The following is a 57462-nucleotide window of genomic DNA, read 5'->3' as shown; positions in this document are numbered from 1 at the left end:
GCACCCTCGTCCAACGTTCGACCCACCTGTCCCCGGTGGCGGTCGCCGCCGTGCGCTTGGCCGTCGGCGGGTTACTGCTGGTGGGACTGTGCGTCCTCACCCGCAGAGCCATCCCGCGTGATGCCCCCGCCTGGCGGCGCATCGGGGCGACAGCCGTTCTCGCGGCGGTGTTCCAGGGCTGCTATTTCGGCGCGGTCGCCCTGTCCTCGGTGAGTCTGGCGACGCTGATCACCATCGGAATGTCGCCGGTCGTGGTCGCCGTACTCGAACATCTCACCGGTAGGCGAGCACTCGATCGCACCCGGGCGCGCAGCATCGCCCTCGCCGTCGCCGGTCTCGCACTGCTGGTCGGCACACCAGGAGCGGGCGGGTCAGGGGTGCTGTTCGGTGCGGCCCTGGCACTGGCCGCCGCCACCGCGTTCGCCGTGCTCACGGTGATCGCCGCGGTCCCGGTCCCCGGCCTCGACCCCGTCACCAGCACCGGAATCGGCTTCAGCGCGGGCGCGATGCTGCTCGCCGTCCCGGCGGCGGTCACCACCACCTCGATCGACATCACCGCGCCCGGCCTGCTGGGCGTGCTCGCCCTCGGACTGTTCCCGACGGCCATCGCCTACACGCTCTATTTCCGTGGCCTCACCGCGGCGGGCGCGGGCACCGGCGCACTGCTCGCCCTGCTCGAACCGCTCACCGGCACGGTGCTGGCAGTGGTGTTCCTCGATGAGCGGCTCGGCGTCGCGGGCTGGATCGGTGCGGTGCTGCTCGCGGTCGCCCTGCTCACAGCCGCCGACGAACCCGGATCGCTACAGGTCAGGGAACAGGCCGGGTAGTTCCATCGCGTAGGCGAGATCGTCGCGAGTGCCCAGGGTGACCAGCAGGACGCGGATCATGGTCACCCTGGCCTCCGACGCCAGCACGGGATCGGGATCGCTGCCCGGTTCGCTGCCCATGGTGAGCCGGTAGACGACGTACTCGCACACGTGCAGCGCCGCGTCCATGTCGAGGGGCGCGGGGACCGGGCGGCCGAGGTCGCCGAACGTCTTGCGCACCAGATCGCGGATATCGTCGAGCGCGCGTTCGCGGTAGGCCGACACGACCGAGCCGGGGTCGTGCAATTCGGCGAACAGTGGTCGCAGCATCGGCCCGTGCCCCCGCGCCCAGTCCATGTAGGCATCGATCAGGCGGATACCCAGCTGCACCGGCTCGTCGGTGCCCGCGAGGGCTTCGCGGATCCCGCCGACGAGGCCGTCGTTGGACACGTCAAGGACGGCGTGCAGCGGCTCGGACGCATTGCCGAAATAGCGGTAGAAAGTGGGCCTGGCCAGCCCGGCCTCTTCGATGATCTGGGCGACGCTCAGGCCACGCGACCCGTTGCGCGCGAACACCGCGGCTGTCGCCTCGACGATCCGGGCGCGGACCTCGTCGGCCTGCTCCTGGGTCTGCGGCGGGCGCCCGCGACGCACCGCGGTCGAGTCCTCGGTCATCGCGCCTCCCTCACCGTCACTGCTCGCGCACTGAAAGCTTGACACGAACCAGGGCGCTGGCATTAATCTAACACTAGTGTTCAGTAAATAATCTGAACGTGCGCGACTGTTGCGCGCGATCCATCTGTTGAGGAGAAGGGCCGACAATGACGACCGCCCCCGAGCTGACCGCCGAACCCACCGCGCTGCCGACCGCCCTGGTCAAGCCCCTGTTCGATCGCGGAGTCGCCGGTGGTGCGCCGTCGGTCGAGATCTTCGCCCCGGCCACCGGCCACAAGATCGGCGACCTGCCGCAGTCCTCGGTCGACGACATCGAGCGCGCCTTCGCCGTCGCCCGGCACGCGCAGCGCGACTGGGCCAAGGTGAGCGTCAAGCAGCGCGCCGAGATCGTGCGCCGCTTCCACGACATCGTGCTCGCCGAGCAGGACACCATCCTCGACATCGTGCAGACCGAGACCGGCAAGTCCCGCCCGCACGCCTTCGACGAGATCGCCGACGTCGCACTGAACGCGCGCTACTACGCCACCGTCGCACCCAAACTGCTCGCCGACCGCAAGCCGCGCGGCGTGCTGCCGGTGCTCACCTCGGTCGAGGTGCACAACCGGCCCAAGGGCGTCGTCGCGGTCATCTCACCGTGGAACTACCCCCTCGCGCTGGCCGCCTCCGACGCCCTGCCCGCCCTGATCGCGGGCAACGCGGTCATCGCGCGCCCTGACAACCAGACCGCGCTCTCGGCGCTGTGGGCCATCGACGCCGCTGAGCGCGCGGGCCTGCCGCGCGGGCTGTGGCAGGCGGTGCTCGGCCGTGGTCGCGAGATCGGTGGCGACGTCATCGCGCGCGCCGACTACGTCGACTACACCGGTTCCAGCGCCACCGGCCGCACCATCGCCCAGCAGGCCGGTGAGCGCCTGATCGGCTACTCCCTCGAGCTCGGCGGCAAGAACCCGCTGCTCGTACTGGCTGACGCCGATGTCTCCAAGGCCGCGAAACTGGCTGTGCGCGCGTGCTTCTCGTCGGCCGGTCAGCTGTGCGAGTCGATGGAACGCATCTACGTCGACGCCTCGGTCTACGACCAGTTCGTCGCCGAATTCGTCGGCAATGTCAAGAACATGTCGCTCGGTGGTGAACTCGACTACAGCCGGGACATGGGTTCGCTGACCTTCCCGCGTCAGCTCGCCACCGTCAGCGAGCACGTCGACGACGCGGTCGCCAAGGGCGCCAAGGTGCTCGCCGGTGGTCGCGCCCGCCCGGATCTGGGCCCGTACTTCTACGAGCCGACCGTGCTCGCCGATGTGAAGCCGGGCATGACGGTCTACCGCGAGGAGACCTTCGGCCCGGTCGTTTCGGTGTACAAGGTCGACTCCGACGACGCCGCCGTCGAGGCAGCCAACGACACCGCCTACGGCCTCAACGCCAGCGTGTGGAGCCGGGATGTGAACCGCGGCAAGGAGGTCGCCGCCCGGATCAACGCCGGTTCGGTGAACGTGAACGAGGGCTTCAGCGCCGCCTGGGGCAGCATCGACGCGCCGTCGGGTGGTCTCGGCATCTCCGGTCAGGGTCGTCGCCACGGTCCCGAGGGCCTGCTGAAGTACATCGACACCCAGACGATCGCTGTCCAGCGGCTCATGCCGATCGCGCCGCTGCCCGGCATGTCCGAGCAGATGTGGGCCAAGACGATGACGCTGGTTTTCGGTGTCATGAAGACACTGCGCCAGAAGTAGCAGAACACGAGCAGGGTAGGTAGCGCACATGAAGTTGGAAACGGTCGCGGGCAAACGGGTGCTGGTCACCGGCGCTGCCATGGGTCTGGGCAAGCTGTTCGCGGAGAAGGCTGTCGCCGAGGGCGCCGACGCGGTGGTGCTGTGGGATATCAACGAGCTCGCCCTGCGTGAGACGGCGGCGCAGCTGACCGCCGCGGGCGGCAAGGTGCACCACTACGTGGTGGACGTGTCGTCGCAGGACTCGATCCGCGAGGCGGGCGAGGCGGTCCGCAAGGAGGTCGGCGGAATCGACATCCTGGTCAACAACGCCGGCATCGTGCGCGGCAACACCTACTTCTGGGAAACCGAGAACCGCGCCGACATCGACAAGACGATGGCGATCAACTCGCTTGCCCCGATGTACGTCACCCTGGAATTCCTGCCGGGCATGGTCGCCGGTGCGAGCCAGGCGCGCGTGCTCAATATCGCGTCGTCGGCCGGTCTGGTCGCCAATCCGCGCATGGCCGTGTACGCGGGGTCGAAGTGGGCGGCGCTCGGTTGGTCGGACTCGGTGCGCCTCGAGCTCGAGCAGGCGGGCCACGAGCACGTGAAGGTCACCACGGTCTGTCCGACCTACATCAACACCGGCATGTTCGACGGCGCGAAGGGCATCTTCCTCACCCCGATGCTCGAACAGCACGATGTGGTCGACACATCGTGGTCGGAGATGAAGGCGGGCGGCGCGCTGGTGGTGATGCCGTGGACCTCACGGATGAACCGGGCGCTGACCGGTCTGCTGCCGATCAAGATCCGCGACCTGTACCTGAACGCGGTGGGCGTGTACCACTCGATGGATCAGTTCACCGGACGTAAGTAACCCAGGGGAGGTGCCCCCGTCGAGCGATTGTTCGACGGGGGCATCGTCGTATCGAACGGCAGTATGTGTACGTCTGCATCGACTGCCATTTTCGAGGTCATCAGCGTGGACCCCGGGCGCCGATGACCACGGTGGCGTAATGCTCCTCGGACTCCGCGACCCGCGGAACGAGACCGTGCGCGGCCAGCACCGAACACGCGGTATCGACCTGCCCAGCAGCGGTTTCCACCAGCACCGTGCCGCTCGGTGCGAGCCAGGCGCCCGCGCCTTCGGCTACCCGCCGCAACACATCGAGCCCGTCCGACCCACCGTCGAGCGCGACCAGCGGCTCGTGCTCGCGCGCCTCCGACGGCAGATCGGCGACCTGGGCGCTCGGCACATACGGTGTGTTCGCGAGCAGGATGTCGATGCGCCCGCGTAGGTCGGCCGGTAACGCGTCGAACAGGTCACCGCCGAATACCGGGGCGCTGATCGGTGCGAGGTTCTCCCGCGCGCAGGCGACGGCGACGGGGTCGATATCGGCGGCGACCAGCTCGACATCGCACCCACGCGCGGTGAGCTCGGTCGCGGCGCTGAGCCCGAGTGCCCCACAGCCACAACACAGGTCGACGACACAGACCCGCGAAGTCCCCGGCGCGACACCCTCGACTGCCTGTTCCACCAGAAACGCGGTGCGCTGCCGCGGCACGAAAACCCCCGGCCGCACGCCGACCCGCAGCCCACGGAATTCCACCCAGCCGAGCAGATATTCCAGGGGTGTCCCCGAGACCCGCTGCCCGACCAACGCATCCAGCCGCCGCGCGTCACCGGCCGCCGCCTCGATCAGCAGCGTGGCCTCGTCCTCGGCGAACACGCATCCTGCGCGTCGCAACGTGACAACCACTTCGGGAAAACAACTCACCCGGCGATTGTTCCCGACCGGGCAACCGAATTATCGCCGCAGGTGCGACAACTCAGCGTGCGGTGTCCAGTTCGAAGGTGCGGGTGGCGTCGAGATAGATCCCGCGTTGCGCACTGCGCGCGGGCGGGGGCAACTGCGAAACCAGCTGTTCGAGCGAGGTCATCGCACCGACCACCGCGGTACCCGCCACGATGAAGTCGGCGACCGCGCGCCGAATGTGGTTCGGGGAGGTCACCACCACCGCGCTGGTGGCACCGAGATCGCGCAGCATCCGCGTACTGAACAGCGCGTTCTGCACGGTCGATCCGGCCCGGTCCTCCACGTGGATCCGATCGCCCGGCAGGCCGCGCGCGACCAGCCAGCGTCGCATCGCCTCGGCCTCGGAGATGCCGTTCTGCGGATTGCCGCCGGTCACGATCACGGGGGAGAACGGTGCGGCGATCGCCTGCAGCCACGCGGCGGTGAGCCGGTTCTCCAGTTCCGGGCGCAGCGCGCCGTCGGGGAGCAGGCCGTAGCCGAGGACCACGATGCCGGTCTGCGGACCGACCAGCGCGGGCAGCGGATTCGGCAGGGTGGCGGCGGCCGCGGTCACCGCGTGCAACACGTGATTGGTACCCGCCGCCTTGGCCGGGTCGATACCGCCGAGCCGGGTCAGCGCGTCACCGACCGCGGCCGGGTCGCCTGCGTAGTGCGACCAGATCGCCTGCAGTGCGAGCGCGTCGGCGTCGTGGGGATCGGCGGCGATGAGGGCACGAAGGTCGGCGCGTCCGGCGGCGTCGTCACCGTCGGTGAAATGGCGCTGCGCGGAGTTGTAGAGCGCCGTCACATCGGCTTGCGCGGCGGCAGGGCCGACGGTGGTTCCGGTCAGCGCGGCGGTCGCTATGACAGCGGCGGCCAGTTGTTTCCAGTGCCTCGAGATCTTCACGGCAGTCGCAACCCTTCCCGCGAACGGTTCGGTACGTGCTGAGGAGAGCAGAGCTGCCGACACCCTACGACCGCCCGTCCGGCCGTCGGTGGACCTCGACCAGCTTGCGCGCGTCGCGGCCCGGCGACAGCCGCTCGCCCCGGCGGCGGATAAGGTGACTCACCGTGGATACCGCTTCGCTGACCGGCAAGGAACTCGCCGCCGCCATCAACGCCGACTCGAAACAGCGCGCGGCCGCGCTCACCGCCGCGGGCACCGCGCCGACGCTGGCGCTGATCGTCGCCAACGACGACCCGGCCAGCGCCTGGTACGTGAACTCGCTGCGCAAGGCCGCCGAACGTCTCGGCATCGCCTGCGAGCGCATCGATCTCGGTGCCGACGCGAGCGCCGAGACGATCCGCGCCGAACTGAGCGCGCGCAGCGCCGACCCGGCCACCGACGCGATCATGCTGCAGACCCCGCTGCCCACGGGCGTGAACCTCGACGACGTGAGTTCGGCGATCGCCGCGACCAAGGACGTCGACGGCGTCAGCCCGCTGTCGCTGGGCCTGCTCGCCTCCGGCCTCGACGGTTTCGTCCCCGCCACCTCCGAAGCGGTCGTCGAGTTGCTGAAGCATCACGGCATCGCGCTGCAGGGCCGTCTCGTCACCGTGGTCGGCCGCTCCAATATCGTCGGCAAGCCCCTCGCGCAGCTCCTGCTCGCCGAGAACGCGACCGTCACCGTCGCGCACTCGCGCACCGCGGATCTGGCCGCGGTCACCACCCCCGCTGATATCGTGGTCGCCGCGGCGGGCCGGATCGGCCTGGTCACCGGCAAGCACATCGGTGACGGCGCGGTCGTGATCGATGTGGGCACCAACGAGGCCGAAGACGGCGGGATCGTCGGCGATGTCGACGCGACCTCGGTCATCGGCAAGGCCTCGGCCCTGAGCCCGGTCCCCGGCGGCGTCGGCCCGGTCACCACTGCGCTGCTCATGCGCCACGTGGTCGTCGCGGCCGAAAAAGCCCGCGCCTGAACATCTTTCGCGGTCTCACCGCGTGATCGCTCGGTGCGCTGCCGATGTGGCAGCGCACCGAACTCGGCCCGGCCACCGACAGGGCGCCCTGAATCATCGGGCGCCCCGGCGGTGCGGTGAGCGCACACTAGTCGGCAGATCGGTTCGAATTTCGACCGAAACGGCGAATAGTGTGCGTTCACCTCGCTCGGTTACCGCTCGACAAGGCATGTCGATGGCTGAGTCCGCCAGGCGCGTGAGCACCGTTCGGGTCTAGCGCGGTGCTGCCCCGAACGAGGTGATGAGCGTCTTGTTGCCGATCTCGGCGGTGCCTACCAACTGCGGTGTGTAGGTGCTCGGGGCCGAATCCGGCCGGAACGCGGTGATCTTCACCAGATACTGACCCTCGAAGGCGCCCGGCGTGATCTCCACGCAGTGCGTGGTCCCGACCGGCGTGGAGTCGATCCCGGCCTGGATGGCGGCCGCCGACGGTGCGGCGGCGTCGGAGGCCACGAGGGTCCGTGCCTGATCGCCGGACCGCGCAACGTAATACGCGTGCTGGAACGCCAGAATCGCCGCGATGCCGGATTCGGTGCCGCCTTCGCCGTTGCCCCGGATCATGGTGCCGAACTGTTCGGTGGGGCACGCGGCCGTCACCGGACTCACCGAGCTGGGTACGAGCGGAGTGCTCGCCGCCGTGGATGTCGGTGCGGGCCCACGCAATTGGACATAGGTGCCCCCGAGCAGGACAGCACCCGCCACCGACGCGACCAGCGGTGCCACCCAGCGGGGCACACGCCGCCGCTGGGACCGGTCGATCATTCGCGCGAAAACTTCGTCGTTGCGGTTGTAGTCGGGTGCGGGGCGCTCGCCGGCGTCGGCGGAAGTGGCGTCCGCATCGCGGAAATCGGGCGCGGAGCGAGGGGGAAAAGTATCCGCGTCGCGGTGGTGATCGGGCGCTCGGCGCGGCGGAAAGGTGTCCGCGCCGCGGTAGTGGTCCGTGGCGGGCCGAGGCGGGAAGGTGTCCGCGGCGTGGGGATTTCGCGGTGGGACTGCACGGGTCGCCGCAGAGCCGGAACCGGGCGTTGGATGGTCGAGCGTCGCCCAGGCCGGGGGAGGGGTGGTGATGATCGGCAGTTCGTCGGTGTCGGGACCGTTGTCCTCGATCGAGAACGCGATATCCGGAATGCTGTGCTGCGCACCGGGATCGAACTTCCCGCCGACCACCGGCAGCCGATCGGTGACCGTCGCGTCCGCCGCCGAGATCACCGGAATGCCGGCCGGTGTCGTCGGTCCGCCTTCTATGCGATGGCGGGCACCGTCTGCCTGCTCGTTGCGCCGGCGAGGCCGTGGAGCCCCGAGTTCGCGCGAGCGCCGGATCGGGGTGACAGCCGCGAGCGGAGCACCGGCCGATCCCGGGTCGTGCTGTGCTGCCCCGATCGGTCTGTGCGCTTCCGGTCGATCCATCGCCCCACCTTCATCAGGCTCGTCGCCGTCAGGGTATGTCCCGCAACGATTTCGTTACGGGCACGATACTGCCCTGACGGCGCGTTTGCCGAATGCCACGGGGGGAAAATGTTTACCAGTGGATATACACCTGATCGCCGATGCCGACGTTCTCGAAATACCAGGCGGCATCGTCGGGTGCGAGGTTGATGCAGCCGTGGCTCACGTTGGCGTTGCCCTGCGAGTCCACCGACCACGGCGCGGAGTGCACCATCACACCACCCCAGGTCAGGCGCACCGCGTATTCACCGTCGATGATGTAGCCCTCGGGATCTTCCAGGGGGATACCGATGGTGCGCGAGTCGAACACCACCGAGCGGTCCTTCTCCAGGACGCTGAACGTGCCGGTCGGCGTCTCGAAACCGGGTTTGCCCATCGAGGCGGGCATCACGCGTGTCTCACCGTTGAGGTGCACGGTGAACGTGTGGTTGGACAGGTCAGCTTCGGCATAGGTGCCGCCGCCGTACTGGGTGCGCTGCTCGCCGATCAGGTCCGCGGACGCGGCTCCCGACCAGGATGCGGCCAGTAACGCCGCCATGATCGCGACGAACAGGAAACGAAATGCGTTCCTCATAAACGCCACCCCTTCACTCACTCGTAGGCGGAATCCAAGTCTAGGCCGACATGATCAACTCGACCTATCGAAGTGGTAACGGCCAACGGGTCAGACGGTGTGTCGCCTTGCGTTCACGCAGGTGAGGACTCGGATCAATTGTTCCCGGTTCGAGACCCCGAGCCTCAGCCGCGCACCGCGTGCAGCACGTCGTCGTGCAGGGCGTCGGCGCGCGCGGCGATGGTCTCCACGCGCAGCAGGGCGGCGGCGAACGAGTCGCCCAACTCGGCGGGCAGCGAGCCGACATTGATCTCGATATTGAGCTGCGAGCTCATCGCGGCGGCGCGGGCGGCATCGGCGGCGGCGCCGATATCGGTGACCACGTTCGGGTTGCCGATCGGCAGCAGCTCGGCCGCCAGCGACAGGATCTCGTCGGCCTCGTCGACCACGGCGGCGGGCACGCGCGCGGCTTCGACCAGTGCCGCGTTGATCGCCGCGGTACGGGCGGCGATCTCGGCGTCGGTGTCCTTCGGCAGCTTGTAGGCCGCGCCGACGGCGGTGAACGCGGCCGCGTCGGCGTCGGCGAGTTCCAGCGACCTCGCCAGCGCGGCATCGGCGGCCGCGATGATCTGGTCGATCACCGGCCGGTTGTGCGCGTCCTTGGCGCGGGTCGTGTAGCGCGCCACCATCGCCACCAGCGCGGCGGCTTGGGCGGCATGCAGCGCGGCGACGGCCCCGCCGCCGGGTGCGGGCACCTTCGCGGCCAGTTCCGACAGGTAGTGCTCCAAGGTCACCGAACCGAAGGAGGGGGCGATCTGCTGCGGCGACACGGTGGGCTGCGACACGACGGGGTGGCCTTTCGATGCGGCGAGAATGCGTGGAATCTTCTTCTCAACGCTACCGCGTGCCCACCTGCACACCCCGCTCGACCAGCACCTGTGCCGACAGACCGACCGGTCGGGGTGCTCGTAGTGTCCGAGGCTATGTTGAGTGCATGCGGATCGGATTGAGCATCAACTACACGGACGGTTTCAAGGAGACGGCGGCCGAGGTCGCCGACCTGGAACGCGCCGGCCTCGACATCGTCTTCGTGCCGGAGGCGTACTCGTTCGACGCCGTGAGCGCGCTGGGCTACCTGGCCGCCCGCACCGAACGGGTGCAGCTGGCCTCGGGCATCCTGCAGCTCTACACCCGGACCCCCAGCCTCACCGCGATGACCGCGGCCGGCCTGGACTACGTCTCCGACGGCCGTTTCATCCTCGGTATCGGCGCCTCGGGCCCCCAGGTCATCGAGGGCTTCCACGGCGTGCCCTACGACGCCCCGATCGGTCGCACCCGCGAACTCCTCGAGATCTGCCGCAAGGTGTGGCGGCGCGAGAAGCTCAACTACCAGGGCAAGTACTACCAGATCCCGCTGCCCGCCGACCGCGGCACCGGCCTGGGCAAAGAGCTCAAGCTGATCAATCACCCTGTCCGCGAAGATATTCCGGTGCTGCTGGCCGCGCTCGGCCCGAAGAACGTCGAGCTGGCCGCCGAGGTCGCCGACGGCTGGCAGCCGATCTTCTTCCTGCCGGAGAAGGCGAACGACGTGTGGGGCGACGCGCTCGCCGCGGGCAAGGCCAAGCGTGATCCCGCGCTGGGCGAGCTCGACATCTTCGCCGGTCCCGCATTGGCGATCGGTGAGAACGTGACCGGGCTGCTCGAGTTCGTGAAGCCGCACCTGGCGCTCTACATCGGCGGCATGGGCGCCAAGGGCAAGAACTTCTATCACACCCTCGCCACCAAGTACGGCTACGGCGAGGCCGCCGACCGCATCCAGGAGCTGTACCTGGCCGGTGACAAGCAGGCCGCTGCCCAGGCTGTACCGGACGACCTGGTGCGCGATGTGTCGCTGATCGGGCCTGAGGGCTTCGTGAAGGAGCGCCTGGCCGCGATGGCCGAGGCGGGCGTCACCACGCTCAACGTCACGCCGATCGCCGAGAACGCCGCCGGTCGGATCAAGCTGATCGAGCAGTTGCGCACGCTCTGCTGACACCCACCGACGACAAACGCGCCGCCGCCCGGAGAATTCCGGACGGCGGCGCGTTGTTTGATGTCAGGACGTGAACGACGCCAAGGCGGCATCCAGGGTGGTGTGCATGGCGAACACCTGGTCCAGGCTCGTCATCTTCAGCTGACGGCTGGTGGCGGGACCGTCGGCCACGACCGCGATCGAGGTGGTCTCGCCTGCCCGCTGATGCGCGGCGACCAGCGTCGCCATGCCCGCCGACGCCAGGAACCCGACCGCGGTCAGGTCGATCACCAGCGTCGCCGGTTTGTCGGCCAGGATGGCCTCGATGGTGGCATCGAGCGCTGGCGCGGTCGCCAGGTCGACCTCGCCGGTCACCGTCAGCACCGTGACGCCGTCGTGTACCGCCGTCGTGGTGGTCATCGTGTCCGTGAGTGGATACGCGTCTCCGGAAGAGTTGGTCACCGTTCAACAACACACAACTTCGCCCGAATACGCAAGCCGCAGCCGATTCGCGCAGTAAGTTCTCAGCCCTCGAGACCCGACAGCCGATCGTGGCGTGCCTCGGAGGCGGCGTTGAGGCCGATTATTTCCACGTGCTTGCCCTTGCTCGCGTATTTGGTGGTGATGGCGTCGAGCGCGGCGACGGTGGAGGCGTCCCAGATGTGGCTCTCGGACAGGTCGATCACGATGTTGTCCGGATCGTCGACGTAGTCGAACTGGTAGACGAGATCATTGCTGGAGGCGAAGAACAGCTCGCCGCGCACCTTGTAGACGCGGGTGTCGTCGTCGGTGCGCACCGGCAGCACCTCGGTGAAATGCGCGACGCGATGCGCGAACGCCACCATCGCCACCAGCACCCCGACGATCACGCCGTAGGCCAGATTGTGCGTGGTGACGGTGACGACCACCGTCACCAGCATCACGGTCGTCTCCGCGACGGGCATGCGCCGCAACGTCTTCGGGGCGATGGAGTGCCAGTCCAGGGTGCCCACCGACACCATGATCATCACCGCCACCAGCACGGCCATCGGGATCTGCGCCACGAGGCCACCGAGCCCCACGACCAGTCCGAGCAGGAACACTCCGGCCAGGAAGGTCGAGATCCGGGTGCGCGCGCCGGAGACCTTGACGTTGATCATGGTCTGGCCGATCATCGCGCACCCGCCCATCCCGCCGAAGAACCCGGTGACGAGATTGGCCACACCCTGACCCCAGCCCTCGCGGGTCTTGTCCGAATGCGAATCGGTGATGTCGTCGACCAGCTTGGCCGTCATCAGCGATTCCAGGAGTCCGACCAGTGCCATCGCCAGCGCGAACGGCGCGATGATCCGCAGGGTCTCGAGAGTCCACGGCACATTCGGGATGCCGAGCGTGGGCAGGCTGTCGGGCAGCGCGCCTTCGTCGCCGACGTTCGGCACATCGAGCGAGAACACCATCGTCACGGCCGTGAGCAGCACGATCGCGACGAGCGGCGCGGGCACGGCGGTGGTGAGTTTCGGCAGGAAGAACAGAATCGCCAGGCTCGCCACCAGCATCGGATACACCAGCCACGGCACCCCGATCAGATGCGGCAGCTGCGTCAGAAAGATCATGATGGCCAGCGCGTTGACGAATCCGACCATCACGCTGCGCGGAATGAACCGCATCAGCCGGGCCACCCCGACCACGCTCAACACCACCTGGAACGCCCCGGCCAGCAGCACCGTCGCGATCAGATAGTCGACACCGTGCTCGCGCACCACCGGCGCGATCACCAACGCCACCGCGCCCGTCGCCGCGGAGATCATCGCGGGCCTGCCGCCGGTGAACGCGATCGTCACCGCCATCGTGAACGAGGCGAACAGCCCGACCCGCGGATCCACCCCGGCGATGATCGAGAACGAGATCGCCTCCGGAATCAGCGCGAGCGCGACCACCAGTCCGCCGAGTATTTCGATCCGCAACCGCTTCGGGCTACGCAGGGCCGCGAGTACCGAGAGGTCGTCCCGAGGTGTCGACACGACCATCGCGTGAACTCCGTTCTGTTTCCACGCCGGGCCATCCCGGCAGTCGACAACCTTAACTTTGTGTGAGGTCGGCGTTTCGGCTGGTGTACCCGGGTGCGCAGGGTAGGGGGTGGTGTTATCCGGTTCTGGTCGTACTGTGAGGGCGTGAACATCGATGTGACGCCTTTACCGGGAATCGGCGTGTGCAAGGACTTTCCGCTGGCCGAGGCGCGCCGGCGGATCGGCGTGATCGAGCATCGCGACGGCTCCGTCGACCTGGTCGTCTCACGCGCGGGGGACTACGACTCGACGACCTCGATTCCCTTGTCCGACACCGAGATCGGTGTGCTGGCCGGATTACTCGGCGCACCCCAGGTGGTGCAGAAGACCCGCGAGACCCACAGTGCGGGTGAGCTGTCGACCAGGCAGTTCGCGATCGACCGTGGCAGCCCCTTCGACGGTCGCCAGTTGCGCGAGACCGAGATGCGCACCCGCACCAAGGCCTCGGTCGTCGCGGTGGTGCGTGCGGGCGAGGTGACCCCGTCACCGGGAACCGATTTCACCTTCATCCCGGGCGATCTGGTCGTTGTGGTGGGCACCGACGAGGGCCTCGACGCGGCGGGACGTCTCCTCGACGCAGGCTGATGAATCCATGCCGATAGTAAAGAGCAGGTAAGGTATCCCCTAGCTGAGGTTAGGTGATCCCATGAATGTAGAAGTGACATCCCTGCCGGGAATCGGTGTCCGCAAAGAATTTTCGCTGTCGAAGGTGGACCGTCGCATCGGCATCGTCGACCACCGCGACGGTGGTACCGACCTGATCTTCACCAAGATCGGCGATCCGGATTCGACCGTTCAGATCCCACTGTCCGCCGTCGAGGCCCGCACCCTTGCCAGCCTGCTCGGCGCACCGCAGTTGGTCGCGCAACTGCGTGAAGAACATCGCGAACTCGACGGCGTGAGTACGCGGTCGCTGCCGGTTCCGCCCAATTCGCCCTATGTGTCACGGCAATTGGGCGATACCGAGATGCGGACCAAGACCCGCGCCTCGATCGTGGCGGTCCTGCGCGCGGGCCAGGTCCTCGCCTCGCCGGGACCGGAGTTCGTGTTCGCCAGTGGCGATATGGTCGTCGTGGTCGGCACGAACGCCGGCCTCGATGCCGCCGCTTCGATCATGACCGACGGCTGAGCCCGTGCAGATCAGTGGAACCGCGCTGGCTTTGATCCAGCTGGGGGCAGTGTTCTTCGGGTTGGGGGTGCTCGGGCGGATCGCGGCCCGGATCGGTCTGTCGCCGATCCCGCTCTATCTGCTCGGCGGTCTGGTGTTCGGCACCGGCGGCCTGGTCGAGCTGCACGAGGTGGAGGACTTCATCCACATCGCCAGCGAGATCGGCGTCGTGCTGCTGCTGTTGCTGCTCGGGTTGGAGTACACCGCCGGTGAATTGGTCACCGGTATGCGCAAATCGTGGCCCGCGGGCCTGCTCGACCTGGTGCTCAACGCCACGCCCGGGGTGATCGTGGCGCTGATGCTCGGCCTCGGCCCGACGGGCGCGATCGCGATGGCAGGCGTCACCTACATCTCCTCCTCGGGCATCGTCGCCAAGGTACTCAACGACCTGGGTCGACTGGGCAACCGGGAGACCCCGACGATTCTGTCGATCCTGGTGTTCGAGGATCTGGCGATGGCGGTGTATCTGCCGGTGCTCACCGCGGTACTGGCCGGTGTCGGGTTCGTGGCGGGCATGACCACCGTGGGTATCGCGCTGGTCGCGGTGACGGTGGTGCTCATCGTCGCACTGCGCTACGGCAAGTACGTTTCGGCGATCGTGGCGAGCGAGGATCGCGAGATCTTCCTGCTCAAGCTGCTCGGTTCGGCGCTGCTGGTGGCGGGTATCGCCTCGGCGGTGCAGGTGTCGGCGGCGGTCGGCGCGTTCCTGCTCGGCATCGCGATCTCCGATTCCACCGCCCACGATGCCACCAAGATCCTCGAACCGCTGCGTGATCTGTTCGCGGCGATGTTCTTCGTGCTGTTCGGTCTGAGCACCGATCCCTCGACGATCCCCCCGGTGCTCGGCTGGGCGGTACTGCTGGCGGTCGTCACCACGGCTACCAAGATCGCCACCGGTTGGTGGGCGGCCAAACGCGCCGGTGCCTCGCAACTCGGGCGCGCTCGTGCCGGTACCGCCCTGGTCGCGCGCGGCGAGTTCTCGATCGTCATCGCCGGCCTCGCGGTTGCCGCGGGCGCGGTCCCCGACGGCTTCGCCGCACTGGCCACCACCTACGTGCTGCTGATGGCCATCATCGGCCCGATCGGCGCCCGCATCGTGGAACCGGTCATGCGCGTGATGATCAATCGCAAACAGCGTGTGAAGGTCGACCCGCTCGCGGAATGACCCCCGTTTCGTCCGAGGCCCCCGCTGCGTGCGGGGGCCTTCGGCGTTCCGGTCGAACAGCATTGCCGCACAATATGATCCAATTCGCGCAGCAGGGGGCCCAAACGGTAGCTTCTCGCTATGACCAAAAAGCCGTCGAACCCCCACGATGCCTACGCTCGGCAGATCCTGAGTCGTGCGGCCGACGCGGCCAGTGAGATCCGGGCCAACATCGATGCCGACCTCGCCGCTCGCATCGACTTCGACGGGATGGTGTTGGTGCCGGGCAGCTTCATCACCGAGGACCTCCGGTCTCAGTACAGCGATGTTCTGTACCGGACCACGATCGATGATCGAGGCGCCTACCTCTACATTCTGATCGAGCACCAATCGTGCAATGACCAACTGATGGCATTTCGGATGCTCAGTTACGTGGTCAACATTTGGCGTCGGCATCTGGATGAGCATCCAGTTCCGCAGGTGTTGCCGGTCGTTGTCCCGATGGTGGTGCACAGCACCCACACCGGTTTGCGTTGGACTGCTCCCACCCAGCTCGGTGACCTGATCGACCTCGACGGCTCCGCCCGTGACCTGCTGGATCGGTACCTGCCCAGGTTCGAGTTCCTTCTCGATGATGTTGCCCCACTGGATGTGGCGGCGTTGCGCGCGCGAGAGTTGACCCCGGCGGCGCGGTTGATGCTGATCATGCACAAGATCGGACCAGGCAATCCGCACCTCGGCTCGGATATCATGGAGGTGGTTGACGAGCTGCGGGCGCTGTTGGACGGTCCTTCGGGTACCCGGGAGTTCGACATTTTGGTGACGTATCTGTTCATCGTCTGCGATGTGAGCGTCACTGAATTGCAACCCTTGACCGACAGCCTCGGTCCTCGAGCGAAGGAAGTTGTGATGACCACAGCGGAACGACTGGAAGCGCGTGGCGAGGCGCGTGGCGAGGCACGTGGTGAAGCGCGTGGTGAAGCGCGTGGGCGCGCAGCGGGCCGTGCTGAGATCCTGCTCGAGCAGTTGACTGTCAAGTTCGGCCCCTTGCCGAACGCGGTGACGCAGCGAGTTCAGGCGGCCGGAGCCGAAGACCTCCACGTGTGGGCCAGACGGGTACTGACTGCTGATTCGCTGGCGGACGTCTTCGCGTAGCCTGCGCGGCTCCGCAGGCGGGGCCGAGCGGTAGGAGCCAGTCTTCGCGTCACAATGCTCAGCATCCCTATCGCCTGGATCTACATCTGCTCCGCTACTACGGAGCCCCACAACGGCGTTGGCAGACGTCACGCTGGTGAAATGAACACAATGAGAATCACTCCGCTGAACATCGACCTCGCGCAACAGGTGCTCCCGCTCATGCAGCTGGGCGGGCCGTTTCTCCAGGCCCGGACCGCTTCGGACTACTGGCTCTACGCGCACCTGTTTGCGTCAACGTGTCCGGTTGCCCATATCGGTGACGATCTCGCCGGGGCTGTAGTGGCCTTTCGCAGCCAGGAGGACCCGAACGACCTCTACATCCAGGATGTCATCACCCATCCTGACTTCCGTCGTCGAGGCGTTACGACGGCGCTGCTGAACCATGTGCGGACATGGGCGATCGAAGTCGGTTGTGGACGGTTGTACCTGACCTCAGAACCTGGGAACGTCAGGGCTCATGCCACCTGGATGTCGCTCGGATTCAAGAACATTCCGGGCGACCGAGTCGTTGACGACATTTGGGTCATTTCTGACTACAAGGGCCCCGGAAAGGACCGAGCTGTATACGAGTTGACCCTGCGGTAGCGGTCAACGGGGCGGGGGATGTGGTGGGCTCAGTTGAGGGGGACGTGCCTGGTGACAATTCGGTGGATCAGGCGGGCAGCGGTTCGGGCGGTGCGGCTATCGATGTCGAGGTGGGGGTTCAGTTCGGCGATGTCGACTATTGCGAGTTTGCCGCTGGTGGTGGCCTGGTCGCAGATGGCTTGGATGGTGGGCAGTGGGACGCCGTAGGCCGCTGGGGCGCTCACGCCAGGGGCTGTGGAGGCGGGGAGGACGTCGAGGTCGATGGTGAGGTACAGGAAGTCGATCCCGGCTAGGAAGTCGTTGATGAAGTCGGTGACCCGGGTTGGTTCGCAGTCGTCGTCGAGTAGGTAGCGCACGCCGAAGCTGTTCGCGGTGTCGAACAGGATTCGGGTGTTGCTGGGTTGGCTGATGCCGATTACCGCGTAGTGGACGTTGTCGTCGGATTCGAGGATCTGGCGGAAGGGGGTGCCGGAGCTGGGGACGGGGTCGGGGCGGAGGTCGAAATGGGCGTCGAGGTTGAGGATTCCGATGGTGCTGTTCGGGGTGCGGCGGGTGGAGCCGGCCAGGCCGAGGTAGGTGCCGTAGGCGATTTCGTGGCCGCCGCCGAGGACAACCGGGAAGGCGCCGTCGTCCAGTAGCGCGGACACGGTCTCACCCAGGCGACGCTGACCGTCTTCCAACCGTTCGTCAGTGACGGCGATCGTGCCCGCGTCGAAGGCCCGCAGGTCCGTGGCGAGTGCCATCGGGGACAGTGCGCGTCGCAGTGCGTCCGGTCCTTCGGCCGCGCCGAGGCGGCCCTTGTTTCGGCGTACACCTTCCTCGCAGGCGAAACCGACGAACACGCAGGCGCCGGGACCCTTTCCCGGCTCGTACGGGGTGACGGCCTGGTGCCAGCGCAGGTGCTCGGGCGTCGTCCCGTCGACACGGCCCGTCCAGGACTCGGAAGTCACTGCGCCACACCTCGATTCGTAGCGACGCCTGCCCGCCATACCTGGCTCACCAGAGGAACGCCGGGGCGATAGGCGAGATGCAGGTACGACGGCGCGTCCAGTGCGATGAGATCGGCGCGGAAGCCGGGGGAGAGGGAGCCGATGTCGCTGCGCCGCAACGCTTTCGCCCCGCCCGCGGTTGCCGCCCAGACTGCTTCCTCGGGCGTCATGCGCATCTCCCGTACGGCGAGGGCAATACAGAACGGCAAGCTCGTCGTGTAGCTGGTGCCGGGATTGCAGTCCGCGCCGAGTGCGACGGTGACCCCCGCGTCCAAGAGCGCTCTGGCGCCGGGATAGCTGTTGCGCGTGCAGAAGTCAGCGCCGGGCAGCAACGTAGCGACTGTGTCGCTGTCAGCAAGCGCGTCGATATCGGCACGGCTCACATGCGACACGTGATCCACCGACGCGGCACCGAGCTCGACGGCCAGTTGCACACCCGGTCCCTGGTGCAGCTGATTGCCGTGGACGCGCGGCACGAGTCCGTGCGCGATACCCGTGCTCAGCACAGCGTGCGCCTGATCGCGGTCGAACGCGCCCTGCTCGCAGAACACATCGATCCACCGGGCATACGGCGCGCAGCGCGGAATCATCTCCTCGCACACCATCGTCACGTAATCGTCTGCGCGCCCGGCATATTCGGGTGGCGGCACATGCGCGGCGAGCAAGGTCACCTCGTCGGTGAAACGTGCCGCGATCTGAACGCTGCGCAGTTCGTCCGCGACGGTTTGCCCGTAGCCGCTCTTGCATTCGACCGTGGTGCTGCCCGCGCGCAGTGACTCGTCCAGCAGTGCTCGCACATTCGCCGCGAGCTGCTCGTCGCTCGCCGCCCGCGTCGCCTCGATGGTGGTGCGGATGCCACCCGCCGCGTACGGCCGCCCCGCCATTCGGGCCGCGAACTCCTCGGCGCGATCACCCGCGAAAACCAGGTGTGAGTGCGACTCGACGAATCCGGGCAACACCGCCCGCCCGCCGAGATCGAAGCCGCTGTCGGCGGCAGGTGCGTCGGTACTGTCACCGATCCACACCACCTGCCCGTCGTCGATGACGAGCGCGGCGTCGCGGCGCAGTCCCAGCGGGCCGTCGCCCAGGGTCGGGTCGTTGGTGACGAGGGTGCCGATATTGCTCAGCACGGTGGTGGGCACGGGAGTCCTCCTGGTCAGCACTGTGCGACGAGCCTCATCCGGTATGTATAGTCCTGTATAGACAGGTAGGTCAAGCGTTAGGGTGCGGTTTGCGTACACCCCCGCTGAGCTGCAGGCGAGCATCATCACCTGATTGTCCGCCCGTGGCCTCACGGCCTTGTGATTCTTTTCGGAATGGAGCAGCGCAGTGAGCATCGAACCGGTCCAGGATCTCGCGCCAGTCGTCGTCGGCGTGGGTCCGGTCTCGCCTGCCGACGTCGTGCGGGTCGCCCGGGACGGTGCCGCGGTGGTTGTGTCGGAGGATGCGCTGGAGGCGATCGGCGCGAGTCGGACACGGATCGAGGCGCTGGCGGCCGACCCGAAACCGGTGTACGGCGTGTCGACCGGATTCGGTGCGCTCGCCACCCGCCACATTCCCCTGGAGCTGCGTAAGCAGTTGCAGCGCAGTCTGATTCGTTCACACGCGGCAGGTTCCGGTGCCGAGGTGGAGCGGGAGGTGGTGCGCGCGCTGATGCTGCTGCGCCTGTCGACCCTGGCCACCGGCCGCACGGGCGTGCGCCCCATCGTCGCGCAGACCTACGCCGCGCTGCTGACGGCGGGGATCACCCCGGTCGTCTACGAATACGGCAGCCTCGGTTGTTCCGGCGATCTCGCGCCGCTGTCGCACGTCGCGCTGGCCGTGATCGGTGAGGGAACGGTGCGAAACGCGCAGGGCGAGTTGATGTCTGCCGCCGAGGCCATGGCCGCCGCCGACATCGCCGCAGTCGAGCTCGAGGAGAAGGAAGGCCTCGCGCTGATCAACGGCACCGACGGCATGCTCGGCACGCTGGTGCTGGCCTGCCACGACCTGCGTGCGCTGCTTCGTCTGGCCGATGTGACCGCGTCGATGAGTGTGGAGGGGCTGCTCGGCACCGACAAGGTCTTCGCCGCCGACCTGCAGGCCCTGCGTCCGCAACCCGGCCAGGCGATCGCGGCCGCCAATATGGTTCGCGTACTGGCAGATTCGCCGATCGTGGCCAGCCATGCCACCGCCGACTGCACCGTGGTCCAGGATGCCTACTCGTTGCGCTGCGCACCCCAGGTCGCCGGCGCCGCCCGCGACACCCTCGACCACGCCGAGCGCATCGCAGGCTACGAATTGTCCAGTGCCGTCGACAATCCCGTCGTCACCCTGGACGGCCGCGTCGAATCCAACGGCAATTTCCACGGCGCCCCGGTCGCCTATGTGCTGGACTTCCTCGCCATCGTGATCGCCGATGTCGCCTCGATGAGCGAGCGCCGCACCGACCGCTTCCTCGACAAGGCCCGCAACCACGGCCTGCCCCCGTTCCTGGCCGACGACCCCGGCGTCGACAGCGGCCACATGATCGCCCAGTACACCCAGGCCGCCATCGTCTCCGATCTCAAACGCCTGGCCGCCCCGTCCTCCGTCGACTCGATCCCGTCCTCGGCCATGCAGGAGGACCACGTCTCGATGGGCTGGTCCGCCGCCCGCAAACTCCGCCGCGCGATCGACGGTCTCACCCGGGTCCTCGCCATCGAAGCTCTCACCGCCGCCCGCGGCTTGGACCTGCGCGCACCGCTGGCCCCGGCCCCCGCGACGGCGGCCGTGCTGGCAGCCCTGCGCACGAAGGTCCCCGGCCCCGGCCCCGACCGCTACCTCGCCCCGGAGATCGAGGCAGCCGTCCGCTTGGCAGCGTCGGGCGCCTTGCTCGCAGCCGCCGAATCGGTCACCGGCCCGCTCGGCTGACCCGGGCTCCTTCCGGGCGGTCCCATGGGCAGCAACGCGCTGCCGACCGCGGTGGTCGTGATCGGCAGCGTCCGTGAAATCGCTACGCCCGCAGCTGTTCTGCCGGTTCGGCCGCAGTGAGTTCGCGCAGCGATTCCGGCAACGGACCCTGGTGCAGGACGCCGAGACGCTGGGTCGCGCGAGTCAGCGCGACATACAGCTCAGCGGCGCCGCGAGGACCGTCGGCCAGGATCAGCTGCGGGTCGACGACCAGCACGGCATCGAATTCGAGTCCCTTCGTCTCCGAGGCGGGCACCGTGCCGGGCACACCCGGCGGACCGATCACAATGCTGGTCCCCTCCCGTCCCGCCTCGTCCCGGACGAATTCCTCGATAGCGGAAGGCAATTCATCTGCGGTGACCCGGCGTGACCACGGCGCCACACCGCACGACCGCACCGAGTCCGGCGGCCGCACATCGGGCGCGAACTCGGCGAGCACATCGGCGGCCACCGCCATGATCTCGGCGGGCGTGCGGTAGTTCACCGTCAACGAACGGTAGATCCAGCGCCCCGGAACGTAAGGCTCCATCATCGCTCCCCAGGAGGTCGCGCCCGCCGCGGACCGCCGCTGTGCGAGGTCGCCCACGATCGTGAACGACCGGCTCGGACAGCGGCGCATGAGGACCCGCCAGTCCATCTCCGACAGTTCCTGCGCCTCGTCGACCACCACGTGCCCGTAGGTCCAATCCCGGTCCGCCGCAGCGCGTTCGGCGAGTTCGCGGGTGTCTCGTTCGAGGAAGCGTTCGGCGAGGTCCTCGCCGTAGAGCATGTCCTGGGCGAACAGGTGGTCCTCGTCGTCCATCATGTCCTCGCGGCTGACCAGCGTGTCCAACACGCCGGCCGCGTACTCGGCCTCGGCTTTGCGTTCGCGTTCGGCGGAGTCGTCGGCGGCCTTGTCGCGGCCGAGCAGGTCGACCAGTTCATCGAGCAGCGGCACGTCCGACACCGTCCACGCCCCACCGTCGGCCCGCAGCAGCGCCTCGTCCGCGCCCGCCGCCCGCAACCGTTCGGGGGACGAATAAAGCTGGGACAGTACGGTTTCCGGCCGCAGGATCGGCCAGCACTGGTCGAGCGCGGCGATGAACTCGGCATTGTCGGCGAGCTCGCGGACCAGGTCGGCGCGCAGTTGTTCCCACGCCTCGGTGTCGTCGCGAGTGAGCCAGCCGTCGCCGATCCGGGCGATCGCGCGTTCGGTGAGCACGTAAGTGATGATCTCGGTGAAGACCGCGCGCGCCTCGTTGTGCGGGCGCCCGCTCTCGCGGGCCTCCTGCCTGGCCCATTCGGCGGTGGCGGCGTCGATGCGCATCGTCACGTCGGTGAGCTCGATGGTCAGCGGTGCCTCGGGCAGACGCTGCCGGTCCGCGATCGCCGCCGCGAGGATGTCCAGCATCCGCAGCGAACCCTTGAGCCGGGCAGCCTCGGGCTCGTCCTCGGCGGTGGCATGCAGTCCGGGCACGAGGTCGGCGGTGGTGGCGAACACGACGTTCGTCTCGCCGAGCGAGGGCAGCACATGGGCGATGTGGTTCAGGAAGGCCGGGTTGGGTCCGACCACGAGCACGCCCTGGCGTTCCATCCGTCGCCGCTGGGTGTAGAGCAGATACGCGACGCGGTGCAGCGCCACGACGGTCTTGCCGGTCCCGGGACCGCCCTCGATCACGGTCACGCCGGGGTGCTCGAGACGGATGATCTCGTCCTGTTCGGCCTGGATCGTCGCGACGATATCGCGCATCCCGTCCCCGCGCGGCGCGTCGACGGCGGCGAGCAACGCGGCGTCCGCACCACCCTCGCTCCCGTCCGGACGGCCGAGCACCTCGTCGGTGAAATCGACCACCTGACGTCCCCTGGTATGGAACTGACGACGCCTGCGCATCCCTTCCGGGTTGGCCGCGGTGGCGACGTAGAACGCGCGCGCCGCGGGGGCCCGCCAATCCAGGAGTAGCTGTTCGAGGTCGTTCGACTCGTCGAACAGCCCGATCCGGCCGATGTAGGAACGCTCACCCGACGCGGAGTCGAGGCGCCCGAAACACAGCCCGTTGTCGGCCACGTCGAGGCGCTGCACCTCTTTGCCCAGCGCCCGCACCTCGTTGTCGCGCTCCATGGCGGACTCACCCTTGGACCGCAGAGCCGCGTTGTATCGGCCCTTCACCCGGGCCCGCTCGGCGTCGAGCCGCGCGTAGAGCCCGGCGACATAGTCACGCTCGGACGTGCGTTCCTCTTCGTACCCGTGCGCAGACATAGGCCCCTAACTGTACTTTTCCGGTGCGACGCCGATGATTGTGCAGTACCGACGGGGCCTTGCCGCAAGTCCCCACTTGCGCTATATATTGAAAGTGGAAAGAGGCGTTGTCAGCCTTCTCGCATCGGAATCCGCACCCCACGCTCGCGCGCCACTTCGGCCGCACGCTCGTACCCCGCGTCGACGTGTCGCATCACCCCGGTGCCCGGATCATTGGTGAGCACCCGCTCCAGTTTCCGCGCGGCCAGCTCGGTGCCGTCGGCAATACACACCTGACCCGCGTGGATCGAACGGCCCATCCCGACCCCACCGCCGTGGTGGATCGACACCCAGCTCGCCCCCGACGCGGTGTTGAGCAGTGCGTTGAGCAGCGGCCAGTCCGCGACCGCGTCGGACCCGTCGGCCATCGCCTCGGTTTCGCGGTACGGGGAGGCGACGGAGCCGGAGTCGAGGTGGTCGCGGCCGATGGCCAGCGGCGCGGACAGCTCGCCCGAGGCGACCATCTCGTTGAATTTCAGGCCCGCACGGTGGCGTTCGCCGTAGCCGAGCCAGCAGATCCGCGCCGGTAGCCCTTCGAACTTCACCTTCTCGCCTGCCATGGTGATCCAGCGGCGCAGGTGTTCGTTGTCGGGGAACAGTTCCAGGATCGCGCGGTCGGTGGCGGCGATATCGGCCGGATCACCCGACAGCGCGGCCCATCGGAACGGCCCGAGCCCCTCCTCGAAGAGCGGGCGGATGTAGGCGGGAACGAAACCCGGAAATGCGAAAGCCCTGTCGTAGCCGCCCTTTCGGGCTTCGTCGCGAATCGAGTTCCCGTAGTCGAACACTTCGGCGCCGGCATCCATGAACCCGACCATCGCCTCGACATGCGCGGCCATCGACGCCTGCGCCTCGGCGGTGAACCACACCGGGTCCTTCTCGGCGAGGGTGTGCCAGTCTTCCAGCGCGACCCCGATCGGCAAGTAGGACAACGGATCATGCGCCGAGGTCTGATCGGTGACGATGTCCATCGGCGCGCCCATGGCCAGGAGCTCGGGGAAGATTTCGGCCGCATTCCCGACCACGCCGATCGACAGCGGTCTGCGCTCGTCGCGTGCGGCGATGGCGAGTTCCAGTGCGGCCTGCAAAGTGTCGGCTTTCGCGTCGAGGTAGCCGTGGGCGATGCGCCGATCGATGCGCGCCGGATCGCAGTCCACACACAGCGCGACACCGTCGTTCATCGTCACCGCCAGCGGCTGCGCACCACCCATTCCACCGACACCCGCCGTGAGCGTGATGGTGCCCGCCAAGGTGCCGCCGAAACGCTTGCGCGCCACCGCGCCGAAGGTCTCGTAGGTGCCCTGCAGAATGCCCTGGCTGCCGATGTAGATCCACGACCCGGCCGTCATCTGCCCGTACATCATCAGCCCCAACTGCTCGAGCCTGCGGAACTCGTCCCAATTCGCCCAGTCACCAACAAGATTCGAGTTCGCGAGCAGTACGCGCGGCGCCCACTCGTTGGTGCGGAACACGCCCACCGGCTTGCCCGACTGCACCAGCAACGTCTCGTCGGAGGCGAGGGTTTCGAGGGTGCGCACGATCGCGTCGAACGCCGCCCAGCTGCGCACCGCGCGCCCGGTTCCGCCGTAAACGACCAGGTCGTCGGGACGTTCGGCGACCTCGGGATCGAGGTTGTTCATCAGCATCCGCAGCGCGCCCTCCTGCTGCCAGCCGAGGGTGTGCAGCTCGGTGCCACGCGGAGCGGACACGGGACGTGGGCCGGAGACAGGCGGTGTCGCGTCGTTCATGCGGGCAGTATAGTCCTGTATATACAGGTGATGTGGGCGTTCGAGCGCAACGTATTCTCTGGGCGAGGCGAGGAGATTTTCGGTGGTGGCGATCGAGGTAATCGATGCGGAGCTGGCCGCGCTCTACGGCGAACTCGGCAGCGAGTTCGCGGCGTACGAGCGGGTCAAGCAACTGATCATGGGGCAGATCAAGGCCGGTCGGTGGAGTGCGGGGGAGCAGATCCCGTCGGAGAACCAGTTCGTCGCCGCGCTCGGCCTGTCCCGGATGACGATCAATCGCGCCCTGCGTGACCTGACCGCCGACGGTGCGCTCACCCGGGTGATGGGTGTCGGCACCTTCGTCGCGGCCACGAAGGCCACCTCACCGCTGTTCGAGGTCCGCAATATCGCCGACGAGATCACCGGCCGCGGACACCGCTATCACACCGAGGTGGTCTTCGTGCGGTCCGAAGTGCCTGCCGAGGCGGAACTCGCGAATGCCATGGGTTCCAGGGTGTTCCACTCACTGCTCGTGCATTTCGAGGATGGCGTGCCGATCCAGCTCGAGGACCGTTTCGTCAACCCGGCGCAGGCTCCCGACTATCTCGCCCAGGACTTCAGCGCCGTCACCCCGAACGTCTACCTCAGCGACGTCGCCCCGCTGCTGCGCGGCGAACATGTCGTCGAGGCGGTGCGGGCGGCGCGCGAGGAGTGCGAGTTGCTCGGCATCGACGCCGACGAGCCGTGTCTGCTGATCCGGCGCCGCACCTGGTCGTCGGGCGGGCTGGTCAGCGTGGCGCGGCTCGTGCATCCGGGTTCGCGAAATCGTTTGGAGGGCAGCTTCGGGAGCGAACCGAGCTGACCGTCGCATCGGTACGGAACGTATCGTCACGCGGTCGGTACAGTGGTGGTCATGCCTGCCGCCCCCCGATCGGATCGCCGCAACGAGCACTCCCGCCGCGCGATCCTCGACGCCGTCTTCGAACTCGCCGCCACCAAGGGCTACGGCAAGCTGACCATCGAGGGCATCGCGGCCGCGGCGGGCGTCGGCAAGCCGACCATCTACCGGTGGTGGGAGTGCAAGGGTTCGGTGGCGCTGGAGGCGATCACCGAGCGGCTCGGCTCGGCGGGCGAGTTCCCCGACACCGGCGACATCGCCGCCGACCTGACCGAGCACATGCGTTCGACGGTCGACATGCTCGCCGGCGATGTCGGCCGGATCTATCGCGGCATCCTCGCCGAGGCGCAGACCGACCCGGAGTTGATGGACACCGTGCGCGCGGAGATGATCGATCCGCGCGTCGAGCAATGTGCCCGCCGACTCGAAATCGCCGTGGCCGCTGGCCAATTGCGCGATGACATTCCGATCAGGGAGATGGTCGAAATGTTCTACGCGCCGCTGTATTACCGACTGCTTCTCGGCGGTAGCGATCTCGCTGAAACGCCCGGTGTTATCGCCCCTGTTCTCGATGGGTTGCGGCCCGCTCGAAAAGAACGGTAAGCGGACGCTCTCACTTACCGGAATTGTTATCTGATCTGGATGTTGAACCGCAATGGCAAATCATCAGCTAATCAAAAAAGTGGCTGTGAGCTTGGAGTATGCCGGAAGGTGGGATGCGGTTCAATTTAGGGTTATCACTGTTTCGTGACGAAGTGCGCGCTAGGCACGGCCGGGGCTGTACGTTTGGAATCGATAGTTTCGCTGGGTTCCATTCAGGTAACGGAGAGGGCGGAAATGGCTACAGTTACGCAGCCGTCGGGGCCGCGCACGGCGATCTCACGACATGATTTCTCCGCAGCGAAAACAGTCATGACACCGTCGGGTCTGGTGACCCTCGGGTTGATTCTGCTGATTCCCGTGCTCATCACCGCGGGCCCGATCCTGGCCTCGGCGCTGATCGCTCGATACCACGGTGTCGGCTGGTCCGGCGGAATGGTTTTCGGGGCGATCGGGGTTCTCGTCGGCATGTCGGCACTCGCCTCGGCATACGCGTTCCGTCTGGCGTGGCGGCGCGGTGGCGCCGGCGCGCCGCACAGGTTCTCTTCTCTCGCGCGGTAGGAGATCGACAATGCAGGTCCACCGTCACGCGGCCGAGCCGCTGATCGAACCGCCCGAGGCCACCGCCGTAGCCGACGAATGCCGTCGCCTGCGGATCGTCGCCCGGATCGAGGCACCGCACCTGTGGGACGCGACCGCCGCGCGCCTGCTCGACTGCGCGCGCCGACGCTGGCAGGGCAGACCCGATATCGCCGACCACCCGGCCCTGCGTCGCTGGTCGCGGATCCAGGATTCCCAGCAGCGGCCCCAACAGCCGTGCCTGCGTACACTTTTCGCCGCCTGCGCCTCGGGTTCGCTGGTCGGCGGTGATCCCTGCGCCGACCTGGCCGCCGCGATCATGCTGCTGTCGAGCTGCCCCACCGAAGGGGTCGAGCAGGCCGACCCGCGCACGGTGCGTTTCTCGGTCTACGCCTACCGCGAGGACGATCTGCCCCTGGCCGAGGATCTGATCGTCACCACCGTCGGGGCCTGCGGCACCCTGCTGGCCCGCCGCTGCACGATCCTGCGCCCACCGGTCCGCTCCACGACTCCGCTGGTCGACCATCCGGCGCCGGATCTGTTCGTTCTCGGCAGCACCGCCGCCCGCTGAATCCGCCTCAGAACGAGTTCTGCCGCGAACTGACCGTCGGCGGGCGCGAGGAAGCGCGCAGCGGGTTCGCGGTGGGGAAGGTGATCGAGGGCAGGGTGACCCACATGCGCACCCGGGTGCCGGTCTCGTCGTGGTCGAAGGTGAGATCCTCGGTGAGCACCCGCATCATCTCCACACCGCGACCGCGATAGCCGGGATCGGTGGGGGTGGGGATCCACTTGCCGTTGTCGACGATGTCGAGGACCACCCGGTCGCCGTCGCAGCGAGCGGTGAGGCTCACGCGGCCCGGTTCGGTGTCGCGGTAGGCATGTTCGACGCTGTTGCTGCAGGCCTCGTTGGCGGCGGCGACGAGGTCGGCGGCCAGATCGTGCGGGACGGCGGCGGTGGCGAACCAGCGGTAGAGGCTACGGCGCACACCGGCCAATTCGGCTGCGGCAGCGGGAAAGTCGAGACAGAGCGGCTCGGGTGGTTGGCGGTAGACGACCATGGCGACGTCGTCGTCGTAGCCCGCGGGCGGGCACAGCCGCGACAGCACGGCGTCGGCGACATCACGGGGGAGCGCGGCCCCGGTTTCGCTGAGCACCTCGGCGATCTTGACGAAGCCCTCGGCGATGTCGTACCCACGCTGCTCGACGAGACCGTCGGTGAACAGCACCAGGGTGGCGCCGGGCGGCAGCGCCGTGGTGGCCTCCGGCCTGCGCGGGGTGTCGAAGGTGGCAAGGGGGACCGCGCGCCCGCCTTCGAGAATCCGGCCGGGACCGCCGGGCGGTGCGAGGACCGGCGGCATGTGGCCCGCGTTCGAGTACCGCACCATCCCGCGCTCGGGATCGAGCACGGCCGCGCACACCGTCGTGCACATGGCGCCAGGAATGCGCGAGGCCACGGCGTCGAGTTCGGCGAGCAACTGTGCGGGTCCGGCGCCACGAAGCAGCAGAGCCCGTGCCGCAGTACGCAATTGGCCCATCACCACGGCGGCCGACAGACCACGCCCGACACAGTCGCCGACGACGACACCGATGGTGCCGTCGCGCAACGGCACCACGTCGTACCAGTCGCCGCCGATCTCGAGGGGTGGCAGGGCGGGCTCGTAGTGCACGGAGAATCGGGGCGGCAGTTCGATCGGCCCGAGCATCGCCCGCTGCAGGGTGAGCGAGGTGGCACGCGCCTGGTCGAAGTTGCGGGCGCGCTGTAGCGCCACGCTGAGATGGCCGACGAGCAGCGAGTACAGCGCCCAGTCGGCGGCGCTCACCGCGCGTGGCGCACCGAACCGGACCCATAGCGCCGCGTCGCCGGTCTCGCCGAGCGGCGCCACGACCGCGTCGACGCCGCCTTCGTCGCCGGTGATGGCCGACAGACCGCGCGCGGACTGCCTGCGCGAACGATCGAGCAGTGCCTGGGTGTCGTCGTCGAGCACGACCGGACCGTCCGCCCGGGGTCCGCTCTGCCGCATCGGCGCGACCGTGAACTGCGGTGCGACACTGCTGGTTTCGGGCTCGGGCTCCGTAGCGGGGTTCGACGGCGCCACCCCGCAGGAGTAGACGTCGGGGCGTCCGGTGCGGCTGGGCCAGATCGCGACCAGCGCGGTCTCGGCGCCCATGGTGCGACGCAGTTCGTCGAGGCCGACCGCGAGCACCTCCACCATGCTGGTCGCCGCGCCGACGGCGGTTGCCAGGCGCGAGGCGGCCTGGTCGCGGGCCTGGGCGTCGTGTTCGGCGGTCACATCGCGCACGGTGCCGACGAAGATCCGTTCGTCGTTCTCCTGCTTCACCAGCGAGCTCGCGCTTACCGCCAGCCACCGCTCCCGGCCGTCGCGATGACGCACCGGCATCACGAATCGTGCTGCCTCCGTACCGATCTGGGGATAGCCCTGGCGATCGGCCAAGGCCCACGGATGCGGGAGCGGGAAGGGCACCTCGTTGGCGCCGTACCCGGTGAGCACCCCGAAGGCCGAGTTCACCTCGACGATGGTGCCGTGGTCGTCGGCGACGAAGAACCCGTCCTGCAACGATTCCACCAGCGCGGTGCGAAAGGCGTCGCGGCCTTCGAGATCCTCTGCGCGGGAACGCTGTTGCTCGTAGCGGCGGGTGCCGTCGAGGTAACCACGGGTGGCGATGTCGAGGGCCGCCATCGTCTGCAACAGGAATTCCAGCGCGACTTCGGCGCGGCGTGGATCCGCGCTGATCTCGGGGTCCTCGGCCACGGCCCGGAAGTGGTTCTCGGTGAGATCGAGCAGGCTGATGTCCTCCACGAGGGCTCGCCTGCCGAGGTCGTAGCCCTCCGAGAGCCCGGCCTGGCCCGGTGCGGCGACGTGGCGGCGCATGGCCGCCGAATAGTCGTCGAGAAATGCGACCAGGACAGCGCTCATCGCCAACCTCTCCTCGGCCTCACGGGCACGGTCCACGGAAACGTGCCGCGAGCACCAGCGCGTCGTCGGTGTCCTTGGCATCGCGGGCGAGCAGATCGCCCGCGATGGTGACGGCGGGTTTGGCCAGATCCATCGATTCCGGGCCGACCGCGACGATGCCGTCGGTGGCCATCAGCAGCAGATCGCCCGGCCGGATCGGCAGGGTCTGCGGCTGCAGGTGCGAGGGCAGTCGGTAGCCGACGATCCCGCCGGTGAGCAGCATCGTCGCCCGCAGTTCCGGACCGGCCGGACCGAGGGTGAGCAGTCGCGAATCGACATTGCCCACACCCAGCCACTGCATCGTCTCGCCCGGTTCGATCAACGCCAACGACACTGCGGCACCGCGGGTTTCGACCATCGCGCGATGGCACAGCACCATCAGCACATCCAGTGGTTCGCCGCAGTTCTCGGTGAGGATGACCGTGGCCCGATCGGCCGCCTCGGCCGCGGGCGCACCGTGTCCCAGCCCGTCGAGCACCGCGAACAGCACCCCGGCGCCGGTGTCGAGCACGAGCGAGCGGTCACCCGAGACGTCCTGACCGGGCAGTGCCCGGCCGGCCGTCGACCACTCCATGCGCCCGATGATCCCGTCCTCATACAACGTCGGGTACCCACTTCCACATCTCGATCAACGTCCCGCGGCCCGGGGCGGAATCGATGGTGAGGCGGTCCATCAGTCGGCGCGCGCCGGGCAGTCCGAGGCCGAGTCCACGCCCGGTCGAATAGCCGTCTTCCAGCGCGCGCGGGATGTCACGAATGCCGGGGCCCTGGTCCTCGGCTTGGACGACGAGCGCGCGGCGACCCTCGCGCAGATCGATGAGCAACCTGATCTCGCCGCTGCCCGCGTAACTGGTGATGTTGCGGGCGATTTCGGAGATGGCGGTGGAGATCATGGTGCGGTCGGTGAGGGTGAAACCGAGGTCACCCGCCAACTCGCTGCCGGCTTGCCGGGCGGTGACGATGTCCTCGGACACCTTGACCGCGATCGCCACTTGCTCAGCGGCCACTGTCGCGACCGTCTCGTCGCCGCGGGTGCCGATTCAGCCAGGAGAGGCCTTCCTCGAGATCCAGCGCGGTGTGCATGTCTTCGAATGTAAGGCCCAGTTGCACCATGGCGAAGGCGACCTCGGGTTGCAGCCCGACGATCACAGTTTCGGCGCCCCGCAACTGGGTCATGTGCGCGATGGTGCGCAACGAGCGCGCGGCGAAGGAATCCATCACGTCGATGGCGGTGACGTCGACGATGATGCCGGTCGCGCGGTAGCGACTGACCTGCTTCATCAGGTCGTCCTGTAACCGCTCGGTGTCGGCATCGGTCAACGCCGACTGCACGGACGCGATCAGGTACGTGCCCTGTTTGAGAATAGGTACCGGCATGGTGGCTTGGTCAGCGCCCGTCTCGCTCGACCAGACGATCGGTGACCCGGGAGACCTCGTACCCGAGGAGTCGCTCGGCTTCTTCGATACCGCCCTGGAGGTCGCCGACCGCGTTCATCTTCGACAGATCGAGGCCGATGGTCACCAGGGTCAGGGCGATCTCCGAGGACAGGCCGGTGATGATCACGCTCGCGCCCATCAGGCCCGACGCGTCGACGGTCTGCACGAGGTGGTTGGCCACCACCGAGTCGATCGCGGGCACACCGGTGATGTCGATGACGACCACCTTGGCGCGGTTGGCGCGGATGGCGCGCAGCAGCTGCTCGGTGAGCTGGCGGGCGCGCTGGGAGTCGAGCACACCGATGATCGGCAGGATGAGCAGCTGCTCACGCACCTGAAGCACCGGGGTGGACAGCTCGCGGATGGCCTCTTGCTGGCGGCTGATGACGCGCTCGCGTTCCTGCACGAACGACACGGCCACGGTGTTGGCGATGCGGTTGGCGGCGGGCTCGTAGGCGTCGAGCACGCGATTGAGCAGCTCGAAGTTGGACTGGTACTTCTCGAAGAGGCTGCGGGCCAGGACGTCGCGCAGCAGCAGCACGATGCCGATGACCTCGTCGGTCTCGACGCCTCGCGGAATGATGCGCTCGGACAGGTCGCGTGCGTAGGCCTGCAGGGCCTCGACGCTACCGGTGACCAGTACCTCGACGTAGTTGTCGTACATCGACGTCGCCTCGGAGAAGATCTCCTCCGGGGTCATCGCGGTGAGCAGCTCGGCTTCGGTGATACGCCGTGCCCACTCTTCCCGAAGCCCGGTGCGGTTCTGCCGCAGGTGCTCGACCAACTGCGGGAGCAGATTGTCGAGCGGCTGCGGGGGCAGCGAATCCGCCGAAAGACTCGTGGACACCTCGGACATGGAAACCCCTGCCCCTTTCGACGACGGACGTTCTCGGTGCGCACAGTGCGCGTTGAGCCTGAGCCTACTCATACCCCCTTTGCCGCGCTGCGCAAACGTGGCGCTGTCGGCTATTCCGGAGCGAACCCGCGTTCCAGCGCCCGCAGCGCCTGGTCGAGATACACGGTGAGATCGGTGTCACCACGCTCGAGCCAGGCGTCGAAGGCGGCCCGCGCGGCGGCCAGTGTGGTGCGCCCGATCGCGAGGGGGATCAGGTCGCCCGCGCCGGTGCCGAGGCGGCTCGCGGCGAACTCGCCGACGGCGCGCTCCCACGCGTCGTAGTGGGCTCCCGCGCCCGCCGAGAGCGCGGGAACGCCCGAGACCAGCCGCATCCTGGTGCGCAGTTCGGGGATGTCCTCAGCACGATATCTGTTGGCCGACACCACGATTCGACGTACTGCCGCCATCATCGGCTCGTCGGCGGGCACGGCGGCGAAGGCGGCGCGCAGGTCGTCGACCTCGTTGTCGAACTGGTGCCACAGCACTTCGGCCTTGGTGGGGAAGTAGCGAAAGAAGGTCCGCTCGCTCACCCCGGCCTCGGCGGCGATGCGTTCGACGGTGACGTCGTCGAACCCGTGTTCGGCGAACAGTTTCATCGCGATCACCTCGAGTTCGCGACGCGTGGTGCGCGGCGGACGGCCGCGGTGCCCCTTCGGGGTCGACGGTGCGCGCGCAGGCGGGGCGGACATGGATACAGGATAGAGACGGGCATTCGACGTGCACGAGCTATTGATTATGTCAGTGACTGACGTTAATGTTCGGTCCATGTTCGTGGCGCACCTCACATCGCCCGAGGCGGGTGCGCGTGCCGCCACGGGAGTGATCCTGGTCATCCCGCTCGGTGCGACCGAGCAGCACGGCCCGCACCTGCCGCTGTCGACCGACAGCGATATCGCGTCAGCGGTGTGTGGACGGGCCGCGGCCCAGCGTGCCGACCTGCTCATCGCGCCTGCCCTCGCCTACGGGGCCAGCGGCGAGCACGCGGGGTTCGCGGGCACCCTCTCGATCGGCCAGGCGGCGCTGGAACTGCTCGTCGTCGAACTGTGCCGCTCCGCGACCGACACCTTCGCGCGGATCGTGCTGGTGAACGGGCACGGCGGCAACGTCGAGACCCTGCGCCGCGCGGTCGCGCTGTTGCGGTCGGAATCGCGTGACGTGCGCTTGTTCTCGCCCGGATTCGGCGGCGACCCGCACGCCGGACGCACCGAAACCTCGATCCAGCTCGCCCTGCACCCCGAGTTGGTGCGCACCGAACTGGCCGAACCGGGGGACACCCGCCCGCTGACCGAACTACTGCCGCTGCTGCGCACGGGCGGGGTGCGAGCGGCGAGCGTCAACGGAATCCTCGGCGACCCCACCGGAGCGAGCGCCGACGAAGGCGCCGCCCTGTTGCGGGCCGCCACCACCGCACTACTGGCAGACCTGCGCCGATGGTGGCCGCAGGATCATGAGGAAGGACCCCGATGAATCCCTGGTTCGAAACCGTTGCCGAGGCGCAACGGCGCGCCCGCAAGCGGCTGCCGAAGTCGGTCTACGGCGCGCTGATCGCCGGTTCGGAACGCGGACAGACCATCGAAGACAATCAGACCGCGTTCACCGAACTCGGTTTCGCCCCGCACTGCGCGGGCCCGATCGGCGACCGCGACCAATCGACAACCGTTCTCGGGCAACCGGTTTCGATGCCGGTGCTGATCTCGCCGACCGGCGTACAGGCCGTGCATCCCGACGGTGAGGTCGCCGTCGCCAGGGCCGCCGCCGCGCGCGGCATCGCCATGGGGCTCAGCTCTTTTGCGAGCAAGCCGATCGAAGACGTGATCGCGGCCAACCCGCAGACGCTGTTCCAGCTGTACTGGTGTGGCAACAAGGATCAGATCCTCGAACGGATGGCCAGGGCGAAGCAAGCAGGCGCGGTGGGCCTGATCCTCACCCTCGACTGGTCGTTCTCGCACGGGCGCGACTGGGGCAGCCCGGTCATCCCCGAATCGTTGAACCTGCGCACGATGGTGAAATTCGCCCCGCAAACCCTCGCTCGCCCGCGCTGGCTGGCGACCTACCTGCGATCGGGCTCGATCCCCGACCTCACCGCGCCCAACATGGCGGTCGGTGGCGGCGCGGCGCCCGGGTTCTTCGGCGCCTACGGCGAATGGATGCAGACCCCGGCACCCGACTGGGACGACGTCGCCTGGATCTGCGCGCAGTGGGACGGCCCCGTCCTGCTCAAGGGCGTGATGCGGGTCGACGACGCCCTGCGCGCCGTCGACGCGGGCGTCGCGGGCATCTCGGTGTCCAACCACGGCGGCAACAACCTCGACGGCACTCCCGCCGCCATCCGCGCTCTGCCGGTGCTCGCCGACGCGGTCGGCGACCAGATCGAGGTGCTCCTCGACGGCGGCATCCGGCGCGGCAGCGATGTCGTGAAAGCCGTGGCGCTGGGTGCGCGCGCGGTACTCATCGGGCGCGCCTACCTGTGGGGTCTGGCGGCCAACGGTCAGGCCGGCGTCGAGAACGTGCTCGACATCCTGCGCGGCGGCATCGATTCCGCGCTCCTCGGTCTGCGCAAGACCTCGATCACCGACCTGACCCGCGACGACATCGTCATCCCCGCCGGTTTCGAGCGTTCGTTAGGGGTGGGTACGGGGCAAAACCATTCCGGCAAGCGGGATTTCACGAACGACGCAACGGTGGCCGGCGGTGTCGCGGCTGGTTAGGATCGGCGGTTGGTCATCGTCGCCCGAGGGGGGAATTCGTGAGTGTCGTTTCAGAAGTCGAGGGATTCGCGTAGTCGAATCATGATGTCGCGCAGCGTGTCCTACACGCTGCCCGCCGTGGTGGCGGTGGCACTGGTCTCGGCCGGATGCAGCAGCACCGCCACCCCGAAGCCCGCACCGCGCGCGGCATCGACCACCCTCACGACGACTTCGAAACCCCCGACGACGACCTCCCGGGCGACCACGACTACCCCGACCGCCGCCAAACCCGCGTCCGTCGCGGTCTGCGTGGACAAGACCACCAACGTGCGCGTAGCCGACAGCCAGTGCGACACCTCCGACACCAAGTACGCCCGTTTCTGGTACCAGCACACCGACACGTTCATCTACCCGGCGATCGGCGTCGCCGTCGCCCTCGCCGCGGGCAGTTTCCTGCGCCCGAGCAGCGGCGACGTCTTCGACCGCGGCGCCCCGACCAAGGGCGGCACGGTCATCCGCTCAGGTCTCGGCAAGTCCCGCCCCGACTCCTCCGGCGGCAGTGGCGGCGGCAGCGCGGGCTCCTAATCCTCGCCGGGCGCGGTGGTCTGCAGCCGGGCCACCGGTTCGCCCGCCGACGTGCCGCGGTGATGATCGATGAGCACGTCGTAGATCTCGGCGAGGGTCGCGAGCTGGTCGCGATCGAGCACGTCGATCATGTGCCTGCGCACACTGCGCACATGGGCGGGCGCGGCCGTGGTGAGCAACTGACCGCCGGTCGGGGTCAGCTTGGCCACGGTGCGCCGCTGATCGTGCGGCATCGTCTCGCGGGAAACGAGACCGCGCTTCTGCATGCGGGTGATCTGGTGCGATAGTCGGCTCTGCGACCATTCCAGCGCGCACGCCAGATCGGCGAAGGTGAGCCGCTGCCCCGGTGCGTCGGCCAGGTGCACCAGCACGGAATATTCGATGTAGCTCAGGTTGGCTGCCCGGCCGGCATCGCGCCCGATCGCCGCGGCGATCAGGTCGCGGGTTCGGACATAGCCCAGCCAGGCACGCATTTCGACATCATCGAGCCACTGTGGATCGGTCACGATCGAGCTCCAGATTCTGAAGGTGCAGGCTTCGGATTGAACGGTGCACGCCCACCACCGCCCGGAGAATGGGTAGCACCGTTTGTGTTGAACGTGCAACCTCGACAATGGTTGATCTTGCTGTTTTCCCGGTGCGATCGGGAAGATAGGGTTGCCTAACAAGAGGCTCAGTGTGCAGGGGTCGATAGGCTTCGGATCGCTTTGTGACCAGCCCTGCCTGGTGCTCCGCAGTGTTGCGGTGCCCGCCCTGTCCGAAGGAGTGCGTTCCGTGACCGCCCCGGAGTTCCGCTATTCCGATCTGCTTCCGATCGGCGCCGACGACACGCCCTACCGCCTGCTCACCAGCGAGGGGGTCAGCACCTTCGAGCACAACGGGCGCACCTTCCTGCAGGTCGAGCCCGAGGCGCTGCGGCTGCTGACCGAGACCGCGATCCACGACATCAGCCACTACCTGCGCCCCGCGCATCTGCGGCAGCTGCGCAAGATCATCGACGACCCCGAGTCCTCGGGCAACGATCGCTTCGTCGCGCTCGACCTGCTCAAGAACCTCAACATCTCCGCCGGCGGCGTGCTGCCGATGTGCCAGGACACCGGCACCGCGATCGTGATGGGCAAGAAGAGCGAGGGCGTGCTCACCGGTGTCGACGACGCCGAATGGCTCAGCCGCGGCATCTTCGACGCCTACACCAAGCTGAACCTGCGCTACTCCCAGCTCGCCCCGATCACCATGTGGGACGAGAAGAACACCGGCACCAACCTGCCCGCCCAGATCGAGCTGTACTCGACCGAGGGCGACGCCGACAACCCGGTGTACAAGTTCCTGTTCATGGCCAAGGGCGGCGGTTCGGCCAACAAGTCGTTCCTGTACCAGGAGACCAAGGCCGTCCTGAACCCCGAGCGCATGCTCGAGTTCCTCGACGAGAAGATCCGCTCGCTCGGTACCGCAGCCTGCCCGCCGTACCACCTCGCGGTGGTCATCGGTGGTACCAGCGCCGAATTCGCCTTGAAGACAGCGAAATACGCGTCGGCGCACTACCTGGACAACCTGCCGACCGAGGGCTCGATCACCGGTCACGCCTTCCGTGACGTCGAGCTCGAGGAAGAGGTCTTCCAGCTCACTCGTGAGTTCGGCATCGGCGCCCAGTTCGGTGGCAAGTACTTCTGCCACGACGTGCGCGTGGTCCGCCTGCCCCGCCACGGCGCCTCCTGCCCCGTCGCGATCGCCGTCTCCTGCTCGGCCGACCGCCAAGCCCTTGCCAAGATCACCAAGGACGGCATCTTCCTGGAGCAGCTGGAAACCGAACCGGCCCAGTACCTTCCGGAGCAGACCGCCGACATCCTCGGCGGCGATGTCGTCAAGATCGATCTCAACCGCCCGATGGACGAGATCCGCGCCGAACTGTCGAAATACCCGGTGAAGACCCGTCTTTCGCTCACCGGCCCGCTGGTCGTGGCCCGCGATATCGCGCACGCCAAGATCAAGGAGCGCCTCGACGCGGGCGAACCCATGCCGCAGTACCTGCGCGACATGGCCGTCTACTACGCCGGTCCGGCGAAGACCCCAGAGGGCTACGCGTCGGGCTCTTTCGGCCCCACCACCGCCGGTCGCATGGACTCCTACGTCGACCAGTTCCAGGCCGCGGGCGGCTCCATGGTCATGCTCGCCAAGGGCAACCGCTCCGCCCAGGTCACGAAGGCCTGCAACGAACACGGCGGCTTCTACCTGGGCTCCATCGGTGGTCCCGCCGCCCGGCTCGCGCTGGACTGCATCAAGAACGTCGAGGTTCTGGAATACCCCGAGCTCGGCATGGAAGCCGTCTGGAAGATCGACGTCGAGGACTTCCCGGCGTTCATCGTCGTCGACGACAAGGGCAACGACTTCTTCGCCGAGACCTCCAAGCCCCTCGCCCTGCGCGTGCGCACCCGTTCCAAGGAACGCGTGTAGTCCGTTCTCCAGCGAACCCCGGTGTCCGTTTCGACGGGCATCGGGGTTCGCTGTCCCGGCGTCATCGACCGCGCCGGTGTAATGTGACCTACGGCATACGGCGTACAGGCTCGATGGGGGTGTGATGGTTGCTGGTGGGGTTCCTCGGGGGCGGATGACGCGCAGCGCCAAGCTGGGCCAGTACGCGGCCGGTCAGGCTGTCCGGGGAGTCGGGCGGCGGCTGACGATGATCGGGCGGACCGACGAGGCCCGCCAGGTGCTGGCCGAGCGGTCGGCGATGATGAAAGCGCAGCAGATCGTCGCGGTGCTGGGGAGCATGAAGGGCTCGGCGATGAAGCTGGGGCAGATGGCCTCGGTGCTCGATCTGAATTTCGTGCCGGAAGCGCATCGCGAACAGTTCCGTCAGCAGCTCGCGGCCTTGCAGGATCGGGCGCCCGCGATGCCGTTCCCGACCATGCGGCAGGTCATCGAGGACGATCTCGGCCCGCTGGAACGCACCTTTTCCGAATTCGACGAAACCTCGGTCGCGGCCGCGTCGATCGGTCAGGTGCACCGGGCACGACTACACGACGGGCGCGTCGTCGCGGTCAAGGTGAAGTATCCCGGGGTGGAGCGTGCCGTGCACGCCGACATCGGCAATCTCGAATTCCTCAGCAAGATGGGCAAATCCATGCTGCCCAGCCTCGCCGACACCGGCGTGCTCGAGGAAGTGGCCGCCAACCTGCGCAGCGAACTCGATTACGAGCGCGAAGCAAGGACCCAGCATCGAGTCGCCCAGCGCTATCGTGGCCATCCGCTGATCACCGTGCCCGACAGCATCGAGCAGTACTGCACGCACAACGTGCTGGTGACCGAATATGTTGACGGAAAACCCTTTTCGCATCTCCAGACGCTGCCGGACGCCGAACGTGACCACTACGGCGAGCTGATCTACCGCTTCTATCTGGGTTCGCTGTTCACCGACAACGAGTTCTGCGGCGACCCGCATCCTGGCAATGTGCTGCTGGCCGCCGACGGCAAACTGGCCTTCGTCGATTTCGGTCTGTACAACGAAATGGACGCCGCCCATGTCGAATTCGAGCGATCCTGTCTGCGGGCGGCCGCCGAGGGCCGGGCCGATGACCTGTACAACGCCTGGGTCGGTCGCGGCATCATCGACCCGGACGCGCAGGTCACCGTCGAAGAGTGCATGGCGTATGTGTGGGCGGTGACCGGCTGGCACCTGCTCGACGAAGTGGTCACCATCACGCCCGAATTCGCCACCGGCGCACTGCTTCTCGCCGCCGACCCGCGTTCGTCGGACTTCCAGGGCATGCACAAACAACTCCTGCCGCCCGAACACGTGTTCTCCCGCCGCGCCGACCTGTTCACCTTCGCCACCCTCGGCCAGTTGCGCGTCACCGCCAACTGGCACCAACTCGCCCGCGAATGGCTCTACGACGAGCCCCCGCAGACCGCGATCGGCGCGACGATCGCGCAGTGGCGGGCGACCGCGGACGGAAGCGGTGACCGGCCCGCTCGATAGGATCGGCCCATGACCACTGTGCTCGGCCGCGCGGCCGACCGGATCCTGATCACGATCACGGCCGCCGCAGCCGTAACAGCCCTCGGCTTCGGCACCGCCCATGCCGACACCCTCGAACAGTTCCAGTCCGCCGCGGGCACCGAAGGCCTCGCCCCGCCGCTGGCCGCCGCCTACACCCTCGCCGAACAACAGGCACACGCCGAGGGTGTGCCCCTGTCGATAACCTCCGGCCACCGGACCTACGAGCAGCAGCAATGGCTCTGGCAGGACGGCCTCGCCACCTACGGCACCCCCGAAGAAGCCCGCCGCTGGGTCCTCCCACCCGAAGAGTCCACCCACGTCTCCGGCCACGCCGTCGACGTCGGCCCCCAGGAGGGCGCCCAGTGGCTCGAGACCAACGGCAACCGCTGGGGGCTGTGCCGGACCTTCGACAACGAGTGGTGGCATTTCGAGTTGGCCACCGCGCCCGGCGCACCGTGCCCGCCGACGGTGCCGGACGCGAGCCACCGCTAGAGCTCGATCCGGCAGTTCACAACTGGCGTGGCAGTGCACCCGAGTGCACTGCCACGCGGTAGGTCAGCGCAGCTCGGCGAAGAATGTCCGGATGTCGGCGACGTGCGCGGCGGGTTGTTCCATCGCGACGAAGTGGTTGCCCGGATTCCCCGACGGCCAGTGGGTGATCTTGTTGCCGCGGTCGGCGAGTTTGCGCATCAGCGGTGAGCCTCCACCGTAGACGCCGGTCGGCACCAGGTTCTGGTCGGTCGGCCAGCCGAAACCGCCGCCGTCGCGCAGTCCGTCGTACATCGGCCAGGACGAGGTGCCGGTGGTCTGGGTGAACCAGTAGAGCGAGATATTGGTGAGCAGGTGGTCGCGGTCGATCACGTCCTCGGCGAGGTCGGCCATGAACGCGAACTCCTGGAACTTCTGCATCATCCAGGACAGCAGTGCCACCGGCGAATCGTTCCAGCCGAGCGCGAAGGTCTGCGGGGCGGCTCGCAGGATCTCGTGATGGTTGACGCCACCGGTCATCCACTGCTGCATTTCCGCCCACTGCGCGAGGTCCTCGGCCGACATCGTGGGCACATCCGCCTCGGTCGGCATCCCGATCCCGCCGTCGAGATGCACGCCGATCACGTGCTCGGGTGCGGACAGAGCCATTTCCGGCGCGACATAGGCGCCGAGATCGCCACCCTGGGTGCCGTAGCGGTCATAGCCGAGGCGGTCCATGAGGGTTGCCCACATCGCGGCGACCCGGGCCGTGGTCATTCCGGGTTCGCGCGGTGCCGCCGAGAAGGCGAAGCCGGGAACGGACGGGATCACCACATCGAAGGCCAGTGCCGGGTCGAGACCGTGGGCGCGCGGGTCGGTGAGCGGGCCGATGGTGCGGGTGAATTCGACGAACGAGTTGGGCCAGCCGTGGGTCAGCAGCAGCGGCACCGCGTCGGGTTCGGGGGAGCGGACGTGCACGAAATGGACGTCGAGACCGTCGATCTCGGTGACGAACTGTGGGAACGCGTTCAGTGCGGCTTCCTGTGCGCGCCAATCGAATTCGTTGACCCAGTAGTGGGCGAGCTCGCGCAGGTACTCGGTGGGGACGCCGCGCTTCCAGCCCTCGCCCGGCAGCTGCGCCGCCCAGCGCGCCCTGCTGAGCCGCTCGTGCAGATCGTCGATGTCGGCCTGCGGGATGTCGATACGGAACGGGCGGATGGTGCTCATCGGAACTCCTCGTTGTCGGTGTGATCACGACGCTATCGACCATCTAGGACAGTTCTGGTCCTAGATGTGCGGCAGAATTGAATTCATGACCGACACCGCCGCCCGCCTGCTCCGCTTGCTCTCCCTGCTGCAGATGCCACGGGAGTGGCCGGGCAGCGAACTGGCCGACCGCCTCGGCGTCACCGACCGAACCGTGCGACGCGACATCGACCGGCTGCGCGACCTGGGCTATCCGGTGGTCGCAGCGATGGGCGCGGCCGGTGGCTACCGGCTCACCGCAGGCTCGGCGCTACCACCGCTGATCCTCGACGCGGACGAGGCAGTAGCCGTGGCGGTCGGGCTGAGAGTCGCTGCGGGACAAGCGGTTGCGGGCATCGAAGACGCCTCGGTACGGGCCCTGACCAAACTCGAACAGGTCCTGCCCGCGAAACTTCGCCGCCGAGTTCAGGTGGTCGGTTCGGCAGTCGCGGTCCGAGCGGGCGAGGGCCCCACCGTCGACCCGGAAGTCCTCACCACCCTCGCCGCCGCCGTCACCAACCGAGAACGCCTCCGCTTCACCTACCGCGACGCCACCGGCGCCGAATCCCGCCGCCACACCGAACCCGCGGGCGTCGCCGCCGCAGGCCGCCGCTGGTACCTGGTCGCCTACGACCTCGACCGCGACGCCTGGCGCAGCTTCCGCGCCGACCGCATCGAATCCCCTCACCCCACCGGCGCCCGCACCACGGCCCGTGACCTACCCGCCACCGACGCGGCCGCCTACGTCGCGGGCAGCCGAACCGATTGGGCCACACCGCAATACCGCGTCGACGTCACCATCGAGGCACCACACGGCCGAATCGCGGGCCGCCTCGGTGAGCAACCGAAAACCCTACGCGCGGAAGGCAACACCACCTGCCGCCTCACCGCCACCCGAGACGACGACCCCACCTGGCTCGCCGTCCAGCTGATCTCCTTGGGCGTCCCGTTCCGCGTATCCGATTCGCCAGAACTGATCTCGGCATTGCATGTCCTGAACGATCGCCTCGCTGCCGCGGTGGCGCAATAGTGGATTGAGCGCAGCACTAGTCTGGGATGGTGCCTCGTTCACAATTGACCTACGCAGTGGGAGTTGCTGGATTCGCCGTTGTCGATACGGAATCTGCGTGAGTTCGTGGTGCACGGATGCCGTCTCGCGAACGGCCGGTTGGTTCCGGCGAATTCGCAGTGGGACCGGGCCTCGGTGGCGTTTGGCGAACTGGTCGGGTGGCTCAGTGACGGAGCGGCCATGGATGCGGTGACCGCGGCATTCGATCGAACCGAGGATCTCGAGCAGCTCGAGCTGCTCGCGGAAACGTACGGGGTACTCGAGTGGGTTCGGCCCGCCTCGTAGTCAGACTGTGCCTACGAGGCGGGCCGGGGTCAGGGACGGGTGGCGACGGCTTCGACCTCGAAGAGGACGTCGGGGGTGGCCAGGCTCGCTACGCCGATGAGGGTTTGGGTGGGTGGGGTGGTGCCCCAGTGCTCGTGGACGGCGCCGGCGATGGGGCCGAGTTTGCTGACGTCGTGGTTCACCACGTAGGTCCTGAGTTGGACGACGTCGGCGAGGGTGAGGTTGTGGGCGGCCAGGGCGGTGGCGATGTTGCGGAAGGTCTGGTTCACCTGGTCGATGAAGTCGGAGGAGATGACTTCGCCTGTCGGGAGGGAACCGTATTGTCCTGAGACGAGCACCAGACCTGTGCCTGCGGGGATGACGGCGGTGTGGCTGTAGCCGTAGGGAGTCGGGTCGTGCAGGCCGTCGGGATTGACGATGGTGTGGGACGCGTGCTCGGTGTTGGTCATGTCGATGAATCTGCCAGGAATACCCGACATCTTGTGTCGTGTATTCCTGACATAGTTTTCTCGTATGCGAGCTGACCGGTTGGTCTCCCTGGTGCTGCTGTTACGCCGACACGGTCGAATGTCGGCGGACACCCTGGCCCGCGAGCTGGAGGTGTCCACCCGTACGGTGCTGCGCGACATCGAGGCGCTGTCCACGGCCGGCGTCCCGGTCTACGCCGAACGCGGCAGGCACGGCGGTTTCGCATTGCTGCCCGGGTTCCGGACCGAACTCACCGGGCTGAATCACGAAGAGGCGCTGGCCTTGCTGATCGCCGGATCACGGCGTGGCGCACAGGCATTCGGTCTGGGGTCCGCGCTCGCGTCGGCCATGCTCAAGGTGGTCGACGCGCTGCCGGAGAGCTACCGGGACATCGCGAACGACGCGGCCCAGCGATTGCTCGTCGACCCGGAGACCGATCTCCTGGCCCGGCGGGTGGTTGACGAGGACGTGTCCGACACGATCGTCACCGAAGTCCGGCGCGCGGTGCTCGCCGGCCACAAGCTGCGCATCCACTACGCGGCATCCGACGAGAGTCCGCAGTGGCGCACAGTGGACCCGATCGGCCTGGTCACCGTCCGAGGCCAGGGCTACCTGCTCGCCACGAGAACGGGCCAGGACCGCACCTACCGGCTGTCGCGTGTCCTCGCCGCCGAGGAACTGGACGAGCCCGCACAGCGACCGGATCGGGTCGATCTGGACCAGGCATGGCAGGAACGCAGCGCGCGGTTTCGGGCGGGCGGTGAGCAGGTCACGGTGCTGGCGCGGGTGGACCCCGCTCGGCGCGAGGAACTGGCGGGTACCTCGTTGGCCCTGCGCGTCGATGACGCCGACGCCGATGGTTGGCTGCGCCTTGAAGCTACCTTTCAGGATCGCAGGCACGCCGAATGGGCGCTGTGGCAGCTCGCCAAGAACGCGGAAGTCCTTGCCCCGCAATGGTTGCGGGTAAGTCTGTACGAGCGTGCTGCCGCGATCGCCGCCTGGTACGAAGTGGCACCTGAACGGTGAGCCTTTTCGGCCCCGCTCAGCCCACCGGCGCCGGTTCGCCGGGCATACCTTCCAAGGTCAATCCACCTTCGATGGTGTTGGGCACTCGGCGGCGGTTGGGCGAGCCCAGCGCCGTGGTCAGATCGCCGCCGTCGTGTTCGGCGAGGAGCTCGCCGCTGTCCCACACGAGAAGTGTTGCGCTGACAGTGTTCTCGGCGGTGGAGTGGGCCAGGTCGTAGTGCGCGCAACCGGGGACGTGGGGATAGGTGATCCAGAGGTCGTAGCCGGTCATGAACAGGTCGAGGTCGAATTGCACACTGAGACCGAGCAATTCGCTGCGGCCGTTGTCATCGACGCCGGCGAAGGCTTCGTCCAGGGCGAGCAGGCGCGGCGCCTGAGGGTCGGCGGAGTCGAGCATCACGTGGGCCGCGGCGAACAGCGGCAGGTGAAGTGAGACGGACTGTTCACCGCCGGAGAGGGCGCTGTGCCGGGCGACGGTGAGTTTGTCCTCGGTGCCGTCGCCGGAGATGAGTGTGAACGAGAAGACCCGCCAAGTCCGGTAATCGAGTGTCGCGGCGAGGATTTCGGGGTAGGAGCGTTCCGGGTGGGCGGTGCGGGCGGCGCGGATCTCGGCGGCGAAGTGGGCGCGGACCGCGCCGAGGTCGTCCGAGCTCAGCGCGGTGGTGTCGCGGTCGAGGAGTTTGCAGACCGAACGCGCGGATTCGGAGAGGCCGTCGGCGAGGATCCAGTGCACGCCGATCGTATTGCCCGACGACATCCGCCGCTGCTTCATCTCCGCACCCATGCGGGAGATGAGTTCGCGGGCGTCGGTGGTGCGTTCGTGGATCTGCTGGGCCAAGCCGGTGAGCAGCGCGTCTTCGAGAATGCGGCGCTCGGCGTCGGTGAGCAGCAGCTCCTGGTCGCGCCGGGCGGCGTCGATGCGAGCGGCGAAGTCGGCGAGGGCGGCCTGGCCGTTCTCGTCGTGGACGGCCACGACGGTGAGTCCGTCGGCGGCGTCCCAGTTCAGGCGGTAGTCGCGCCCGGATGCGGTGAGCGCGGCGTCGAACTCCTGCAGTGCGCTGGTGACAGCGGAACGGGTGGACTTGCGGCCCGCCTCGGTGGCGCGCACCTGGCTGGTGGCGGTGTCGAGGTCGGCGAACAGGGCCGCGACCTCGGTGGGTAGCACCTCCGGGTCGGTTTCCGGCCCCGCTGCGACGATGCGGTACTGCAGTTGCTCCGGGGTCGACCACGCGGCATCGCTACTGGGCCAACGATGTTCGGTCGAAGCACCGAGCAAGCTCAGCAGATCGGGGCGAGCGTACGGGGCAAGGGAACGCACCTCGGCGAGTACCTCGGTGAGAGCGGTCGCGAGGGCTTCGTTGGCGGTGCGATAAGCCGCCTCGGCGTCGCCGACCGCTTCGATCGCGGCGTTGGCGGCCTTGCGCGCGGCCCGCTGTTCGGCCTTGGCCGCCTCGATGGCACCGCGAGCGAGGTCCAGGTCGCGGTCGATGTCGGCGGCACTGGCGCCCAACGCTTCTCGGAGAGTTTCGAGTTTGCGTTGCTGCTCGGTGTAGCCGAGCCGAGCGGCCTCCGCCTCTTCCGCGAAGGCCTCGGCCAGCGCGCGCGCTTCGTCGTGCCGGTCGGCGCCCTCGCGTTCACGTTCGCGCTCGCGATCGTGTTCGGCGCGCAGACGAAGCAGGCCGGTGCCGGTGTTCTCGAAATGGCGGATCGCGGCGGCGAGCGCGTCGAGTTCGCGTGCCTCACGCGGGGTTCGGTGGGCTGCGGCGGCGGCGCGAACCTTCTTGTCCAGGGCGGCGACCTCGGCGACAGCCTGGTCGAGTTCGCGCTCGGCCTGGGTCGCGGCCTCCACGCGCGAGCGCATCAGGCCCGCGGTCTCGGCGACAGCCCGCAAGGCGGAGGTCACTGCCGACGGTCGCGGCAGAGCCTTCGCCGCAGCCGACAACGCGGCCAATTCAGCACTGGCCGAAGCATCTTCGGCCCGCGCAGCCTCGTGCTCGGCGGCAGCGGCCTCGATCGCCGCCTCGATCTCGGCGAGCCGGGACTCCCGCCTTCGAGCACGTGCCGTCGTACCGATGAACTCGGCTTCGGGCTTGTGGTGGTGGCCGACGAAGACGCCCTGACGGAAGCTGCCGGTCGCGTCGACGACGGTGTGGGGTACGTCAGCGCCGGTCAGTGCGGCGAGAGTGGCGGCCGAGGTGTGGGCTGTTGCGGGGTCAGGCTGCGCTGAGCGTTCACTATTCGATGACACCGTCGCGAATTCGCCCGATTCGCCCGATCGTGTGCGCTCAGCGCGGTTCGCCTCGGCGTCGGATCCCGGAGCCGTGTGTTCGGCCTCGCCGTTCGCGGCAGCAACAGCGGAGTGGCTTCGGCCTTCGCGGTGCGTGGCGCCGCGCAAGGCGATAGACGCGAGCACTGCTGTGACGGTATCCGTAGGGACGGTGAGTTCGGCCGAATCCTCTTCGACGACAAGGACATCGGCGAGGGTTCGACCCTGCGGACGCTGGTCGATGGGCAAGGGGAGCAGGAAGTGCTCGGAGGAGATGTCGGCGGGCAGGGTCGGGCCGCAGATCCAGCTGTCGAGCAGACCGCTGGACTGCAGTGCGGCTTCGATACCGGCCGCGTCCTGCGCGGACACCGAATCGGCGAATCGCACCAACTGCCACAGCGGTACGCCCGGAAGTCCTTCGCGGACACCGGTTCTGGCGGGATTCGGTGGGGGAGCATCGTCGCGCTGGGCAGCGATCTGTTTGCGTTCGGCGGCCAGGGCATCGCGACGGGCCGCGGCCGCGACTGCGCGCGAGCGGGCTTCCTGGCGGCGAGTGCGGATCTGCTCCTGCAGTGGTTCACACCTTTCGGCCAGAACCTCGGACGCGGAGGGGATGTCCTCGACTCCCGCACCGGCCAAGGCGGCGTCGAGCGCCTCGAACAAGCCGAGGGCAGCGCTGGTCCGAACGGCGCCGGACCGGTCCTCCGTCATCGGGTGGCCGGCACTCGGGCGACTGCGGTCGCGGGTGTCGGCACCGTCCCCGATTGTGGTGGTGTTCGTTGCCGGGCCATCGGTGCTGGTCGGCGTGATATTCGAAGGTGCGGCACTGGCCTCCGTCGCCGGGGCGGCCGTGTCGCGGCTGTCTGCCGCGCCGCTCTCCGGCGATGCGACGGCGGCGAAGACCTCGGTGTTGGTGTTCCACCAGGTGCGCAGGGCGGCGGCGGATTCGCTGCGGGCCAAGGCCACTGCGGCTTCGGCGTGGGCCACTTCGGCCGCGGCGGAGTCGCGTAGTTCGATGGCGCGTTCGGCCAGCCGTTCGGAGCGGGTGCGGTCGGCAGCGGCGGTTTCCCACTTGCCCAAGGCTTTTCGGACCGCGCGGACATCGGCGTCGCGTTCTTCGGCGTGACCGCGGACTGCGGCGGTGAACTGGTCACCGCGACCCTCGGCGCTGGGTGGGGTCCACTCGATGCCTGCCTCTTCGGCGGCGGCGCGGACGGCGTCCTCGCCACGGACGAGGGCGGCGGCGGCGGTCCGTACGGCCTCGGTGGCGCGGGAGGCTTCCTCGGCGCGACGTTGCAGCGTGTGCGACGCTTCGGCGGCCTTGTCGCGGTGGGCGGCGGCGGAGGTTTCCAGGCGGCGCACGGCGTCGGCGAGGTCGTCGAGCTGCTGCTTGCCTTCGTAGGCGCTCGAGCGTTGGAGGTTCTCGCGGTCGGCGATGGCCTGTTCGTAGGCGTGGTCGGCGTTCTCGGCCCTGGTCTCGGCCTCGGTCCGGTCGGTTTCGCGGCGGGTGCGCAGGGCGGTCGCGGCGAAGAGCGCGGCGGAGGCGTTGGTGACGGCGTCGAGGCGGGTGCGGAGTTGGTCTACGTCGGTTTTCGCCTGTACCGCAAGGTATTTGCGGTACACATCGACGAAGCGGCGGGTGGCGGTGTCGGCTTGGACGAGGCCGTCGAGGGTGCGACCGACCTCTTCCATATCGCTGAACGAACGGGCCGCGTCGAGAATCAACTGCTCGTCGAGAGGGCGCAGGCCATCGGTGAGTGCTTGCGAAAGACCGCGCGGGTCGAGGTTTTTGGCGAGCTGGGGTCGGCGCAGGGTGAGGATCAGGTTGATCAGCTGGTCGTACCGCTGCACGCCGAGGCCGAACATGCGCGCGTCGATCGCGGCGCGGTACTCGACGGGGCGGTCGACGATGGCGTCGCTGCCGATCTGCTCGGCCAGTTGTTTGCGGGTGAGCGGGCGGTCGTCGGGGCCGATCAGGGAGAAGTCGACACCGGCGCGGCCGTCGGCGACGAAGTACCAGCGGGTCACCTTGTCGGCGGAGCGGGTGGCGCGCATACCGATGCCGACGGTGACGGTCTCTGGATCGTCCCAGTCGCCGCGCGCGAACTCCATCCACACATACGAGTAGGCCGATTCCTGCTTGCGGTACAGCAGATTCGACTTCATGGTGCGTTCTTCACCGGCGAACGGGTTGAGCCTGCGCGGTTCGATCCGCCCGTCCAGCACGAACGGGAACAGCACCTCGAGTGCCTTGGTCTTACCGGAACCGTTCGGTCCGCGCAGGACGAGGCGACCGTCGGCGAAGCTGAACTCCTGGTCGCGGTAATCCCACAGGTTCACGATGCCGGCCCGGGTCGGGATGAAACGCACTCCGTCGTGAATGAGTGACATGGGTCAGTTCCCTCCCTCTCCGGTGCTGCCTGCGGTCTCGGCGGCGGTGACGAACAATTCCTCGGACTTGCGCAGTCGCACATTGACCACCGCGCCCCGATACCTGGCCAGCGCGGGCAACACCAGCAACCCGTCCTCGACCGGACGGATCAGCCGCAACTTGGTGAGCAGCGCGACGACCTCGGCGGTGAGCCCGCCGACATCGGCCTGCCATTGCGCGGCGAAGGTCGCGCCGTAGCGGTCGGTGAGCGCGGTGACGGTCGCGCGCACCCAGGTGTCGTCGAGGAACGGGTAGGTGACCGGTTCGTCGTCCTCGACGTCGTCGATGGAATCCGGTGCGGCGGCGTCGGTTTCGATGTCCTCGGCGAGCGGCGCGAACACGCCTGCCGTGGGAATGGACGCATCGAGTTGGGCGAGCAGCACGTCGTCAGCGGTGAGCGCGCCGGGACGGTGGGGGAGCGGGTTGTCGAGATCGAGGACCGCGTCGGCGATCTCACCGATCAGCAACAGCCCCACCTGCGCGAGGGTTCCGGTGCCGGGGAACCGGGTGTCCGACAGCCGACCAGAGGTGTCGATCAGCGCCACGCCTTCGGCACGACGTTCCGCGCGCAAACCGGTGCAGTATTCGACCTCGCCGATCGCACGGTCCTGACCGAGCAGTGCGCGCTCGGGAGGGGAAAGGTCGTCGAGATAGACGACCGGGCGCTCGACCAGTGCGCGACGAACCCGGCGGGCGTGATCGTCGGTGTCCTCGGCCATCAGCCCGCGCACACTGTGCAGGTGTTGCAGGGCGCGCGGCGGCCGGAACAGGGCGAACACCACGGGCCGGTCGATGTCGTAGAGCGCTTCGCCCGCCTCGGGATCACTGGCCCAGCCGCCCGCGTCACCATCGGCCAAGGTCAGCGCACCCCGCGCGCCCAGCCAGCCGATGGCATCCACGAAGGCGTCACGATCGGCGGCCCGCTCGGTGGACAGGTCGAGGCCCTCGATCCGGCTCGCGTAATCGGCCACGTGCTCGGCCAATTCGGACAGGGTGATCTGGTCGCCCGCCCGGCCGAGCGCTGCGAGCGCCAGTGACAGGTAGGCGTAGCGGCGGCGGTCGAACACGCGGTCGTTGACGCTGCGGGCGGGCCGGGCGTCTTCGAGTCGGTCGTGTACCGGGTAGAGCCGGGCTGTGGTCTCGGTGACTTCGAGGCGGTATCCGAACAGTTCGGCCAGGTCCTCGCGTAATTCCGTCGCCCACCGCCGGATCAACGGCAGCGCGATTCGGTCGGGATAAACCCGCGTGACCAGGTGGTTGGCCAGCATCACCCGGGCCGCGCGCTGATAGCTGTCGAGCGCGAGCGCGTCGATCCGTTGCCGCTTCACAGGTTAGCCCCTCGCGCCGAGCCGTGGACGCCGACATCGATCGTGAAAGCCCGGCATAATCGCACAATTCGGCTCGTTCCAGTCAGAATTCTGATTCCGAGCAGACGAAGTGTGTGATTACGCCGGATTGTCCGCGGTCTCATCGCACAGCCCCCCGCCGCGCGGATTCGCGCACTTCGAGGCGGCGGTTGTTCAGGTGAAGCAGGCCCGCGGCGGTGCGGATCACTGTCGATCCGTCGCACGGACGGACCGTCAAGGTGACGCCGTTGTCGGAACCTGTTGTGCCGTCGACCTTTCCGCTTACCGGCACCCAGGCGGTCGAGGCCGCGTCGAGCAGGCGTAGCAGCACCTCGGTCTCGCGCTGATCCAACTCCCGCTCGTGCACATTGCCCTTCGACAGCGAGGCGGCGGCCGCCGCGCGTTCCCGCTGGGCAGCCAATTGGGCCTCGCGCAAGCGTCGGATACCCGCGTCGTTGCGTGAGATCCGGGCGGGGGCGCCCGCGGTGGGCGCGCGGCCGGTCTCGGCAAGGGTGCGCGAGATCTCCAAAGGTGGTGCCTCCCACCATGACCGGCTGGTCGGGATCAGTTCGGCATCGGGATGTTCGAGCGACAGATGACGCGGCTTACCCAGCCCGAACACCGCGTCGTAGAGCGCGTGCGCGCTACCCGTGGTGGGGGTGGCCACGAACCACTCGGCCAGGTGTCGCAAGGCCGATTCCCGGCTGACACCACCACGACGGGTCTCGGTGACCCGGCGCAACAGCGACAACACCGCCGCGATCGCGCTCATCGTCGCTTCACGCAGCCGGTCGGCCTCACACGTGTCGGTCGATTCACCACCGGCCGCGACGAACCAGGTGCGCAACCCGTCCCACCGCGAGCGCCAATCCGCTTCGCGCTCGGCATAACTCAGCAACACCCGCTCGTCGCACCCGGCAGCGCGTCCGATCAGTTCCTCGACCCCGGTCTGCTCCACCTCGCCGATCGCCGCAGCCAACCGCGGTGCGAACCGGGCCAGATCCATACTGAATTCCCGCATATGCGACAGCAGCGCATCCTTGTGCGCGAGAAAGGATTCGGGCGTGATCTCGGTGGTGCGCACCAGATCGCCGAGTGACAGGTAGAAATGCGCGGCCCGCGCGGCCATGTCGGTCAGCGTCGCATCGAGCCTGCGCAAGGTGGTGTAAACCCGCTCGGCGTCACCGTCGCGATTGGCCGTAGCCAGGGTGCGCAGATCGGCGAGGAGTTCGGGCAGCACGAGCCGCGACAGCGACGCGTCCTCCATGCGGGCGGCGAGCACCCCGGCCACCGCCCGGTAGGCCTGGAACCCGGCCTGGGCGAACTGGTAGACGTAATGCCGGTTGCGGTACTCGGCCAGCGTGGCCGCGCGGGTGCCGTCGTAACTGCGTTCGAGCACACCCCAGCGATGCAACTGCTCTAGCAGCGGGCCGATCTCGACCGCGGGCAGTGGGACACCCGCGGCCGCCTCGACCCGGCCACCCGCCTCGGCCTTCGAAATCCACTCCGCGACGTCGTCGGCGTGCAACAACACCACGTAGGCCCCGCGAGCGCTGTCGAACGCGCGCAGCACCCGCAGGTAGTCGGCGCGCTTCTCGGCGGTCGCGAAGGAGAACAACCGCAGACGCTCGTCCCACAGGGCGGGGACGGCACTGGGCAGGCCGTCGGCGGAGTCGGTCACCGTAGACAGGTTAGTGGTGACCGCTTCGACCTCTGCCGGACCCGTCCCCGATCGGCGTGGCACCCCCGCCCGCGCTCACCCCACATTGAGCGATCGCAGCTGCTCGAGGAACGATTGGGTGCGCTGATCTCCTGGGTAGCGTTCGATGATCTCCCTGGCCGCCTCGCCCGCGATCCACGCCAGCGACGGCAGCGACTTACGACCCGCGGAGAACGCCGCGACACCCTCCTCGACCGCGCGTTCGAGATCGCGATCGCGCACGGCCACGACGGCCAGGGTCAGCCGCGCCTCGGAGACGCGCATGGGATTGCGGACCGAACCGTCCGGTCGGGTCGAATCGCTGATCACCTGCTGGGCGTAGCGCTCGGCCAGCCGGTCCTGGCCCGCCACCCGGCAGCAGTCCATCGCGTAGAAGTCGAACTTGGTGGCATCGACGACGAAGTGGTTGTCCAGATCGGCCGGATGACCCATCCGCGACAGGATCGCCCTGCCCTCGTCGAGCGCGGTCTGCACATTGCGACGATCACCGAGCCGGGCCCAGCCCTTGGCGCGCTGCGCCGCCAGCTGCACCCCGACACTCATCGACGTGGTGCCCGCCATCGCCTTCTCCGAGACGTCGATCGCGCCACGGAAGTTGCCCTGTGTCAACGCGAACCACGCCGACATCTCCGCGGCCCACCCGACGATCTCGGCGTTTCCGGCCTCGCGGCCCAGCGAATCCGCCGCTCGCCGTGTGGCTTCGGCGGCACCGCGACGGCCGAGATCGTAGTCGACGCAACCGACCAGCAACGCCACCCAGCCGGCCAGTACGAGGATCTCCCGATGCTGGCTCAGGGTGAGGCGGCTGTCGAGCAGCGAGGTGATCCGGCGCAGCCACGCGGTGCCCTCGGTGTGCAGCGCGTGCGGATCGGCGTAGGCGTATTCGCAGCACAGTCTTTCGGCGGTGATCCGCACCGCGTCCAGTGTCGCGCTGTTGACATCGGACATCCGGAGTCGGCCGATGAACTCCAAAGTGTCCATACCGGTTGCCGATAACAGCTCGTCATCGCGGTTGGGGCGGGACTTGGGGAAGAAGGTGGCGGTGACGGTGTCGAACGCGGCCGCGATGATCGGCGCGTAGAACTCGTCAGGGCGTGATTCCCCGGATTCCCAGCGGCGCCAGTTGCGCAGCAAGGTACTGTCCGTCGGCAGGTTGTGGGAGGACTTGGCTCGCATCGCGCGAACAGCGTCGGACTGCGACCACCCCCTCGCATCACGTTCCGAGCGCATCCGAACAGCCCATACGGGTCGATCATCAATTGCGGTCACGGCGGTAGTATTCCACCAGTTAACGTTCGGCGTCCCGGATAGGGCATGTAGATGTCATCGGATTGACATCTGCTGCCGGAGGCCATGATTGTTCATGATGTAAGCAGGTGCTCGGCTCGACAACCGGATGCCCGCTTCGCAGGAGAGCTTGTGAGGCAACGCAGTACCCCCGCGCGGCGCATCGCGCGGCGCGGGGGGATCGGTAACCACAACAGGTCCGACAACAGAACAGCGATCCCAATCCAACGGAGGTTCGGGTGGAAGCGTTGATCTATGGATACTTGCGGGACGATCTGGCCGATGGCCAGAGCGACCAATTGGAGGATGCGCTACGCAGCCTCGCACGGACCGCGGGCATGTGTTTCGCCGCGACGTTCCACGAAGCCCCCGCGGGTGATGGTGCGGCCTTCGCCGAACTCACCCAGGAATTGAAGCGGGCCGATGCCCACCACGTGGTGGTGCCGTCACTCGATCACCTTGCCGGCCAGACGATTCCGCGTGACCTGCTGATCGCGAAGCTGGCGCACGAGGCGGCCGCTCAGGTACTGACCCTGGAGCGATGACCATGGAATCCGACGCCGGAACCGATCCACCATCTCGGTAGCGGCCGCACCGGCGGCCAGGCAGGCCGCCAGCGCGAGCAGTCGCTGGTCACCGAACATCGGGTACACCTGCCAGTGCAGCAGGTAGGCGAACAGGGAACTGTCGGCTACCGCGACCGCCACCACGGCCACGACTGCGGGCACACGCAGCGCGGGCAGCCATACCAAGATCAAAATGCCAACGATGACAAGGTGTTCCCGGTCGGCGACGCCGAAATATCCGGGCACACAAGCCAGCAGCACGGCGCTGACGATGAGCCGCTGCCAGACCGCCGTCGCCTTCGCCCCGGCCCAGCCGAGAACGAAGAACCAACAGGCCAGCGGTGAGAAGACGGTCTCGCGTTCGGGATACAGGTCCAACGATTGCCAGCGCAGAACCAGAGTGAGTCCGAGCAGGCCGAGGGCGAACCAGAACGGTGCCCGACGCTCCCACCGGTCGAACCACGGGATCCGGATCAACAACGCGCAGGCCACCGTGCAGTAGACGAGTACTTCCAGGAACCACAGGTGTCCCGCGGTGTCGTTGCTGGGGCCGAGGATCTTGTTCAGCAGCAACACATTCTGCCAGCCGTAATAGCCGGGCTGCCAGATCATCGTGATCGCAACCCAGAGCGCGGTCGGCACCGCGATCATCGCCACGGACCGCCCGGTGAGCTGGAGCCGCCGGGCGCGTGGCGCCGAACTCACCGCGAACCGCGCGAAGTTGTAGCCGGCGACGGCGAGCAGCACGTGCGCCGCGCCCCATACTTCGAACAGGCGGATGTGCGAGCCGAGGACGAGCACGATGCCGATCGCGCGCAAGGCGGTGGAGGCATCGAGGGCTCGGCCGAAGCGTGGACGTGGAGATCGACGCAGGTCGGCGATCGGGCGCTGCGGCCAGTCGGTGGGCAGCGTGCCGAGCTCGCGCTCGAGGCGGGCCGCGACGGTGATGTAACTGAGTGAATTGCCGCCGAGGTCGGCGAAACTGTGTGCGGGTGAGATCGACTCGATCGGCACGCAGAGGGCGTCGGCGTAGATCGCGCTGATATCGGTGCTCGCCGGTGTCTCGGCGAGGGCGCGTATCGCGGGATAGTCGATCTTGCCCGTGGGTAGTCGCGGTAGTTCGTCGACGACAGTCACGCTGATCGCGGCGGTCGGTAGTCCTGACGCTTCGGCGATCAGCCGCACTGGTTGCACCGGATGCACTGTCGCAGTCGATGCCGTTCGGGGGAGGGCTGCCACGATCAGCCGGGTGCCGTCGTCGGTGCAGGCGGCGTCGAAACCGGCTGTGGCCAGCTCTGATTCGACGCGACCGAGGTCGATGCGCAGGCCGAACAGTTTCGCGAAGCGACTGCGCCTGCCGACGATCTGGAACAGGCCATCGGGGGTTCGACGCGCCAGATCGCCGGTGCGCAGCTCGTCGACGGTACGGCCGAGTGCGAGGTCGGCGGGGCCGCTGGCGTAGCCGAGCATCACATTCGGTCCGTGATAGACGAGTTCCTCGCCGCCGTCGACCGGGGTCAGGGTGAAATGCCCGCCCGGAACCGGGATTCCGATGCAGTCGGGGTGCTCGGCCGCGGATTCCGGTGGGAGATAAGCCATGCGGGCGGTGGCCTCGGTCTGGCCGTACATCACGAAGAACCGCCAGCCCGCCGTGGCGCCGAGCTGCGCGTATGCCCGCACCCTGGCCGGTTCGAGTTTGCCGCCCGCCTGGGTGACATACCGCAGATCCGGGAGGGACATCTGGGCGAAGCCGATCCGGTCGAGCAGGTCGACGGTGTAGGGCACCGCGGCGAACGAGGTCGCCCGGTGGGTGCGGAACTCCTCCCAGAATTCGGGTTCGAGCACGGACCGCTCGGTGAGCAGCAGGCTCGCGCCGCGCAGCAGATGGCTGTGCACGACCGACAGGCCGTAGCAATAGAACAGCGGCAGGGTGGTCGCCGCACGGTCGTCCGGGCCGATGTCGAGGTACTCGGCGATGGATTCCGCGTTGGCGACCAGATTGCGCGCCGACAATCGCACCAGCTTCGGTGACCCGGTCGACCCCGAGGTACTGAGCAACAGCGCCAACTCGGGATGCGGCCGATGCGCCGACTCCTGGCGGTTCGCGACAACGCGCCCACGATCGATGATCACGTCCGGGTCGTAGGTTGCCGTGAGTTCACCGGTGAGCTCGCCGGTCAGCAAGACCACGCACCCTGCCTCGAGCGCGCCGAGGTAGGCGACGAGGGAGTCGAGTTCGTTGCCCGCGGTGAGCGCGACAAGCCGCCGGACCGGACCCAGCTCGGCCGAGAACTCCGCGACACGGTCGGCGAGCTGGGCATAGGTCACCTGCGTCGGGAATCCGGGCTCGGGAAAGTGCACCACCGCGATGCGCTCGCCGAAGCCACGCAGGTGGGCGAGGATCGACGGGGTCGGCACGCGAAAAAGTCTAAGCCGCGTACCTAGGGAAGCCTAACTAAACCCGCCCGGCGAACTCCCGGTGAACGAAACTCAGAGGCCGAAGCCGCCCGGCCCGCGCCTGCGCAGGTACTTCTCGAACTCGGCCGCGATGGCGTCGCCGTCGATCTTGGACATGGTCTCGTTGAGGTCGATCGCCGCGTCGCCGCGCTCCTCCAGGGAGCGCACGTACTCGCTGATCTCCTCGTCGCCGAGAGTCATCTCGTTGACCGCCGCTTCCCATTCCTCGGCCTGTTTCGGCAGCTCACCGAGCGGAACCTCGATATCGAGGACATCCTCGACCCGGTGCAGCAGCGCGATCGTCGCCTTCGGATTCGGCGGCTGCGACACGTAGTGCGGGACCGCGGCCCAGAACGACACCGCGGGCACACCCGCCTTCACACACTGGTCCTGCAGCACGCCGGTGATCCCGGTCGGGCCCTCGTACCTGGTCTGTTCCAGATTGAACCGCTCGGCGGCCTCGGGGCTGTAGGCCGAACCGGTCACCGGCACCGGGCGGGTGTGCGGGGTATCGGCGAGCAGCGCGCCCAGGATGACTACGGTCTCCACGCCCAGTTGCTCGATGAACTCGAGCAGGTCGTCGCAGAAACTGCGCCATTTCATGTTCGGTTCGATGCCGCGCAGCAGCACCACATCGCGGTCGCTACCGGGCGGGGAGCACACCGACAGCATCGTCGAGGGCCACTGGATCTCCCTGGTGACACCGTCGACCTGGCGGACCGTCGGCCGGTTCACCTGGTAGTCGTAGTAGTCCTCGGAATCGAGTTCGGCCAGCGGCTCGGCATCCCAGATCAGCTCGAGATGTTCGATGGCACCACTGGCGGCATCACCGGCGTCGTTCCAGCCCTCGAAGGCGGCAACCATGACGGGATTGCGCAACGTCGGCAGTTCCGTCTCGGGGGTCTCACTGGCATCCACCCGGTCAGCCTAGTGTCTTGTGCGAATTGTTTTGCGGTGACCGGCGCTCTTGCGTGTTTGTCGTCGTCGGTGTGTTCGAGGCCACTCGATTCACCCACAGTGGTCTTGTTCGTCGGAGTCGCCCTCTAGTCTTGAATCATGTCTTCGTCCTTGCCCACCGGGTTCGATACCACGCTCCTCGACACGCTGCAGCGGCGTGTTGTCATCGGCGACGGGGCGATGGGCACGATGTTGCAGGCCGCGGACC

52 protein-coding genes and 1 pseudogene (2 of these 53 running past the window's edge) are annotated in these 57462 nt (G+C 67.9%); 26 read left to right on the top strand and 27 right to left on the bottom strand.

The features are described from left to right. Positions 1-827, top strand: the 3' portion of a protein-coding gene (locus ACFWUP_RS04700) for a DMT family transporter (RefSeq protein ID WP_379230711.1). 82 nt of this gene lie to the left of the window's left edge; 827 of the gene's 909 nt are visible here — the last part of the coding sequence; its start codon lies off the left edge, out of view; the stop codon is at positions 825-827. Here ACFWUP_RS04700 and ACFWUP_RS04695 read toward each other — a convergent pair. Continuing rightward, positions 801-1481, bottom strand: a complete 681-nt coding sequence (locus ACFWUP_RS04695) for a TetR/AcrR family transcriptional regulator (protein WP_379230709.1) — start codon at positions 1479-1481, stop codon at positions 801-803. The genes ACFWUP_RS04700 and ACFWUP_RS04695 overlap by 27 nt on opposite strands. A gap of 146 nt (positions 1482-1627) precedes the next feature. Between ACFWUP_RS04695 and ACFWUP_RS04690 the strand changes: the two genes are divergently transcribed. Together ACFWUP_RS04690 and ACFWUP_RS04685 are read left to right on the top strand one after the other, a co-directional pair. Then, on the top strand, positions 1628-3202 hold the full coding sequence (locus ACFWUP_RS04690; protein WP_379230707.1) for a succinic semialdehyde dehydrogenase: 1575 nt from the start codon (positions 1628-1630) through the stop codon (positions 3200-3202). Between the two features lie 28 nt (positions 3203-3230). Next, positions 3231-4058 carry an SDR family NAD(P)-dependent oxidoreductase gene (locus tag ACFWUP_RS04685; RefSeq protein WP_379230705.1) on the top strand — a complete coding sequence of 276 codons (828 nt, stop codon included), beginning with the start codon at positions 3231-3233 and terminating at the stop codon, positions 4056-4058. A gap of 100 nt (positions 4059-4158) precedes the next feature. On the opposite strand, the gene ACFWUP_RS04680 is transcribed toward ACFWUP_RS04685, so the two are convergent. Both ACFWUP_RS04680 and ACFWUP_RS04675 read right to left on the bottom strand, forming a co-directional pair. Next, the gene (locus ACFWUP_RS04680) at positions 4159-4959 is read right to left on the bottom strand and encodes a putative protein N(5)-glutamine methyltransferase (protein ID WP_379230703.1); all 801 of its coding nucleotides are present in this window, start codon (positions 4957-4959) and stop codon (positions 4159-4161) included. A gap of 52 nt (positions 4960-5011) precedes the next feature. Continuing rightward, on the bottom strand, positions 5012-5884 hold the full coding sequence (locus ACFWUP_RS04675; RefSeq protein ID WP_379230701.1) for an ElyC/SanA/YdcF family protein: 873 nt from the start codon (positions 5882-5884) through the stop codon (positions 5012-5014). A gap of 164 nt (positions 5885-6048) precedes the next feature. On the opposite strand from ACFWUP_RS04675, the gene ACFWUP_RS04670 reads away from it, so the two are divergent. Then, positions 6049-6900, top strand: a complete 852-nt coding sequence (locus ACFWUP_RS04670) for a bifunctional 5,10-methylenetetrahydrofolate dehydrogenase/5,10-methenyltetrahydrofolate cyclohydrolase (protein WP_379230699.1) — start codon at positions 6049-6051, stop codon at positions 6898-6900. 252 nt (positions 6901-7152) lie between these two features. Here the strand turns inward: ACFWUP_RS04670 and ACFWUP_RS04665 are convergent, their stop codons facing one another. The 3 genes and pseudogenes from ACFWUP_RS04665 to ACFWUP_RS04655 form a co-directional block, all read right to left on the bottom strand. Further along, a complete protein-coding gene (locus ACFWUP_RS04665) occupies positions 7153-8346 on the bottom strand; it encodes a hypothetical protein (RefSeq protein WP_379230697.1) in 1194 nt (397 codons plus the stop codon). Between the two features lie 112 nt (positions 8347-8458). Next, positions 8459-8842 (bottom strand): annotated as a pseudogene (locus tag ACFWUP_RS04660) (L,D-transpeptidase); the annotation flags it as partial. Positions 8843-9123: 281 nt separating this feature from the next. Further along, positions 9124-9783 (bottom strand): cyclodeaminase/cyclohydrolase family protein, encoded by a 660-nt coding sequence (locus ACFWUP_RS04655; RefSeq protein WP_379230696.1) that lies wholly within the window; start codon positions 9781-9783, stop codon positions 9124-9126. Between the two features lie 149 nt (positions 9784-9932). Here ACFWUP_RS04655 and ACFWUP_RS04650 point away from each other — a divergent pair, with 149 nt between their 5' ends. Continuing rightward, positions 9933-10970, top strand: coding sequence for an LLM class F420-dependent oxidoreductase (locus ACFWUP_RS04650; RefSeq protein ID WP_379230694.1), 1038 nt, complete (start codon positions 9933-9935; stop codon positions 10968-10970). A gap of 63 nt (positions 10971-11033) precedes the next feature. Here the strand turns inward: ACFWUP_RS04650 and ACFWUP_RS04645 are convergent, their stop codons facing one another. Together ACFWUP_RS04645 and ACFWUP_RS04640 are read right to left on the bottom strand one after the other, a co-directional pair. Continuing rightward, on the bottom strand, positions 11034-11369 hold the full coding sequence (locus ACFWUP_RS04645) for an STAS domain-containing protein (protein ID WP_379230692.1): 336 nt from the start codon (positions 11367-11369) through the stop codon (positions 11034-11036). A gap of 104 nt (positions 11370-11473) precedes the next feature. Further along, positions 11474-12955: a SulP family inorganic anion transporter gene (locus ACFWUP_RS04640; RefSeq protein WP_379230690.1), complete on the bottom strand. Its 1482-nt coding sequence runs from the start codon at positions 12953-12955 to the stop codon at positions 11474-11476. 144 nt (positions 12956-13099) lie between these two features. On the opposite strand from ACFWUP_RS04640, the gene ACFWUP_RS04635 reads away from it, so the two are divergent. The 5 genes from ACFWUP_RS04635 to ACFWUP_RS04615 all read left to right on the top strand — a co-directional run bounded on the left by ACFWUP_RS04635 (position 13100) and on the right by ACFWUP_RS04615 (position 17088). Next, positions 13100-13579, top strand: a complete 480-nt coding sequence (locus ACFWUP_RS04635; RefSeq protein ID WP_379230689.1) for a cation:proton antiporter regulatory subunit — start codon at positions 13100-13102, stop codon at positions 13577-13579. 61 nt (positions 13580-13640) lie between these two features. Next, positions 13641-14123, top strand: coding sequence for a cation:proton antiporter regulatory subunit (locus tag ACFWUP_RS04630; RefSeq protein ID WP_379230687.1), 483 nt, complete (start codon positions 13641-13643; stop codon positions 14121-14123). Between the two features lie 10 nt (positions 14124-14133). Continuing rightward, entirely contained in the window at positions 14134-15327 is a 1194-nt protein-coding gene (locus ACFWUP_RS04625) for a cation:proton antiporter (protein ID WP_379230966.1), read from the top strand. A gap of 120 nt (positions 15328-15447) precedes the next feature. Continuing rightward, the gene (locus ACFWUP_RS04620) at positions 15448-16461 is read left to right on the top strand and encodes an Rpn family recombination-promoting nuclease/putative transposase (protein WP_379230685.1); all 1014 of its coding nucleotides are present in this window, start codon (positions 15448-15450) and stop codon (positions 16459-16461) included. Between the two features lie 141 nt (positions 16462-16602). Then, positions 16603-17088 carry a GNAT family N-acetyltransferase gene (locus ACFWUP_RS04615; protein ID WP_379230683.1) on the top strand — a complete coding sequence of 162 codons (486 nt, stop codon included), beginning with the start codon at positions 16603-16605 and terminating at the stop codon, positions 17086-17088. A gap of 29 nt (positions 17089-17117) precedes the next feature. Here the strand turns inward: ACFWUP_RS04615 and hutG are convergent, their stop codons facing one another. Together hutG and hutI are read right to left on the bottom strand one after the other, a co-directional pair. Beyond that, on the bottom strand, positions 17118-18038 hold the full coding sequence (gene hutG / locus ACFWUP_RS04610) for a formimidoylglutamase (RefSeq protein ID WP_379230681.1): 921 nt from the start codon (positions 18036-18038) through the stop codon (positions 17118-17120). Continuing rightward, complete coding sequence (gene hutI, locus ACFWUP_RS04605; RefSeq protein WP_379230679.1) at positions 18035-19219, bottom strand: imidazolonepropionase; 1185 nt, start codon at positions 19217-19219, stop codon at positions 18035-18037. Before hutI ends, hutG begins: the two co-directional genes overlap by 4 nt. A gap of 187 nt (positions 19220-19406) precedes the next feature. Between hutI and hutH the strand changes: the two genes are divergently transcribed. Continuing rightward, positions 19407-20969: a histidine ammonia-lyase gene (gene hutH / locus ACFWUP_RS04600; RefSeq protein WP_379230677.1), complete on the top strand. Its 1563-nt coding sequence runs from the start codon at positions 19407-19409 to the stop codon at positions 20967-20969. An 82-nt stretch (positions 20970-21051) separates the two neighbouring features. Here the strand turns inward: hutH and helR are convergent, their stop codons facing one another. Further along, on the bottom strand, positions 21052-23244 hold the full coding sequence (gene helR / locus ACFWUP_RS04595) for an RNA polymerase recycling motor ATPase HelR (protein WP_379230676.1): 2193 nt from the start codon (positions 23242-23244) through the stop codon (positions 21052-21054). A gap of 110 nt (positions 23245-23354) precedes the next feature. Continuing rightward, on the bottom strand, positions 23355-25031 hold the full coding sequence (gene hutU / locus ACFWUP_RS04590; protein ID WP_379230674.1) for a urocanate hydratase: 1677 nt from the start codon (positions 25029-25031) through the stop codon (positions 23355-23357). A gap of 82 nt (positions 25032-25113) precedes the next feature. On the opposite strand from hutU, the gene hutC reads away from it, so the two are divergent. The 4 genes from hutC to ACFWUP_RS04570 all read left to right on the top strand — a co-directional run bounded on the left by hutC (position 25114) and on the right by ACFWUP_RS04570 (position 27658). Next, positions 25114-25872, top strand: coding sequence for a histidine utilization repressor (gene hutC, locus ACFWUP_RS04585; protein WP_379230672.1), 759 nt, complete (start codon positions 25114-25116; stop codon positions 25870-25872). Positions 25873-25923: 51 nt separating this feature from the next. After that, a complete protein-coding gene (locus tag ACFWUP_RS04580; RefSeq protein WP_379230670.1) occupies positions 25924-26511 on the top strand; it encodes a TetR/AcrR family transcriptional regulator in 588 nt (195 codons plus the stop codon). A 234-nt stretch (positions 26512-26745) separates the two neighbouring features. Continuing rightward, positions 26746-27069: a hypothetical protein gene (locus tag ACFWUP_RS04575; RefSeq protein WP_379230668.1), complete on the top strand. Its 324-nt coding sequence runs from the start codon at positions 26746-26748 to the stop codon at positions 27067-27069. Positions 27070-27079: 10 nt separating this feature from the next. Then, on the top strand, positions 27080-27658 hold the full coding sequence (locus ACFWUP_RS04570) for a hypothetical protein (protein ID WP_379230667.1): 579 nt from the start codon (positions 27080-27082) through the stop codon (positions 27656-27658). A gap of 7 nt (positions 27659-27665) precedes the next feature. On the opposite strand, the gene ACFWUP_RS04565 is transcribed toward ACFWUP_RS04570, so the two are convergent. The 6 genes from ACFWUP_RS04565 to mftR form a co-directional block, all read right to left on the bottom strand. Further along, on the bottom strand, positions 27666-30023 hold the full coding sequence (locus tag ACFWUP_RS04565) for a SpoIIE family protein phosphatase (protein WP_379230665.1): 2358 nt from the start codon (positions 30021-30023) through the stop codon (positions 27666-27668). 19 nt (positions 30024-30042) lie between these two features. After that, positions 30043-30636 carry a SpoIIE family protein phosphatase gene (locus ACFWUP_RS04560; protein WP_379230663.1) on the bottom strand — a complete coding sequence of 198 codons (594 nt, stop codon included), beginning with the start codon at positions 30634-30636 and terminating at the stop codon, positions 30043-30045. A gap of 19 nt (positions 30637-30655) precedes the next feature. Then, on the bottom strand, positions 30656-31069 hold the full coding sequence (locus ACFWUP_RS04555; RefSeq protein WP_379230661.1) for an ATP-binding protein: 414 nt from the start codon (positions 31067-31069) through the stop codon (positions 30656-30658). Further along, complete coding sequence (locus tag ACFWUP_RS04550) at positions 31059-31439, bottom strand: STAS domain-containing protein (RefSeq protein ID WP_056809990.1); 381 nt, start codon at positions 31437-31439, stop codon at positions 31059-31061. Before ACFWUP_RS04550 ends, ACFWUP_RS04555 begins: the two co-directional genes overlap by 11 nt. A gap of 10 nt (positions 31440-31449) precedes the next feature. Beyond that, a complete protein-coding gene (locus tag ACFWUP_RS04545; protein WP_379230659.1) occupies positions 31450-32355 on the bottom strand; it encodes an STAS domain-containing protein in 906 nt (301 codons plus the stop codon). Between the two features lie 110 nt (positions 32356-32465). Continuing rightward, positions 32466-33083, bottom strand: a complete 618-nt coding sequence (gene mftR, locus ACFWUP_RS04540) for a mycofactocin system transcriptional regulator (protein ID WP_379230657.1) — start codon at positions 33081-33083, stop codon at positions 32466-32468. A 76-nt stretch (positions 33084-33159) separates the two neighbouring features. Here mftR and mftE point away from each other — a divergent pair, with 76 nt between their 5' ends. The 3 genes from mftE (at position 33160) to ACFWUP_RS04525 (ending at position 35666) form a co-directional block, all read left to right on the top strand. Continuing rightward, positions 33160-33861 carry a mycofactocin biosynthesis peptidyl-dipeptidase MftE gene (gene mftE / locus ACFWUP_RS04535; protein ID WP_379230655.1) on the top strand — a complete coding sequence of 234 codons (702 nt, stop codon included), beginning with the start codon at positions 33160-33162 and terminating at the stop codon, positions 33859-33861. Then, the gene (gene mftD / locus ACFWUP_RS04530; protein WP_379230653.1) at positions 33858-35102 is read left to right on the top strand and encodes a pre-mycofactocin synthase MftD; all 1245 of its coding nucleotides are present in this window, start codon (positions 33858-33860) and stop codon (positions 35100-35102) included. Before mftE ends, mftD begins: the two co-directional genes overlap by 4 nt. 81 nt (positions 35103-35183) lie before the next feature. Further along, positions 35184-35666 (top strand): hypothetical protein, encoded by a 483-nt coding sequence (locus ACFWUP_RS04525; RefSeq protein ID WP_379230651.1) that lies wholly within the window; start codon positions 35184-35186, stop codon positions 35664-35666. Here the strand turns inward: ACFWUP_RS04525 and ACFWUP_RS04520 are convergent. Then, positions 35663-36172, bottom strand: coding sequence for a MarR family winged helix-turn-helix transcriptional regulator (locus tag ACFWUP_RS04520; protein WP_379230649.1), 510 nt, complete (start codon positions 36170-36172; stop codon positions 35663-35665). The two genes, ACFWUP_RS04525 and ACFWUP_RS04520, sit on opposite strands and share 4 nt — an antisense overlap. 268 nt (positions 36173-36440) lie before the next feature. Between ACFWUP_RS04520 and ACFWUP_RS04515 the strand changes: the two genes are divergently transcribed. The 3 genes from ACFWUP_RS04515 (at position 36441) to ACFWUP_RS04505 (ending at position 40155) form a co-directional block, all read left to right on the top strand. Continuing rightward, positions 36441-38117 carry a fumarate hydratase gene (locus ACFWUP_RS04515; RefSeq protein WP_379230647.1) on the top strand — a complete coding sequence of 559 codons (1677 nt, stop codon included), beginning with the start codon at positions 36441-36443 and terminating at the stop codon, positions 38115-38117. A gap of 124 nt (positions 38118-38241) precedes the next feature. Further along, complete coding sequence (locus ACFWUP_RS04510; protein ID WP_379230645.1) at positions 38242-39642, top strand: ABC1 kinase family protein; 1401 nt, start codon at positions 38242-38244, stop codon at positions 39640-39642. A gap of 9 nt (positions 39643-39651) precedes the next feature. Beyond that, positions 39652-40155, top strand: a complete 504-nt coding sequence (locus tag ACFWUP_RS04505; protein WP_379230643.1) for a M15 family metallopeptidase — start codon at positions 39652-39654, stop codon at positions 40153-40155. 63 nt (positions 40156-40218) lie between these two features. Here ACFWUP_RS04505 and ACFWUP_RS04500 read toward each other — a convergent pair whose 3' ends face one another. After that, positions 40219-41358 carry an epoxide hydrolase family protein gene (locus tag ACFWUP_RS04500; protein ID WP_379230642.1) on the bottom strand — a complete coding sequence of 380 codons (1140 nt, stop codon included), beginning with the start codon at positions 41356-41358 and terminating at the stop codon, positions 40219-40221. Positions 41359-41443: 85 nt separating this feature from the next. Here ACFWUP_RS04500 and ACFWUP_RS04495 point away from each other — a divergent pair, with 85 nt between their 5' ends. Both ACFWUP_RS04495 and ACFWUP_RS04490 read left to right on the top strand, forming a co-directional pair. Next, positions 41444-42406 (top strand): helix-turn-helix transcriptional regulator, encoded by a 963-nt coding sequence (locus ACFWUP_RS04495; RefSeq protein WP_379230640.1) that lies wholly within the window; start codon positions 41444-41446, stop codon positions 42404-42406. A 78-nt stretch (positions 42407-42484) separates the two neighbouring features. Then, entirely contained in the window at positions 42485-42730 is a 246-nt protein-coding gene (locus tag ACFWUP_RS04490) for a hypothetical protein (RefSeq protein ID WP_379230639.1), read from the top strand. Between the two features lie 29 nt (positions 42731-42759). Here ACFWUP_RS04490 and ACFWUP_RS04485 read toward each other — a convergent pair whose 3' ends face one another. Then, positions 42760-43179: a RidA family protein gene (locus ACFWUP_RS04485; protein WP_379230637.1), complete on the bottom strand. Its 420-nt coding sequence runs from the start codon at positions 43177-43179 to the stop codon at positions 42760-42762. 64 nt (positions 43180-43243) lie between these two features. On the opposite strand from ACFWUP_RS04485, the gene ACFWUP_RS04480 reads away from it, so the two are divergent. Next, entirely contained in the window at positions 43244-44224 is a 981-nt protein-coding gene (locus tag ACFWUP_RS04480) for a helix-turn-helix transcriptional regulator (protein ID WP_379230635.1), read from the top strand. A gap of 16 nt (positions 44225-44240) precedes the next feature. Here the strand turns inward: ACFWUP_RS04480 and ACFWUP_RS04475 are convergent, their stop codons facing one another. The 4 genes from ACFWUP_RS04475 to ACFWUP_RS04460 all read right to left on the bottom strand — a co-directional run bounded on the left by ACFWUP_RS04475 (position 44241) and on the right by ACFWUP_RS04460 (position 53163). Then, complete coding sequence (locus ACFWUP_RS04475; RefSeq protein ID WP_379230633.1) at positions 44241-48881, bottom strand: SbcC/MukB-like Walker B domain-containing protein; 4641 nt, start codon at positions 48879-48881, stop codon at positions 44241-44243. A 3-nt stretch (positions 48882-48884) separates the two neighbouring features. Further along, positions 48885-50249, bottom strand: coding sequence for a DUF2398 family protein (locus ACFWUP_RS04470; protein WP_379230631.1), 1365 nt, complete (start codon positions 50247-50249; stop codon positions 48885-48887). A 139-nt stretch (positions 50250-50388) separates the two neighbouring features. Then, positions 50389-51948, bottom strand: coding sequence for a TIGR02677 family protein (locus ACFWUP_RS04465; RefSeq protein ID WP_379230630.1), 1560 nt, complete (start codon positions 51946-51948; stop codon positions 50389-50391). 75 nt (positions 51949-52023) lie between these two features. After that, positions 52024-53163 carry an XRE family transcriptional regulator gene (locus ACFWUP_RS04460; RefSeq protein WP_379230628.1) on the bottom strand — a complete coding sequence of 380 codons (1140 nt, stop codon included), beginning with the start codon at positions 53161-53163 and terminating at the stop codon, positions 52024-52026. A 350-nt stretch (positions 53164-53513) separates the two neighbouring features. Between ACFWUP_RS04460 and ACFWUP_RS04455 the strand changes: the two genes are divergently transcribed. Next, on the top strand, positions 53514-53819 hold the full coding sequence (locus tag ACFWUP_RS04455; protein WP_056809962.1) for a hypothetical protein: 306 nt from the start codon (positions 53514-53516) through the stop codon (positions 53817-53819). Here the strand turns inward: ACFWUP_RS04455 and ACFWUP_RS04450 are convergent. Both ACFWUP_RS04450 and ACFWUP_RS04445 read right to left on the bottom strand, forming a co-directional pair. Continuing rightward, on the bottom strand, positions 53721-56258 hold the full coding sequence (locus ACFWUP_RS04450; RefSeq protein ID WP_379230626.1) for an AMP-binding protein: 2538 nt from the start codon (positions 56256-56258) through the stop codon (positions 53721-53723). The genes ACFWUP_RS04455 and ACFWUP_RS04450 overlap by 99 nt on opposite strands. Before the next feature lie 72 nt (positions 56259-56330). Beyond that, positions 56331-57161, bottom strand: coding sequence for a PAC2 family protein (locus ACFWUP_RS04445; protein ID WP_379230964.1), 831 nt, complete (start codon positions 57159-57161; stop codon positions 56331-56333). A gap of 192 nt (positions 57162-57353) precedes the next feature. Here ACFWUP_RS04445 and metH point away from each other — a divergent pair, with 192 nt between their 5' ends. Next, positions 57354-57462: the 5' portion of a methionine synthase gene (metH, locus tag ACFWUP_RS04440; RefSeq protein WP_379230624.1), read on the top strand. 3488 nt of this gene lie beyond the right edge of the window; only the first 109 of its 3597 coding nucleotides appear in the window; its start codon is at positions 57354-57356; its stop codon lies beyond the right edge, outside the window.

The organism is Nocardia sp. NPDC058658 (genome assembly GCF_042716665.1).
Lineage (GTDB): Bacteria > Actinomycetota > Actinomycetes > Mycobacteriales > Mycobacteriaceae > Nocardia.
The sequence above is the reverse complement of the archived record's forward strand: the minus strand, read 5'-3'. Positions and strand labels throughout refer to the sequence as shown.

Bases quoted from the DNA above. Each gene is read 5' to 3' on its own strand.
- ACFWUP_RS04580 (WP_379230670.1), top strand. From the start codon at position 25,924: ATGCCTGCCGCCCCCCGATCGGATCGCCGCAACGAGCACTCCCGCCGC.
- ACFWUP_RS04485 (WP_379230637.1), bottom strand. From the start codon at position 43,179: ATGACCAACACCGAGCACGCGTCCCACACCATCGTCAATCCCGACGGC.
- helR (WP_379230676.1), bottom strand. From the start codon at position 23,244: ATGTCTGCGCACGGGTACGAAGAGGAACGCACGTCCGAGCGTGACTAT.
- ACFWUP_RS04475 (WP_379230633.1), bottom strand. From the start codon at position 48,881: ATGTCACTCATTCACGACGGAGTGCGTTTCATCCCGACCCGGGCCGGC.
- ACFWUP_RS04500 (WP_379230642.1), bottom strand. From the start codon at position 41,358: ATGAGCACCATCCGCCCGTTCCGTATCGACATCCCGCAGGCCGACATC.
- ACFWUP_RS04495 (WP_379230640.1), top strand. From the start codon at position 41,444: ATGACCGACACCGCCGCCCGCCTGCTCCGCTTGCTCTCCCTGCTGCAG.
- ACFWUP_RS04665 (WP_379230697.1), bottom strand. From the start codon at position 8,346: ATGGATCGACCGGAAGCGCACAGACCGATCGGGGCAGCACAGCACGAC.
- mftD (WP_379230653.1), top strand. From the start codon at position 33,858: ATGAATCCCTGGTTCGAAACCGTTGCCGAGGCGCAACGGCGCGCCCGC.
- ACFWUP_RS04560 (WP_379230663.1), bottom strand. From the start codon at position 30,636: ATGGAGTGGTCGACGGCCGGCCGGGCACTGCCCGGTCAGGACGTCTCG.
- ACFWUP_RS04620 (WP_379230685.1), top strand. From the start codon at position 15,448: ATGACCAAAAAGCCGTCGAACCCCCACGATGCCTACGCTCGGCAGATC.
- ACFWUP_RS04615 (WP_379230683.1), top strand. From the start codon at position 16,603: ATGAACACAATGAGAATCACTCCGCTGAACATCGACCTCGCGCAACAG.
- ACFWUP_RS04650 (WP_379230694.1), top strand. From the start codon at position 9,933: ATGCGGATCGGATTGAGCATCAACTACACGGACGGTTTCAAGGAGACG.
- ACFWUP_RS04510 (WP_379230645.1), top strand. From the start codon at position 38,242: ATGGTTGCTGGTGGGGTTCCTCGGGGGCGGATGACGCGCAGCGCCAAG.
- hutU (WP_379230674.1), bottom strand. From the start codon at position 25,031: ATGAACGACGCGACACCGCCTGTCTCCGGCCCACGTCCCGTGTCCGCT.
- ACFWUP_RS04445 (WP_379230964.1), bottom strand. From the start codon at position 57,161: ATGGTTGCCGCCTTCGAGGGCTGGAACGACGCCGGTGATGCCGCCAGT.
- ACFWUP_RS04525 (WP_379230651.1), top strand. From the start codon at position 35,184: ATGATGTCGCGCAGCGTGTCCTACACGCTGCCCGCCGTGGTGGCGGTG.
- mftE (WP_379230655.1), top strand. From the start codon at position 33,160: ATGTTCGTGGCGCACCTCACATCGCCCGAGGCGGGTGCGCGTGCCGCC.
- ACFWUP_RS04570 (WP_379230667.1), top strand. From the start codon at position 27,080: ATGCAGGTCCACCGTCACGCGGCCGAGCCGCTGATCGAACCGCCCGAG.
- ACFWUP_RS04505 (WP_379230643.1), top strand. From the start codon at position 39,652: ATGACCACTGTGCTCGGCCGCGCGGCCGACCGGATCCTGATCACGATC.
- mftR (WP_379230657.1), bottom strand. From the start codon at position 33,083: ATGTCCGCCCCGCCTGCGCGCGCACCGTCGACCCCGAAGGGGCACCGC.
- ACFWUP_RS04480 (WP_379230635.1), top strand. From the start codon at position 43,244: ATGCGAGCTGACCGGTTGGTCTCCCTGGTGCTGCTGTTACGCCGACAC.
- ACFWUP_RS04630 (WP_379230687.1), top strand. From the start codon at position 13,641: ATGAATGTAGAAGTGACATCCCTGCCGGGAATCGGTGTCCGCAAAGAA.
- ACFWUP_RS04545 (WP_379230659.1), bottom strand. From the start codon at position 32,355: ATGTCCGAGGTGTCCACGAGTCTTTCGGCGGATTCGCTGCCCCCGCAG.
- ACFWUP_RS04640 (WP_379230690.1), bottom strand. From the start codon at position 12,955: ATGGTCGTGTCGACACCTCGGGACGACCTCTCGGTACTCGCGGCCCTG.
- ACFWUP_RS04565 (WP_379230665.1), bottom strand. From the start codon at position 30,023: ATGAGCGCTGTCCTGGTCGCATTTCTCGACGACTATTCGGCGGCCATG.
- ACFWUP_RS04575 (WP_379230668.1), top strand. From the start codon at position 26,746: ATGGCTACAGTTACGCAGCCGTCGGGGCCGCGCACGGCGATCTCACGA.
- ACFWUP_RS04645 (WP_379230692.1), bottom strand. From the start codon at position 11,369: ATGACCACCACGACGGCGGTACACGACGGCGTCACGGTGCTGACGGTG.
- ACFWUP_RS04695 (WP_379230709.1), bottom strand. From the start codon at position 1,481: ATGACCGAGGACTCGACCGCGGTGCGTCGCGGGCGCCCGCCGCAGACC.
- ACFWUP_RS04685 (WP_379230705.1), top strand. From the start codon at position 3,231: ATGAAGTTGGAAACGGTCGCGGGCAAACGGGTGCTGGTCACCGGCGCT.
- ACFWUP_RS04690 (WP_379230707.1), top strand. From the start codon at position 1,628: ATGACGACCGCCCCCGAGCTGACCGCCGAACCCACCGCGCTGCCGACC.
- ACFWUP_RS04550 (WP_056809990.1), bottom strand. From the start codon at position 31,439: ATGCCGGTACCTATTCTCAAACAGGGCACGTACCTGATCGCGTCCGTG.
- ACFWUP_RS04460 (WP_379230628.1), bottom strand. From the start codon at position 53,163: ATGCGAGCCAAGTCCTCCCACAACCTGCCGACGGACAGTACCTTGCTG.